Annotated in this window: 54 protein-coding genes and 1 tRNA gene (2 of these 55 cut by a window edge); 25 read left to right on the top strand and 30 right to left on the bottom strand. The window is 70.5% G+C overall.

Annotated elements, in window-relative coordinates:
• The 9 genes from HKK74_RS20595 to HKK74_RS20555 all read left to right on the top strand — a co-directional run.
• A protein-coding gene (locus HKK74_RS20595) for a discoidin domain-containing protein (protein WP_187244885.1) crosses the window boundary here: on the top strand, positions 1–2,261 show its 3' portion. Its footprint begins 1,318 nt before the window's first position; the window shows 2,261 of its 3,579 coding nt (coding positions 1,319–3,579); the start codon falls outside the window, past its left edge; the stop codon is at positions 2,259–2,261.
• A gap of 132 nt (positions 2,262–2,393) precedes the next feature.
• A complete protein-coding gene (locus HKK74_RS20590) occupies positions 2,394–2,837 on the top strand; it encodes a cold shock domain-containing protein (RefSeq protein WP_222722529.1) in 444 nt (147 codons plus the stop codon).
• A gap of 170 nt (positions 2,838–3,007) precedes the next feature.
• Entirely contained in the window at positions 3,008–4,021 is a 1,014-nt protein-coding gene (locus tag HKK74_RS20585) for an NAD-dependent epimerase/dehydratase family protein (RefSeq protein WP_187244884.1), read from the top strand.
• A gap of 64 nt (positions 4,022–4,085) precedes the next feature.
• Entirely contained in the window at positions 4,086–4,724 is a 639-nt protein-coding gene (locus tag HKK74_RS20580) for a glycosyltransferase family 2 protein (protein ID WP_312881645.1), read from the top strand.
• Between the two features lie 119 nt (positions 4,725–4,843).
• Positions 4,844–5,428, top strand: coding sequence for a TIGR04282 family arsenosugar biosynthesis glycosyltransferase (locus HKK74_RS20575; protein WP_222722552.1), 585 nt, complete (start codon positions 4,844–4,846; stop codon positions 5,426–5,428).
• A 103-nt stretch (positions 5,429–5,531) separates the two neighbouring features.
• Positions 5,532–6,995 (top strand): ArnT family glycosyltransferase, encoded by a 1,464-nt coding sequence (locus HKK74_RS20570; RefSeq protein WP_187244883.1) that lies wholly within the window; start codon positions 5,532–5,534, stop codon positions 6,993–6,995.
• 102 nt (positions 6,996–7,097) lie between these two features.
• Positions 7,098–8,462 (top strand): molybdopterin-dependent oxidoreductase, encoded by a 1,365-nt coding sequence (locus tag HKK74_RS41510; RefSeq protein ID WP_312881644.1) that lies wholly within the window; start codon positions 7,098–7,100, stop codon positions 8,460–8,462.
• 13 nt (positions 8,463–8,475) lie between these two features.
• Positions 8,476–8,991, top strand: coding sequence for a hypothetical protein (locus HKK74_RS20560; RefSeq protein ID WP_222722528.1), 516 nt, complete (start codon positions 8,476–8,478; stop codon positions 8,989–8,991).
• A gap of 38 nt (positions 8,992–9,029) precedes the next feature.
• On the top strand, positions 9,030–9,179 hold the full coding sequence (locus HKK74_RS20555; protein ID WP_187244882.1) for a hypothetical protein: 150 nt from the start codon (positions 9,030–9,032) through the stop codon (positions 9,177–9,179).
• On the opposite strand, the gene HKK74_RS20550 is transcribed toward HKK74_RS20555, so the two are convergent.
• The 5 genes from HKK74_RS20550 to HKK74_RS20530 form a co-directional block, all read right to left on the bottom strand.
• On the bottom strand, positions 9,176–10,588 hold the full coding sequence (locus tag HKK74_RS20550; protein WP_222722527.1) for a protein kinase domain-containing protein: 1,413 nt from the start codon (positions 10,586–10,588) through the stop codon (positions 9,176–9,178). The two genes, HKK74_RS20555 and HKK74_RS20550, sit on opposite strands and share 4 nt — an antisense overlap.
• A gap of 437 nt (positions 10,589–11,025) precedes the next feature.
• Positions 11,026–11,742, bottom strand: coding sequence for a 5-formyltetrahydrofolate cyclo-ligase (locus tag HKK74_RS20545; protein WP_187244881.1), 717 nt, complete (start codon positions 11,740–11,742; stop codon positions 11,026–11,028).
• A gap of 18 nt (positions 11,743–11,760) precedes the next feature.
• Positions 11,761–12,117, bottom strand: coding sequence for a hypothetical protein (locus HKK74_RS20540; RefSeq protein WP_222722525.1), 357 nt, complete (start codon positions 12,115–12,117; stop codon positions 11,761–11,763).
• Between the two features lie 293 nt (positions 12,118–12,410).
• Positions 12,411–12,866 carry a phosphatase domain-containing protein gene (locus HKK74_RS20535; RefSeq protein WP_187244880.1) on the bottom strand — a complete coding sequence of 152 codons (456 nt, stop codon included), beginning with the start codon at positions 12,864–12,866 and terminating at the stop codon, positions 12,411–12,413.
• Positions 12,867–12,931: 65 nt separating this feature from the next.
• Positions 12,932–13,108: a hypothetical protein gene (locus HKK74_RS20530; RefSeq protein ID WP_187244879.1), complete on the bottom strand. Its 177-nt coding sequence runs from the start codon at positions 13,106–13,108 to the stop codon at positions 12,932–12,934.
• Between the two features lie 86 nt (positions 13,109–13,194).
• Between HKK74_RS20530 and HKK74_RS41505 the strand changes: the two genes are divergently transcribed.
• Entirely contained in the window at positions 13,195–13,656 is a 462-nt protein-coding gene (locus tag HKK74_RS41505; protein WP_312881643.1) for an ATP-binding cassette domain-containing protein, read from the top strand.
• Positions 13,641–14,072 (top strand): ATP-binding cassette domain-containing protein, encoded by a 432-nt coding sequence (locus HKK74_RS40970; protein WP_312881642.1) that lies wholly within the window; start codon positions 13,641–13,643, stop codon positions 14,070–14,072. The genes HKK74_RS41505 and HKK74_RS40970 overlap by 16 nt, the downstream gene beginning before the upstream one ends.
• A 65-nt stretch (positions 14,073–14,137) precedes the next feature.
• Here the strand turns inward: HKK74_RS40970 and HKK74_RS20520 are convergent, their stop codons facing one another.
• The gene (locus HKK74_RS20520; protein ID WP_187244878.1) at positions 14,138–15,172 is read right to left on the bottom strand and encodes a hypothetical protein; all 1,035 of its coding nucleotides are present in this window, start codon (positions 15,170–15,172) and stop codon (positions 14,138–14,140) included.
• A 79-nt stretch (positions 15,173–15,251) separates the two neighbouring features.
• Here HKK74_RS20520 and HKK74_RS20515 point away from each other — a divergent pair, with 79 nt between their 5' ends.
• From HKK74_RS20515 to HKK74_RS20500, 4 genes are all read left to right on the top strand, one after another.
• The gene (locus HKK74_RS20515; RefSeq protein ID WP_187244877.1) at positions 15,252–15,662 is read left to right on the top strand and encodes a RidA family protein; all 411 of its coding nucleotides are present in this window, start codon (positions 15,252–15,254) and stop codon (positions 15,660–15,662) included.
• Positions 15,659–16,750 (top strand): aminotransferase class V-fold PLP-dependent enzyme, encoded by a 1,092-nt coding sequence (locus HKK74_RS20510; protein WP_222722524.1) that lies wholly within the window; start codon positions 15,659–15,661, stop codon positions 16,748–16,750. Before HKK74_RS20515 ends, HKK74_RS20510 begins: the two co-directional genes overlap by 4 nt.
• Positions 16,751–16,841: 91 nt before the next feature.
• Positions 16,842–17,216, top strand: coding sequence for a PadR family transcriptional regulator (locus HKK74_RS20505; protein ID WP_187244876.1), 375 nt, complete (start codon positions 16,842–16,844; stop codon positions 17,214–17,216).
• Positions 17,213–18,583 (top strand): permease prefix domain 1-containing protein, encoded by a 1,371-nt coding sequence (locus HKK74_RS20500; RefSeq protein WP_222722523.1) that lies wholly within the window; start codon positions 17,213–17,215, stop codon positions 18,581–18,583. The genes HKK74_RS20505 and HKK74_RS20500 overlap by 4 nt, the downstream gene beginning before the upstream one ends.
• Positions 18,584–18,632: 49 nt before the next feature.
• Here HKK74_RS20500 and HKK74_RS20495 read toward each other — a convergent pair whose 3' ends face one another.
• From HKK74_RS20495 to sucC, 8 genes are all read right to left on the bottom strand, one after another.
• A complete protein-coding gene (locus tag HKK74_RS20495; RefSeq protein ID WP_222722522.1) occupies positions 18,633–19,088 on the bottom strand; it encodes a hypothetical protein in 456 nt (151 codons plus the stop codon).
• A 108-nt stretch (positions 19,089–19,196) separates the two neighbouring features.
• Positions 19,197–20,735, bottom strand: a complete 1,539-nt coding sequence (locus tag HKK74_RS20490) for an aldehyde dehydrogenase family protein (protein ID WP_187244874.1) — start codon at positions 20,733–20,735, stop codon at positions 19,197–19,199.
• A gap of 45 nt (positions 20,736–20,780) precedes the next feature.
• Positions 20,781–22,496 carry a glyoxylate carboligase gene (gcl, locus tag HKK74_RS20485; protein WP_312881641.1) on the bottom strand — a complete coding sequence of 572 codons (1,716 nt, stop codon included), beginning with the start codon at positions 22,494–22,496 and terminating at the stop codon, positions 20,781–20,783.
• 2 nt (positions 22,497–22,498) lie between these two features.
• Positions 22,499–23,386 (bottom strand): 2-hydroxy-3-oxopropionate reductase, encoded by an 888-nt coding sequence (locus HKK74_RS20480; RefSeq protein WP_187244873.1) that lies wholly within the window; start codon positions 23,384–23,386, stop codon positions 22,499–22,501.
• Positions 23,383–24,204, bottom strand: coding sequence for a hydroxypyruvate isomerase family protein (locus tag HKK74_RS20475; protein WP_187244872.1), 822 nt, complete (start codon positions 24,202–24,204; stop codon positions 23,383–23,385). Before HKK74_RS20475 ends, HKK74_RS20480 begins: the two co-directional genes overlap by 4 nt.
• 1 nt (position 24,205) lies before the next feature.
• Positions 24,206–24,613 carry a beta-class carbonic anhydrase gene (locus tag HKK74_RS20470; RefSeq protein ID WP_187244871.1) on the bottom strand — a complete coding sequence of 136 codons (408 nt, stop codon included), beginning with the start codon at positions 24,611–24,613 and terminating at the stop codon, positions 24,206–24,208.
• A gap of 8 nt (positions 24,614–24,621) precedes the next feature.
• Positions 24,622–25,524, bottom strand: a complete 903-nt coding sequence (gene sucD, locus HKK74_RS20465) for a succinate--CoA ligase subunit alpha (protein WP_187244870.1) — start codon at positions 25,522–25,524, stop codon at positions 24,622–24,624.
• 2 nt (positions 25,525–25,526) lie between these two features.
• The gene (gene sucC / locus HKK74_RS20460) at positions 25,527–26,717 is read right to left on the bottom strand and encodes an ADP-forming succinate--CoA ligase subunit beta (protein WP_187244869.1); all 1,191 of its coding nucleotides are present in this window, start codon (positions 26,715–26,717) and stop codon (positions 25,527–25,529) included.
• Positions 26,718–26,934: 217 nt separating this feature from the next.
• Between sucC and HKK74_RS20455 the strand changes: the two genes are divergently transcribed.
• The 4 genes from HKK74_RS20455 (at position 26,935) to HKK74_RS20440 (ending at position 33,604) form a co-directional block, all read left to right on the top strand.
• Positions 26,935–28,635 (top strand): thiamine pyrophosphate-binding protein, encoded by a 1,701-nt coding sequence (locus tag HKK74_RS20455; RefSeq protein ID WP_187244868.1) that lies wholly within the window; start codon positions 26,935–26,937, stop codon positions 28,633–28,635.
• 14 nt (positions 28,636–28,649) lie between these two features.
• Positions 28,650–29,879 carry a formyl-CoA transferase gene (gene frc / locus HKK74_RS20450; protein WP_187244867.1) on the top strand — a complete coding sequence of 410 codons (1,230 nt, stop codon included), beginning with the start codon at positions 28,650–28,652 and terminating at the stop codon, positions 29,877–29,879.
• Positions 29,880–29,882: 3 nt separating this feature from the next.
• Positions 29,883–32,018, top strand: coding sequence for an acetate--CoA ligase family protein (locus HKK74_RS20445; RefSeq protein WP_187244866.1), 2,136 nt, complete (start codon positions 29,883–29,885; stop codon positions 32,016–32,018).
• Between the two features lie 182 nt (positions 32,019–32,200).
• Positions 32,201–33,604 carry an OFA family MFS transporter gene (locus HKK74_RS20440; protein WP_187244865.1) on the top strand — a complete coding sequence of 468 codons (1,404 nt, stop codon included), beginning with the start codon at positions 32,201–32,203 and terminating at the stop codon, positions 33,602–33,604.
• 25 nt (positions 33,605–33,629) lie between these two features.
• On the opposite strand, the gene HKK74_RS20435 is transcribed toward HKK74_RS20440, so the two are convergent.
• Entirely contained in the window at positions 33,630–34,355 is a 726-nt protein-coding gene (locus HKK74_RS20435; RefSeq protein WP_187244864.1) for a GntR family transcriptional regulator, read from the bottom strand.
• 214 nt (positions 34,356–34,569) lie between these two features.
• Positions 34,570–35,766 carry a molybdopterin-binding protein gene (locus HKK74_RS41500; RefSeq protein WP_187244863.1) on the bottom strand — a complete coding sequence of 399 codons (1,197 nt, stop codon included), beginning with the start codon at positions 35,764–35,766 and terminating at the stop codon, positions 34,570–34,572.
• 92 nt (positions 35,767–35,858) lie between these two features.
• Here HKK74_RS41500 and HKK74_RS20425 point away from each other — a divergent pair, with 92 nt between their 5' ends.
• Entirely contained in the window at positions 35,859–36,857 is a 999-nt protein-coding gene (locus HKK74_RS20425; RefSeq protein WP_187244862.1) for a 2-dehydropantoate 2-reductase, read from the top strand.
• 66 nt (positions 36,858–36,923) lie between these two features.
• Here the strand turns inward: HKK74_RS20425 and HKK74_RS20420 are convergent, their stop codons facing one another.
• Together HKK74_RS20420 and selD are read right to left on the bottom strand one after the other, a co-directional pair.
• Entirely contained in the window at positions 36,924–37,340 is a 417-nt protein-coding gene (locus tag HKK74_RS20420) for an acyl-CoA thioesterase (protein ID WP_187244861.1), read from the bottom strand.
• A gap of 37 nt (positions 37,341–37,377) precedes the next feature.
• Positions 37,378–38,358 (bottom strand): selenide, water dikinase SelD, encoded by a 981-nt coding sequence (gene selD, locus HKK74_RS20415; protein ID WP_187244860.1) that lies wholly within the window; start codon positions 38,356–38,358, stop codon positions 37,378–37,380.
• A 32-nt stretch (positions 38,359–38,390) separates the two neighbouring features.
• On the opposite strand from selD, the gene HKK74_RS20410 reads away from it, so the two are divergent.
• Positions 38,391–38,483, top strand: a tRNA-Sec gene (locus HKK74_RS20410).
• 23 nt (positions 38,484–38,506) lie between these two features.
• Here the strand turns inward: HKK74_RS20410 and selB are convergent.
• From selB to HKK74_RS20365, 9 genes are all read right to left on the bottom strand, one after another.
• Positions 38,507–40,264 carry a selenocysteine-specific translation elongation factor gene (gene selB, locus HKK74_RS41495; protein ID WP_312881640.1) on the bottom strand — a complete coding sequence of 586 codons (1,758 nt, stop codon included), beginning with the start codon at positions 40,262–40,264 and terminating at the stop codon, positions 38,507–38,509.
• A gap of 134 nt (positions 40,265–40,398) precedes the next feature.
• On the bottom strand, positions 40,399–41,781 hold the full coding sequence (locus HKK74_RS20400; protein ID WP_187244859.1) for a S8 family serine peptidase: 1,383 nt from the start codon (positions 41,779–41,781) through the stop codon (positions 40,399–40,401).
• The gene (locus HKK74_RS20395; protein ID WP_187244858.1) at positions 41,775–42,626 is read right to left on the bottom strand and encodes a hypothetical protein; all 852 of its coding nucleotides are present in this window, start codon (positions 42,624–42,626) and stop codon (positions 41,775–41,777) included. Before HKK74_RS20395 ends, HKK74_RS20400 begins: the two co-directional genes overlap by 7 nt.
• Before the next feature lie 137 nt (positions 42,627–42,763).
• Positions 42,764–44,446 carry a DEAD/DEAH box helicase gene (locus HKK74_RS20390; protein WP_222722521.1) on the bottom strand — a complete coding sequence of 561 codons (1,683 nt, stop codon included), beginning with the start codon at positions 44,444–44,446 and terminating at the stop codon, positions 42,764–42,766.
• A gap of 343 nt (positions 44,447–44,789) precedes the next feature.
• Complete coding sequence (locus tag HKK74_RS20385) at positions 44,790–45,584, bottom strand: SDR family NAD(P)-dependent oxidoreductase (protein WP_187244857.1); 795 nt, start codon at positions 45,582–45,584, stop codon at positions 44,790–44,792.
• 89 nt (positions 45,585–45,673) lie between these two features.
• Positions 45,674–45,952: a hypothetical protein gene (locus HKK74_RS20380; protein ID WP_187244856.1), complete on the bottom strand. Its 279-nt coding sequence runs from the start codon at positions 45,950–45,952 to the stop codon at positions 45,674–45,676.
• Between the two features lie 329 nt (positions 45,953–46,281).
• Positions 46,282–47,580, bottom strand: coding sequence for a chorismate-binding protein (locus HKK74_RS20375; protein ID WP_187244855.1), 1,299 nt, complete (start codon positions 47,578–47,580; stop codon positions 46,282–46,284).
• A gap of 124 nt (positions 47,581–47,704) precedes the next feature.
• On the bottom strand, positions 47,705–47,845 hold the full coding sequence (locus HKK74_RS20370; RefSeq protein ID WP_187244854.1) for a hypothetical protein: 141 nt from the start codon (positions 47,843–47,845) through the stop codon (positions 47,705–47,707).
• Between the two features lie 36 nt (positions 47,846–47,881).
• Positions 47,882–49,051, bottom strand: coding sequence for a winged helix DNA-binding domain-containing protein (locus HKK74_RS20365; protein WP_187244853.1), 1,170 nt, complete (start codon positions 49,049–49,051; stop codon positions 47,882–47,884).
• A 258-nt stretch (positions 49,052–49,309) separates the two neighbouring features.
• Between HKK74_RS20365 and HKK74_RS20360 the strand changes: the two genes are divergently transcribed.
• A complete protein-coding gene (locus HKK74_RS20360) occupies positions 49,310–50,518 on the top strand; it encodes a L,D-transpeptidase (protein ID WP_187244852.1) in 1,209 nt (402 codons plus the stop codon).
• 79 nt (positions 50,519–50,597) lie between these two features.
• Here the strand turns inward: HKK74_RS20360 and HKK74_RS20355 are convergent, their stop codons facing one another.
• Together HKK74_RS20355 and HKK74_RS20350 are read right to left on the bottom strand one after the other, a co-directional pair.
• The gene (locus HKK74_RS20355; protein WP_187244851.1) at positions 50,598–51,491 is read right to left on the bottom strand and encodes a hypothetical protein; all 894 of its coding nucleotides are present in this window, start codon (positions 51,489–51,491) and stop codon (positions 50,598–50,600) included.
• 79 nt (positions 51,492–51,570) lie between these two features.
• A complete protein-coding gene (locus HKK74_RS20350; RefSeq protein WP_312881639.1) occupies positions 51,571–52,347 on the bottom strand; it encodes a siderophore-interacting protein in 777 nt (258 codons plus the stop codon).
• Between the two features lie 192 nt (positions 52,348–52,539).
• Here HKK74_RS20350 and HKK74_RS20345 point away from each other — a divergent pair, with 192 nt between their 5' ends.
• From HKK74_RS20345 to HKK74_RS20335, 3 genes are all read left to right on the top strand, one after another.
• Entirely contained in the window at positions 52,540–54,225 is a 1,686-nt protein-coding gene (locus tag HKK74_RS20345; protein ID WP_187244850.1) for an ABC transporter ATP-binding protein, read from the top strand.
• A 53-nt stretch (positions 54,226–54,278) separates the two neighbouring features.
• Positions 54,279–56,063, top strand: a complete 1,785-nt coding sequence (locus tag HKK74_RS20340) for an ABC transporter ATP-binding protein (protein WP_187244849.1) — start codon at positions 54,279–54,281, stop codon at positions 56,061–56,063.
• 86 nt (positions 56,064–56,149) lie between these two features.
• Positions 56,150–57,220: an iron-siderophore ABC transporter substrate-binding protein gene (locus tag HKK74_RS20335; RefSeq protein WP_187244848.1), complete on the top strand. Its 1,071-nt coding sequence runs from the start codon at positions 56,150–56,152 to the stop codon at positions 57,218–57,220.
• A 92-nt stretch (positions 57,221–57,312) separates the two neighbouring features.
• Here the strand turns inward: HKK74_RS20335 and HKK74_RS20330 are convergent, their stop codons facing one another.
• Positions 57,313–57,671 carry the 3' portion of an ATP-binding cassette domain-containing protein gene (locus tag HKK74_RS20330; RefSeq protein ID WP_187244847.1) on the bottom strand. The gene runs 1,975 nt beyond the window's last position, so only the last 359 of its 2,334 coding nucleotides appear in the window; its start codon lies off the right edge, out of view — the gene reads right to left on this strand; its stop codon occupies positions 57,313–57,315.

Genomic DNA, 57,671 nt, shown 5'->3' with positions numbered 1-57,671 from the left:
CCGGCGCGTCCGACCCCAGCGATGTGAACCTCTACCTGCCCGGTGGCCAGAAGGTAGGCACCGCGGCGGTCGGCGCCCTCGCGGCCGGCGCGTCCACCACGGTCTCGGCGTCCATCGGCACCCAGACCGCGGGGACCTACCAGGTCACCGCCAGGGTCGACGAGGCCGACGACAACATCGAGCTGAACGAGACCAACAACTCCTTCACCGCACCGCTGACCGTCGCCCCGGTGGCCAGCTCCGACCTGGTCGCCCAGACCGTCACCTGGAACCCCGGCAACCCGAGCGGCGGCGCCACCGTCACCTTCTCGGTCGCACTGAGGAACCAGGGCACGGTCGCCTCGGCGGGCGGCGCGCACGCCATCACACTGCAGGTACTGGACGCCGGCGGAACGGTCGTGCGGACGCTGAACGGGAGCCACACCGGGGTCATCGCACCGGGCGCCACCACGGCGCCGATCAACCTCGGTACCTGGACGACCGTCAACGGCCGCCACACCGTCCGCGTCGTGGTCGCCGACGACGCCAACGAGCTGCCGGTGAAGCGGGCCAACAACACCAGCACGCGGCCGTTCTTCGTCGGCCGCGGCGCCGACATGCCCTACGACATGTACGAGGCCGAGGACGGCGCGCTCGGCGGCGGGGCGGCACTCGTCGGCCCCAGCCGTGACATCGGCGACCTCGCGGGTGAGGCGTCCGGGCGCCGCGCGGTGACGCTCAACTCCACCGGCAGCAGTGTCGAGTTCACCACCAGGGCCAGCACGAACACGCTGGTCACCCGCTTCTCCATCCCGGACGCGGCCGGTGGCGGCGGCATCAACGCGACCCTCAACGTCTACGTCAACGGGACGTTCCTCAAGCCGATCAACCTCACGTCCAGGTACGCGTGGCTGTACGGCCCCGAGGCCGGGCCGAACAACTCGCCGGGCTCGGGCGGCCCGCGGCACATCTACGACGAGGCCAACGTCATGCTCGGCACCACGGTGCCGGCCGGAAGCAAGATCAAGCTGCAGAAGGACGCGGCCAACTCCACGACCTACGCCATCGACTTCATCAACACCGAGCAGGTCTCGGCACTGCCCAACCCCGACCCGGCCAAGTACGCGGTGCCCACCGGGTTCGCGCACCAGGACGTCCAGAACGCCCTCGACCGGGCCCGCCAAGACCCGAACCTGGTCGGGGTCTACCTGCCGCAGGGCGACTACCAGACGTCGAGCAAGTTCCAGGTGTACGGCAAGGCCGTGCGGGTCGTCGGCGCGGGCCCGTGGTTCACCCGCTTCTTCGCCCCGTCCACGCAGGACAACACCGACGTCGGCTTCCGCGCCGACGCCAACGCCGGCGGTTCGACGTTCGCGCACTTCGCCTACTTCGGCAACTACACCTCGCGCATCGACGGCCCCGGCAAGGTGTTCGACTTCGCGAACGTCGCGGACATCACGATCGACGACATCTGGGCCGAGCACATGGTGTGCCTCTACTGGGGCGCCAACACCGACCGGATGACGATCAAGAACGCCAGGATCCGGAACACCTTCGCCGACGGCGTCAACATGACCAACGGCAGCACCCACAACGTCGTCTCCAACAGCGAATCCCGGGCGACCGGCGACGACAGCTTCGCGCTGTTCTCGGCGATCGACGCGGGCGGCGCGGACATGCACAGCAACGTCTACGAGAACCTGACGTCCCTGCTCACCTGGCGGGCGGCCGGCGTCGCGGTGTACGGCGGCTACGGCAACACGTTCCGCAACATCCACATCGCCGACACGCTCGTCTACTCGGGCATCACGATCAGCTCGCTGGACTTCGGGTACCCGATGAACGGCTTCGGGGCCGATCCGAAGACGCAGTTCCAGAACATCTCGATCGTGCGGGCCGGCGGCCACTTCTGGGGCGGGCAGACCTTCCCCGGAATCTGGATCTTCTCGGCCTCGAAGGTGTTCCAGGGGATCCGGGTCAGTGACGTGGACATCATCGATCCCACCTACAGCGGCATCATGTTCCAGACCAACTACGTGGGAGGCCAGCCGCAGTTCCCGGTCACCGACACGGTCTTCACGAACGTCACGATCTCGGGTGCGCGCCGCAGCGGTGACGCGTTCGACGCCAAGTCCGGGTTCGGCATCTGGGTGAACGAGATGCCCGAGGCCGGTCAGGGCCCGGCGGTCGGCTCGGCGACGTTCAACAACCTGACGCTGATCAACAACTACCAGGACATCAAGAACACCACGTCCACCTTCACGATCAACAGGAACCCGTAACGGCTGCCGATCCCGTGGCGGGCAGGGCCGCGGCGCCGTCCCGGTGCCGCGGCCCTGCTTCATGCCACGGGAGCACCACCGGATCGGCGGGCGCGACGAACCGTAGACTGCCGGACGTCGGCGGTGTCGCGGATGGAGGTCGTGGTGGTGCGCACGGGCAGGGTCCTGCGGTTCGACGAGGTCCGGGGGTACGGGTTCATCGCGCCCGATGGCGGGGGCGAAGACGTGTTCGTGCACGCGAACGATCTCTTGGGCGACAAGAACGTCTTCACCGCGGGATCGGCGGTGGAGTTCGAGGTGGTCGAGAGCGACCGGGGGCTGAAGGCCCTCGCGGTGCGCATGACCGGACGCAGGTCCCTGAGCACCGCCGCGGTGGGAGCCGATGCCGGGCCCTCCGACACGTCCGGCCCGGCCGAGGACGACGCGCTGTGCGACGTCCTCTCCCGCGCCGAGTTCCTGCAGGAGCTCACCGAACTCATCCTCGACACCGCCCCCACGCTCACCGGGCTGCAGATCACCCAGTTGCGCCGGCACCTGTTGCAGAACGCGCAGGAGCACGGCTGGGTGGAGGGCTGATCCACAGCCGCCGCGAAACGACCAGGTAGCCCCCGGCACGCGCCGGCGGCGCCGGCGACACCCCCACCCATGCAGAAGGTACGGCTCGGCGCCGCCCACGCCCACATCCTGCGCGGACCGGGCCACCTGCGCTCACGGCCTGGCTGACGGGCCCGGATTAGCCTTGACGAGTGAAGGTACTGCTCACGGGCGCCGCCGGGTTCATCGGAAGTCACGTGGCCGAGGCTCTGTACACGGCTGGGTACGGCGTGGTCGGCTTGGACCTGCGGACCGGTGCCGACATACGCGACGATTCCGCTCTTGATCAGCGGCTGGTGGATGTGGATGCCGTGGTGCATCAGGCGGCCAAGGTCGGGCTGGGTGTGGACGTGACGGACCTGCCCGGCTATGCCTCGGTCAACGTCTACGGCACCGCCGTGCTGCTGGCCGCGATGGCCCGGCACGGTGTCGGGCGGTTGGTGCTGGCCTCCTCGATGGTGGTCTACGGTGAGGGTGCTTACGCCTGTGCGGAACACGGGTGGATTCGGCCCATGCCTCGGGCCGCCGACGATCTGGCGCGAGGGTTGTTCGAACCCCGCTGTCCCCGGTGTGGGTCCGGTATGGCGTGCGTCGCTATCGACGAGGACGCGCCGACAGACCCGCGCAACGCCTACGCCACGACCAAGCTCGCGCAGGAGCACCTGGCCGCCAACTGGGCACGCGAGACCGGTGGTGTGGCCGTCGCCCTCCGCTATCACAACGTGTACGGCCCGCGGATGCCCAGGGACACGCCTTACTCCGGTGTGGCGGCGATTTTCCGGTCCGCGCTTGAAGCCGGATGCGCGCCGCGGGTGTTCGAGGACGGCGGGCAGCGGCGTGACTTCGTGCACGTTCGCGATGTCGCTCAGGCGAATGTGGCCGCCCTCGCCGGCCGGCGCCCAGGGATGTTGACCGCCTACAACATCGCCAGCGGCGAGCCACACACGGTCGGAGAGATGGCCGCGGCCCTGGCGGCACAGCGGGGCGGGCCCGAACCGGTGATCACGGGAGAGTATCGGCTGGGCGATGTGCGTCACATCGTCGCCTCACTGGACAAAGCGAGCCATGAGCTCGGGTTCCGCGCCCAGGTCGGCTTCGCCGACGGGATGAGGGAATTCGCCACCGCGCCCCTCGGACGTTCCAGTTCACCACAGCCGCCGGCCTGACGGCAGCGGCCGGGCCAGGGTTCGCCCAGCGTGTGACCGGGGTAGTGCCACAACTGTGGTGGACGTGATCTTCCCATGCCTGGACGAGGCCGAGGCGTTGCCGTGGGTGCTCGGCCGTCTCCCTCGGGCGTTCCGGCCGATTGTCGTTGACAACGGATCGGTCGACGGCTCGGCGGGGATCGCCCGTTCGCTCGGCGCCGTGGTCGTGAGTGAGCCGCACCGCGGCTTCGGCGCGGCCTGTCACCGGGGGCTCTCCGCGGCCACCGCCGAGGTGGTCTGCTTCTGCGACTGTGACGCCAGCCTGGACCCCCGGCAACTGCCTCTGGTCGCCGGGCCGGTTCTCAGCGGTGCGGCCGATCTGGTGCTGGGACGCCGGCGGCCCGTCATCCGGGGAGCTTGGCCACTGCCCGCCCGGCTGGCCAACTGGGAGCTGGCCCGGCGGATCAGGTGCCGCACCGGGGTGCGCGTGCGCGACCTCGGGCCTATGCGGGCAGCCCGCCGCGAGGAACTCCTCCAGTTGCGGCTGGCTGACCGGCGCTGTGGTTACGCGCTGGAGATGCTGGTTCGCGCCGCCGACGCCGGATGGCGGGTGCGGGAGGTGGAGGTGGACTACCGGCCGCGAATCGGCCGGTCGAAGGTCACTGGGACGTTTCGCGGCTACTGGCAGGCGGTCCGGGACATGAAGTCGGTGCTGGCCCGGTGACTTCCCGAAGCGGAGCGTCCTGGTGGGGCCGTCGAGCCGCAGGCCCGGCGTCCGCGGTCGGCGCTCCATCCCCGTTGGGCGCTTCCCGCACGACTCTCCTGGTCATCGCCAAGGAGCCGTTGCCCGGAAGGGTCAAGACACGGCTCGTCCCGCCCTACACCTTCGAGCAGGCCGCGATGCTCGCCGAGGCCGCGCTGTCCGACACGCTGCACACGGTGCTCGCGGCTCCGGCGTGCCGCCGCGTCCTGGTGCTCGACGGCCGGTCCGGACGGTGGTTGCCTGACGGGTTCGAAGTCGTCCCGCAGTGTGAGGGCGAGTTGGACGAGCGGCTGGCCGCCGCGTTCGCGGCGGCGCGTGGCCCGGCGTTACTCATCGGCATGGACACCCCGCAGGTGACTCCTGACCTACTTGCCGTCCACTGGGACGGGGTCGACGCGTGGTTCGGTCCGGCTGCCGACGGCGGCTTCTGGGCATTGGGCCTGCGCAAGCCCGACCCCGGCCTGCTGCGCGGGGTGGCCATGTCCACCCCTGGCACGGGTGCCGCCCAGCGGGAACGGCTGCTTGCGGGCGGGCTGCGGGTGGCGCTGTTGCCGCTGCTGCGGGATGTCGACACCCCTGCGGACGCCACCGCGGTCGCCGCGCTCGCCCCGAAGACTCGTTTCGCCACTCGGATGAGGAAGGTCGCCGAGGGGCAATTTACGTGAGACCCCGTACGTGAGACCCAGTACATGTCTCCGGTGGAAGATTTCCGGCGGGAGCGCCGGTGTCCGGCGCCTCGGGGCACGGGTTCCGCATGTGATCGCGGCGGTGGCGGGGGTCGTGGCGATCGTCGTCTGCCTTGTTACGGCCGCGTGCCGTGTGGGCTACCCATACGCGCTGGAATGGCTGGAGGGCAACTCGCTGATCGAGGCGCAGCGGCTGCTCACGGGACGGCCGCTGTACGCGGCACCCTCGGTCGACTACGTGCCCGATGGTTATCCGCCGCTGTACTTCGCGGTGTCGGCGGGCCTCGCCGGCGTGCTCGGAGTTTCCTACTTGCCGCTCCGGCTGGTCTCGCTCATCGGCTCACTCGCCTGCTTCGCCTTGATCGTACGGATGGTCCAGCGCGAGACCGGAGATCTCGCCGCTGCGCTCGCGGCGGCGGGGCTGTACGCCGCGACCTACTTCGCCGCGGACACGTGGTTCGACTTCGCCCGGGTGGACTCGCTGTTCCTCGCATTCAGCCTCGCCGGGCTCTACGTCGCCCGATGGATGGGCAGGCCGCGCGGCGCGGTGGCCGCCGGCCTGCTGCTCGGCGCGGCGTTCCTCACCAAGCAGAGTGCGCTGGCCGAGGCGATGGCGATCATCATCGCGCTGCTGTTCGGCCCCCAGCGCCGCTTGGCGGCGGTTCTCGCGGCCACCTTTGCCGGAGTGGTGGGACTGACCACGTTGTACCTGGGGGTGGCCAGCCACGGCTGGTACGTGTTCTACGTCTTCGAACTCCTCGGCCGGCATCCGATCGATCAGGACGCGTGGGCCGGGTTCTGGATCTGGTACCTGTTCCCCACCCTCGGCATCGCGCTTGGGGCGGTCCTGCTCGGAGTGAGGCGTATTGCGCCCGTCCTGGGCGCCGGCTGCCTAGCGCTCGCCGCGGAGGGCTACGCCGGGCTGCTGCACACCGGCGGCGCGGTCAACAACATGATGCCCGCCTACGCGGCGGTGGCGTTGCTCGCCGGGATCGCCATGGGAGCCTCGCGAGCGAGCCGGCGCGGGGCAGTGGCCGCCATGCTCATCGCCTCGCAGATCGCCCTTCTGGCCATCACGACCTTCGACCCGGGCCGGATGGTGCCGACCGCCGCCGACCAACGCGTGGGTGACGGGCTCCGCGCGTGGTCACGCGGTTTCGGCGGGCCGGTCGCGATCTTCTCCGACCCGGGCCTGAACGTGGCGGCAGGGTTGCCACCCGTGGCCCACCAGGGAGCCGTCTACGACGTCCTGCGAGGCACCGATCACACCGCTCGAGCACACCTGGAGCGCAGTATGGCCGAGGCGGTGACCGAGCGGCGCTTCGCCGCGATCGTCGTCGAGCAGCCTTCCGATCTCGATGGGTTTCCCCGCGACCTGACCCGTTACTACCGGCGCTGCCCCGGCACGCTACTGGCGAGCGTGCCACGTGATGTCTTCCGTCCGGTCGGCGGGCCCCCGGTACGGCCGACGACATTGTGGCTTCCCACGGGAGGTGGGTCATGCGAAGCGGCATTCCGCCTGCTGAACGTCCACGCTGCGTCATAGTCCACTTTGATAAAATGCCCTAAACGGGGATATTTTCGGCACGATGGTCGGCGGTCTGAGCGCCTGGCGGTCGCCGGGACACCGCTATCGGGGGTGGTCCGCGTGTCAGATCGGCCGAGACCAGAGCACGCTCCTGACGCCGGCGGGTCCGGCGGGGGCAAGGAGACCGGACGCAGAGTGATCGCCTGGCTCAAGGCGAATCCACCGCCCGGCCCGTTCCGGCCGGAATTCTGGCGCAGCCCGCTGCGGGGCCCGTGGCTGACGTCGGTTTTCGGGCTCGCGCTGCTGATCGGGATCCCGCTGGTGGCGATCACGGGACTGCTGTCGTACGCCGCGTACGATCCCCGGCTGCCGGCCAACGACACGACTCCGGAGCGAGGGCTGCTGGGGTTCTACTTCTTCGGCTGGCCGACCGAGCCGGTGTGGCTGTACCGGCTCACCCAGGGAGTGCACGTCATCCTCGGGCTGACGCTCGTGCCGATCCTGCTGGCCAAGCTGTGGTCGGTGATCCCCAAGCTGTTCCTCTGGCCGCCGGCCCGCACCGTCGCCGAGATGCTGGAGCGGGCGAGCCTGGTGCTTCTCGTGGGCGGCGCGGTGTTCGAATTCGTTACCGGCATCCTGAATATCCAGCTCTTCTATGTTTTCCCGTTCTCCTTCTACCCCGCGCACCTGTACGGGGCGTGGATCTTCCTCGGGGCCTTCCTGGCCCATGTGGCCTTCAAGCTCCCGAAGATGGTCCGTACGCTGCGATCCCGGAGCATCCGTGAAGAGCTGCGCATCGGCTTGGACGGCACCCGGCCCGAACCGCACGACCCCGATGGCCTGGTCCCCGTCTCTCCGGCGGCCCCCACCATCTCCCGGCGCGGCGTGCTGGGCTTCGCCGGTGGCGCCTCGCTGATGATGTTCGGCCTGTCGGTCGGACAGACCATGGACGGGCCGCTGCGCCGTACGGCGCTGCTGGCCCCTCACGGGCGCGAATACGGCCCAGGGCCGAACGACTTCCAGGTCAACAAGACTGCGGCGGCCATGGGCGTGAACCCGGCCGAAACCGGAGATGGCTGGCGGCTGGAGCTGGCCGGGCCGCGAGCGGCACCCCTCCGCTTCAGCCGAGCGGAGCTGCTGGCGATGCCGTCGCACACCTATGCGCTGCCCATCGCATGCGTTGAGGGATGGTCGACCGTGCAGAGGTGGACCGGCGTGCGGCTGGCCGATCTGGCCGTGCTCGCCGGCGCCAGGCCGGGTAGGGATGGAGTCTTCGTGGAGTCCCTGGAGAATGGCGCGTTCAGTAAGGCGTCACTGAACGCCGGGCAGGTGGCGGACCTCCGCTCCTTGCTGGCCTTGCGGGTCAACGGTGCCGATCTCTCCCTCGACCACGGGTTCCCGGCCCGGATCATCGTCCCGAACGCCCCCGGCGTACACAACACCAAGTGGGTTCGCAGCCTCAGCTTCCGGCCCATGTCGACATGAGGGCGGCGATGTCGTGATCGAAGGCATGTACCGGAGGGTGATCACCCGTTACGGCGCCGACCCATTGCACCTGCTCGTCCTGCTCGCCTGCTTCACGCTGGCGGGGTACGCCGCCAGCCGCGTCATCGTTGCCGGCATCTGGCTGGGTTTCCTGGTGTGGTTCGTCAGCGCCGCGATCATTCACGACCTGATCCTCTACCCGCTCTACGCCGTGGCCGACGTCGTCGCACGGTGGCGGCCGTGGCACCGTCTCCGGCCGCCGCCACGCGCTGTTCAGTGGCCACCTGTTCATGACCATGTGCGAGTGCCGGTGGCGTTCTCCGGGTTGCTGCTGCTCGTATGGTTTCCCCTGATCTTCAGGTTGTCCGAGGACACCTATCGAGCGTCGACAGGGCTGGACCTCAGCCCTTACCTGGGCCGATGGCTTCTGGTAACGGGGGTGCTCTTCGCCGGATCGGCGCTCGCCTACGCCTTACGAGTGCGCCGGCGCGCCTCCCGGCGCGAACGGGCGACCCCTCCGCGGCGTTGATGCTGCCGGCGGCAACCGCGACGACGGCAGCAGCCCACGTGGCAAACGCCATGGTCCGAACCGAGCGGCTCGGCCTGAGCTGGGCCTACTGGGAGTTCGGTACCGATTTCGGTTCCTTCGGCCTGGACGCGAACGACTGGCGGCCGGCGTTGAGACGCCCTGCTGCCGGTCTGGCCCCGCCCTGCTAGCCCAGCACCACCCGCAGCGAGTAGGAGTCGGCGGCTGCGGTGAGGGCCACCTGCACATGGGAGCCGTCCCGGTCCCACTGCCAGTCGCAGCCCACGGGAGCCGCGCAGCCGCCGACCGGGCTGAGCACCGAGGTGATACCGGGCTGCCGGCTCAGCCACTGCGCAACCTCGGTCACCACGGTGGCGCCGCAGCCCGCGCAGTGCCGCGCGTAGTCGACGCGCAGCCGGCCGCCGCTCACGTCGCGGCTTCCCTCCGAGGTGAAGCCGGCAGGCGAACCGATCTTGGTGGCGAGCGCGGCGAGCCTGGCGTGGTCCTTCGAGGCGTTGCGGGCGTCGAGCGCGAAGTACCCGGCCACGAGGACCATGGCGACCAGGACGGCGGCGGCGGCGATCCACGGCGCCCTGGCCCGTCGTTCCCGGGCCGGTCGGGTCGCACCGGACGGCCGCGCCGGCAGGGGTTGCCCCTGAAACGCCGCCCGCATCGCGTCGAAGTAGCCGGCCGGCGCGGGAGATCGTGGCGGCTCCCCGGGCGCCGGACGGCCGAAGGGAGGCGCGGCGGAGGGAGGCGCGGCGGAGGGAGGCGCGGCGGGGCGATCGGCGGCGACGGCGGCGAGACCGGCGGCAGCCTGCTCGGCGGTCATCCGTCCGGCCGGGTCCCGGACCAGCAGGCCGGCGAGGAGCGGGGCGAGGGGGCCGGCCCGCCGGGGCGGAGCCGGCTCCTCGGTGAGGATGGCCGCGATGACGGCGGCCGCGTTGGGCCCGGAGAACGGCGGGCGGCCCTCCACCAGCGCGTACAACGTGGCGCCGAGCGACCACAGGTCGGCGGCGGGCGTGACGGCCCGGCCGGCCGCCTGCTCGGGCGACATGAAGGCGGGCGTGCCGAGCACCGCGCCGGTGCGGGTCAGCGCCGTGTCGTCCTCCGTGCGGGCGATGCCGAAGTCCGTCACCACGACGCGGTCGCCCTCGAGCAGGATGTTCGCCGGCTTGACGTCGCGGTGAACCACTCCGGCGGCGTGCGCGGCCCGCAGCGCGTCGAGGACCCGCGCTCCGATCCGCGCCGCCGTCTCCGGGGCCGGTGGCGGCCCGCCGCCGATCAGGGCGTCGAGGGCACTCCCCTCGACGAACTCCATGACGATCCACGGGCGTCCGTCGTGCTGCACCACGTCGTGGACGGCGATGATCCCGGGATGCCTCAGCCGCGCCGCCGCACGAGCCTCGCGCAGCGTCCGTGCGTTCCACGACGCCGTGTCCCGCTCGTCGGCGCCCGGCGGGTGGCGCACCTCCTTGACGGCGACCGTGCGCCCGAGCACCTCGTCGTGGGCGCGCCAGACCGCGCCCATGCCGCCCTGCCCGACGATTCGTTCCAGCCGGTACTTCCCGGCGACGAGCTGTTTCCCGTCATTCGGCATGGACCAGATCCTAATGTCGTGCGTCTCGCGCGGCGGCGCCCCCGCACGAACGGCGCGGGGGCGTCCCCGGGGGTGCGGAAGCCTTCCGCGTCCTGCGCTCCGGCGGACGCCTGGGCATCAGCGACGGGACGATCGGGCTAACGGCGTCGTCGCGGCCGGTGTTAATCACGATATCGGACACAAGGAATGGCCGGAGTCCTTTACGAGCCTGCACTCGCAAGCCCAACTGCTCATACATAACCGAAAGCTGGAGGATGCCTTAAGAGAGTTCCACCGATGGGCCGATAGCCTCAGGGTGAATCTTGGCAGACTAGACTACGAGCAGCTCCGGGCAGATTATTACAAATGCCTACAATGTCGAGCGTCTAATTAAGGCGGACATGCTTCATCTAAAACGCCCCGAACGGTAGTTCGCCTCAGCGCATTGAACAGTGCTCTCATCGGCCCCTTGCTAGTGCAGTCAGAATCGGAATGGCGTCGATTTTCTCCCGGCTCAGGCTGTCCCAGTATAGGCCAGCCGGGCGGCGCGACGGCCCGCATTCGATAGCCTCATCCGGCGTCACAATCAGGTCAACGCTAAAGTCGTGTTCGGCCTCTGGCAGATCCTCGTCAACGACCTGCAACGAGTGCACCGTGGTCACGATGGTTGTGTCCGGCCCGATCAGCCCAGCCTCTTCCAACAGCGCTACCTCTATGTCTGAGTAGCCCGCGCCCTTGCCCAATCGCACTCCGCGCCGGTTTACCGCGACACTCCCGCACACGATGAGGTCTACCGGCTGCATCTCGTCAACGCCGACACTGCGCGCCACCTTGGCGGCCACCTTGCTCGACGCGGCCTCGCTTGGCGGCACGGTCAGCGCCGCTGGGTTGAGCAGGTAGAACGGCAGGGCTTCGGCCAGCATGGGCACGGCCATGTAGACCAACTTACCTTCGGTAAGCGCCCGCGCCCGCACTGGCAGTTGGGCCTTGTCCGGCACCGCCTTGATGACTCGGGCCGACTGCCAGACCGGTAGCGTGGCCAGGCGGTCAGCGGCTTCCTCGGCCCCGAAGAACGCCGGGATGCGGCCGTGGACACCGAGAGGAACGGCTCGCTCCTGCTCCAAGAGCGTCCACACTCGTTCCCGGACTGTTTGCTTAGCCTGATCGATGTCCACGCTGGTCAACTCCGCTCGCTACGCCGCTGCTATCAGGGTGAGTAGCCGGTCGTACACGTCCTGAACGACCGGGACCTGTCGCCAGGGCCGTAGTTCCCGGCCCGCTCCGAAGACGATGTTGAGCCCGCCGCCACCCCAAGTCATCTCTACCACGTCGATGGCGTTGTGGAGCGCGGCCGTCGCCTCGTCGAGCTTCTGTTGACGGATACGGGCCAACGCCAGGTTGCCAAGCACGATCGCTTGCGACTTCGAACGATCACGCAGGGCCTGCGCCGTACCATCAAGGATCGGTTCGGCGCGCTTTGCGTCGCCCAGGAACAGGTAGCAGGAACCCGCCAGCCGGCTGGCGGATTGGCAACGATCGAGGAAGGACAAGGTAGCTCTGTAGGCGAGAACGAGGGTCGGTTGTTGGTCAGCGGCATCGGGGGCGGTCGTTCGAGCGGGAGGAAAAGCAAGCGTCGCCATCGCCTCCAACGAGTCCTTCGACAAAGCGCACATGTTCACGCGAACTGATACGGCGCGCTCAATGCGCCGATCCGCCTGGCCGCCCAGCACGCCCGGCCCGCCGCGAACCCCTGATGACGGCGTACGGTGACGGAGGCGGGCGGCCGGGCGCTTCGCCGGCCCGCATCCGATCACGGGCCCAGCGAGATCAGTGCGGCGCCGCGCTAGAAATCGCCGTCGGCCACCTGGAGCACGGTGAGCCCCAGGTTCCTCCACATGCGGACGACCTTGGCCCGGTCGTCGAACACCCCGGTCACGTCGTACCGCGGCTTGACGCGACGCCGGTACAGCTCGCGCTTGACGATGTGGTCGGGGCGGTGGTCGCCACGGGCGCGCATGTGCAGCGCCTCACCCGGGACACCGACGTGCTCGGCGATCCACACCTTCGTGGCGGCCCTGCACTCCTCGGACCGCCCGGACATGTAGACGATGTGGTGCCCGGCGGCGGCGAGCGCCTGGACGACGGTGATGACGGGCGAGTTGGGGAGGTCTTCACCGACCCTGGCCCAGTCGTACGGGCTGCGGCAGCCGGGTGCGGTCTCGTTGCGCAGGGCGACGGTACCGTCCACGTCGACGAGGAACGCACCCGGCCGCTGCGCGGCGGTGGAACCGTTGTTCACGTCTGCTCCGTGAGGGGGAGGGTTCAGTGCGTGTCGCCGAGCGTCGCCCCGGGCCCGGCCGGCGGTCAGCCGGCCGCAGCGATGATCCCACGAACGCGCGCCGCCGTGGTCACCGACTGGACGGTTTCGGGCGGGTAGAGGGCACCGCCCATGTAGATGTCGTCGCGGGTGAAGCGCGCCCGGGACGCCACCGCCTCGGTGGCCGTGAAGTGCAGCTCCTCCGCACCGGTCTGCCCGGCCACCCGGGCGGCAGGCGGGGCCGCCGGCCGCCGCGCGAACGCCCCTCGCCGGACTCCTCCAGCCGGCCCGCGTCGATCAGCTCCTGCACGTGGGCGGACACCGTCGACGGTGCCCAGCCGAGCAGCCGGGCCAGCAGGAGGGCAGTGAGGAGCCAGCGGCCGGTGGCACGCCGGCCCTCGATCTGGAGCACGTCGTCGTGGAGTTCCGCGACAAGGGCGGCGCCAAGGTACGGGCGGTCGACGACGTCTCGCTCACCATCGCTCCGGGCGAGGTACTCGGGTTGGTCGGCGAGTCCGGATCCGGCAAGTCCACCGTGGGCCGGACTGCGATCGGCCTGCTCAAGCCCGCGTCGGGCGCCGTGCGGCTGCTCGGCGCTCCCCTGACCGGCGCCCGGGGCCGTCACCTGCGGCGGCTGCGACGGCAGTGCGGCATCGTCTTCCAGGATCCGGCGTCGTCGCTCGACCCCCGGATGACCGTGGGCGACGGCGTCGCCGAACCCTGGTCGTCAACCGGATCGGCGACCGGACCGATCGGGTGGCCGACTTGCTGAAGAGCGTCGAACTCGACCCCGCGGTACGGCTGCGCTACCCGCACGAGCTCTCCGGCGGGCAGCGCCAGCGGGTCGGCATCGCGCGGGCGATCGCGCTCGAGCCACAACTGATCATCGCCGATGAGCCGACCAGTGCCCTCGACGTGTCGGTCCAGGCCGCGGTGCTGGACCTCTTCCTGGACCTCCAGGACCGGCTCGGCTTCGCATGCCTGTTCATCACCCACGACCTCGCCGTCATCGGCATGGCCTCCGACCGGGTGGCGGTGATGAAGGACGGCCGGCTGGTCGAGGAGGGCCTGACCGACCAGGTGCTGTTCGACCCGCGGGAGGACTACACGCGGCGACTGGTGACGTCGGCTCCGGTGCCCGACCCGCTCCAGCAGCGGGCGCGGCGGGCCGACCGCCACCGCCTCTGACCTCCCCGCCGAGCGGTCTCGGCGCCGGCGTCCTTCGGGGGAGTCGCCGGCGCCGGGATCTCTCATCAGCGCCCGCAAGCGCGGCACGGTGTCCGGGTACGGCGGGCGTGGGCGAGCGCCGCCACGGCCATCCCGGTACCCCAGGTCAGATATGCGGGGACCGCGATCCAGAAGAACGTCTCGGGCAGGGCGAGACCGCCTTCGGGAGGGAAGGGGTTACGGCCGTTCAGCCGCTCGAAGACCATCTGGAGCTGCATCAGGCCGAAGTAGACGACCAGCCCGCCCGAGACGCCGTACGCCGGCCACAGCACCAGCCGGCGCGGCACTCGCCGCCCGGCGAGGCGAGGCACCCAGCGAGGCCAGACCCGGCCCCAGCCGTGCACCAGTGACAGCGGCAGCACCGTGCCGCCCAACACGAAGCCGACCTCGAACAGCACCACGGAGACTCCCCCGACCGGCGGTGACCCGGCGAAACCGACCCAGATCTGCGCGAGGATCCGTACCAGGCAGCCTGCCACCGAGATGTAGGCGGCCCAGAAGGCCCAGCCCGGGGTACGCCGCAGGGGGCCGGGCGACGACGCGGTGCGCCCGCAGGCCATGCAGCCCTCGCGGGTCCGGTACTGATAGGCCCGCGCCGACAGCACCACCAGTACGCCCGCGCCGACGCAGGCCATCCTGCTCAACGCGCCCAGAGGGTAGAAGCGGATTCCGAGACCCGGCAGGATCCCGCCGACCACGTCGAGCAGCAACATTGCCCCGGACGCCACGAGAGAGACGCCGACCGCCCACGCCGCGAGCAGCAGCGGGCGCCGGAACACCCGGCTCACCCGTACGGTCATCAGGGCGATCAGGACGAGTGCCGCTGCGGCGCACAGGCCGACCGAGGCCCATCCGGTGAAGGCCACGAGGTCGGGGCCCACCGGCGACAGGTCGTCCGGCATGTGGCCGAGCGCCCAGTAGGTCCGGAGGACTCCGTACAGCGTCACCCAGGTCAGGCCGATCGCCGGGAGGTGCGTTCGCCACCTGCTCCGGACCCACGCGTCCGGACCTTCCAGCGGCTCGCCGGATGGGCGTGCGGGATCCTTCACGGTCGCCGTCATGTCGGTCATCCTGCGCCGAGGGGGCTTTCATGCCCTCCCCTTGCAGGCCGATACGCTTCCCCCCGAAGGGGGAAATAGGATGATTCGTCGCTGGAGCCCGGCCGGTCTCGCACCGCCGATCGGTAAGTACAGCCACCTCGCCACCGTGCCCGCCGACCACGATCTGGTGTTCGTCTCCGGCCAGGTCGGCGTACTGGAGAACGGCGAGCTGGCGGGCCCGGACGCGGAATCGCAGACGCGGCAGGCCTACGCCAACATCGGAACGCTGCTCGAGTCGCTCGGCGCCGGACCGGAACATCTGGTGAAGCTGCTGACGCTGGTCTCGGGCACGGAGCATCTCGCGGGCTGCCGTGCCGCGCGTGACGAGGTGTTCGCGCAGTGGTATCCGGCCGGCGACTGGCCGGCCCACTCGCTGATGGTCGTGGCCGCCCTGGCCGCCCCCGAGCTGACCGTCGAGATCGAGGGCATGGTGGCGGTCCCCCGCCGATGACGCCACCACCGCTGGGCCCGGTGCGGTTCCGCGAGCTCTTCCCGGCGCTTCGTTCCACCGTCTGGCTCGACACACCCGGTAGCCCGCCCGGCGCGCTGCCGGTGACGGAGGCCCTGCGCGACACCCTGACGGCCTGGTCGTCCGGCGAGTTCGACTGGACCGCCTGGGACGGCGCCGCCGCCGACGCTCGTACCCGTTTCGCCGGGTTCGCCGGGGTGGATCCGGCGACGGTGTCGACACTCGGTTCGCTGGCCGAGGCGGCCGCGACCGTCGCCGCTTCGCTGCCGCCCGGTCGGATCGTGGTTCCGGCTCAGGACTTCCGCAGCAACCTCTTCCCGTGGTCGGTGCACCACGAGCTGGTGGCCGTACCCCCACGCGATGGGGCAACGCGGATCGAGGACCTCATCGGGGCCCTGGACGAGGGCGTCTCGCTGCTCGCGGTCAGCGAGGTGACCAGCCGGGAAGGACAGCGGCTCGACCTCGCCGCACTGCGCGCCGCCACCGACCGGGTGGGCGCACGGCTGTTCGTCGACCTGACGCAGTCGCTCGGCGCCCTGCGGTTCGACGCGGCCACGATCCGTCCCGACTACTTCGCCGTGCACGGTTACAAGTGGATGCTGTGCCCGCGCGGTGCGGCCTGGCTCGTCACCCGGCCCGACCGCCTCGACGAGTTGCGACCACTGGCACCGAGCTGGCGGTCGACGAGCCCGCCGTACGGGTACTTCGGCGCGGCGGGCCTCGCGACCGACGCCGGCCGGTGCGACGCCTCACCCGCCTGGTTCTCCTGGATCGGTGCGTGCGAGGCCCTGCGGCTGCTCGGCTCACTCGACGCCGGCGACGTCGAACGGCACTGCGTCGGCCTCGCCCGGCAGCTCACCGAGCAGGCTCGGGGGCTCGGCCTACGACGAGTGGTGGACGGGCCCGACTCCCACATCGCGGTGTTCCACACCGACCAGGCCGAGCGGATCGCCGGGCGGCTGCGCGAACACCGCGTACGCGCCACGGCCCTGGGAGACCGGGTCCGGTTCGGCTTCCACTACTTCAACGACGAAGCCGACGTCTCGGCGACCGTACGAGCCCTCGCCTGAACGATCGGGCCATCCTTTGGTCGGCGGCCGGGATTGCACGGGCCTATACCTAGAACTACTATGCATTGCAGTTCTAGGGTTAGGCGGCCAGATGCATATCACCAAAGATCTCGTCGCGGCCTCGGCGACGCCGCTCGTGCTGGGGATCCTCGCGGAAGGCGAGAGCTACGGCTACGCGATCCTCAAGCAGGTCAACGAACTGTCGGGCGGGCAGCTGGAGTGGACCGACGGCCTGCTGTACCCGTTGCTGCACCGCCTGGAGCGGCTTGGTCACGTCGAGTCGGCCTGGGAGGTCCCGCCCGGAGGACGCCGCCGCAAGTACTACCGCATCACCGACCAGGGCCGGGCCGAGCTCGCCGAGCAGCGCCGCCAGTGGGCCGCGGTCGTCGACGCCCTGCGGGGCGTCTGGAACACGACACAGTCCATCAAGCCGATCACGGCACCGGCATGGGAGGCGGGACGATGACCGTCGCCCGCAACAACGATCTGGAGGCTCAGATCGCCGAGTGGCGGGCCTACATGCACCGCCGCCGGGAGCTGCACCGCACCGACGCAGAGGAGCTGGAAGACCATCTTCGCAGCCGGATCACCGAGCTGACCGAGGCGGGCCTGCGAGCCGACGAGGCCTTCCTCATCGCCGTCAAACGCATGGGCAGCCTCGATGAGCTGTCACGGGAGTTCGCTCGCGAGCATTCCGAACGGCTGTGGAAGCAGCTCGTGCTGCCCGGGGAGCCGGACGCGCCCACCGCCGCCCGTTCCCGTCGTGAGCTGCCTGTCATGGTGCTCTGCGCAGCCGTCGCGGCGCTCGCGATCAAGGTGCCGAGCTGGTTCGGGTTCGACATGTCAGACGACGATGGCGGCTTCTACGCGCGAAACCTCAGCCTTTTCGCGCTGCCGGCACTGGCCGCCTACTTCGTGTGGCAACGCCGGGTCGGTCCTCGCGTCATCGGGGTGCTCGCGTTGCCGTTCATTCTCGGCGCGGTCATCGCGAACGCGTATCCGCTGGCCGACGACTCGCAGTCCATGGCGCTCACGGCGATCCACCTGCCGCTCGCGCTGTGGCTGGTCGTCGGCGTCGCCTATGTGGGCGGTGACTGGCGTTCAGACCGGCGGCGAATGGACTTCATCCGGTTCACCGGGGAGTGGCTGATCTACTTCAGCCTCCTTGGAATGGGTGGCGGCGTGCTCACGGCCTTCACGGTCGGCACCTTCAACGCCATCGGCCTTGACGCCGAGGGATTCGTCCAATCTTGGCTACTGCCCTGCGGCGCCATGGCCGCGGTCATCGTGTCGGCATGGCTGGTGGAGGCGAAGCAGAGCGTCATCGAGAACATGGCCCCGGTGCTGACCCGCGTCTTCACGCCGCTTTTCGCGGCAACCCTGCTGGCCTTCCTGGTCGCCATCGCCTGGACCACCAACGGCGTCGACGTCGAGCGCGATGCGCTCATACTCTTCGACCTGCTGCTCGTCGTCGTGCTGGGTCTGCTGTTGTACGCCATCTCCGCCCGTGACCTCACGGCCCGGCCCGGTCTTTTCGACCGCCTGCAGCTCGCGCTCGTCGTCAGCGCTTTGATCATCGACGGCATAGTGCTGCTGGCGATCACCGGCCGGATCACCGAATGGGGCTTCACCCCCAACAAGACCGCGGCATTGGGCGAGAATGTCATCCTGCTCACCAACCTGGCGTGGTCGGCATGGCTGTTCCTCGGCTTCGTGCGTGGCCGCATGCCTTTCGCCCGCCTGGAACACTGGCAGACCCGCTACATGATCGTGTATGCCGTCTGGGCATGGACGGTCGTCCTCGCCTTCCCGCCCGTGTTCGACTTCGCCTGAGCCGAATCCGGCGCCCCCGGCCACATGGCCGAGGAGTCCAAGCGACAACTCACCGTACTGCGGTGTTCCGCTCGGCGAGGCGGTGTCTGAGACCTCGCCGCATGCGTGCTGAGGCTCCCGGCAACGCGGCCAGGCCCTGCACCTCCTCGGGCGTGAGCTCGGGCCGGCCGGCGAGCGCGAGCACGGCCGCGAAAGGGCGGCTCACCGACGTCCTGAGCCGGGCCTCGACCTCGCCGAGCACACCGAGCAGGACCGCGCGATCAGCCTTGGGATGCTCCGCTATCAGCAGGAGGAGCCGACCGTCGTTCCATGGGCTGTCGCGCTTCGAACAGAGTTCCCCGAGCACATCCACGGGCGTGCTGGGATTGGTGGCGAGAACCTGCCAGACGAACGAATACGGACACTGAGCGAGGTGACGCAGGACATCCGCACCGACGCCCTGGTCCGCGGCCAGGTCGCGGTAGTCCGCAGGGGTGTGCATATGTCGGAGCGCCTCGAGATCCATGCCTCCCATTCTCGACGGCCTGGCGCGCAGGGCAACGGCCATCGAGTTCCGTGCCGGCCAGGCGAACGGCCGGCACGGAACCTCGGGGAAGGTCCTCTCTGGGTCCGTTCAGCTCGGCTGGAGGGTGTAGGTGAGGAAGTTGCCGGGCAGCCGCTCCCCCGGTGCCCCTTCGGTGACGGCCCGCACGAGCAGCTCTCCGCCGACGAAGGCACCGTGCCACGAGGCGCCGAGGCCACCGAAGATCTCCTCACGGTCACCACGAGAGCGTGCGCCGTTGACCCCGAGCTTGAACGCACGGACATGCGAGCCGAGCCGGCGTGCGGTCGCCTCGTCGTCGCACGAGATCGTCGCGACGAGCGCGCCGTTGGAGGCGTTCATCGCCGCGAGCAGCTCGGCCTCGGTGTCGACCAGCACGACCGTGTCGACAGGGCCGAACGGCTCGGCGTGGTGCAGCGGCGACGACGGCGGCGGCGCCAGGATGGTGACCGGGGCGAGGTAGGCGGAGGTGTCCTGACCGGGCAGGAACCGCCCGTCCGACCGCGAGCCGCGGTAGAGCGGCACGCCGCCCTTGGTGATGGCCTCGTCGACCAGGTCGCCGAGTTCCTTGGCCTTGGCATCGTTGATCAGCGGCCCGAAGTCGAGGTCGGGCAGCGGGTCCTCAGAGTTCTCGACGGCGAGCGGGTGGCCGAACCGCACCTCTTTCACCGCGGCCAGGTAGGTCTCCAGGAACCGGTCGAACAGCGAGCGCTGCACGACGAACCTCGGATAGGCGGTGCACCGCTGCTTGGCGTAGTCGAAGGTCTTGCGGATCTGCCGGCCGAGCAGATCCCAGTCGGCGTACTCCCAGACCCCCCACGTGTTGAGGCCCTCCTGCTCGAGAACGTGCCGCTTGCCGAGGTCGGCCACGGCCGCGGCGACCTGGGCTCCCGCGTCCCGGCCGCCGACGAAGGAGACGCACCCGACTTCCGGCGCCCGTACGAGCGCCGCCGACAGCTCCCGGCCGGCGCCGCTGACCAGCGTGATCGGCAGGCCCTCCCGTACGGCGAGGGCGGAGGCCAGAGTGAGGCAGGCCAGCCCGCCGTCGGTCGGCGTCTTCGCGATGGCCGCGTTGCCCGCCAGGACCTGGACGAGCATGGCGTGCATGAGCACGCTCATCGGATAGTTCCAGCTGGCGATGTTGCTCACCGGCCCGTCCAGCGGGCCACGGCCCTCGACCATGCGGTCGATCTCCTCGACGTACCAGCGCACCCCGTCGATCGCCCGGTCGACGTCGGCGGTCGCGAGCCGCCATGGCTTGCCGATCTCCCACACGAGCAGGAGCGACAGCAGGTCACGGTGCTCGGTGAGCGCGTCGAGCACCGCACTCACCCGCGCCTTGCGGTCGGCGAGGGGAACCTGTCCCCACTCCCGGTGCCGGTCGAGTGAGGCCCGTACGGCGGCCGCCGCCTGGTCGGCGGACAGCATCGGCGGCCCCGCTATGGGGGTGCCGTCGATCGGCGAGGTCGCCGGCACCGGATCACCGTTCCGGTGCCAGCGTCCGCCCCAGAGGTTGGACACCCGGTCGTCGTCGAACGCCTCGGGCGCGACGGCCAGGCAGCGGGTGTAGGCGTTGTCCCAGGAGGTCCCCGGCTTGATCATATAGCCCATGACGATCTCCGCATACTGTATGCAATGCAGGGGTATAAAAAATGATCAGTCGGCGAGCGGCGCGAGTTCGGGCACCGGCTCGAATTCCTTGATCGCGTCTAGCGACGGGCCCATCGCCGCGTTGGCCTCCCGCTCCACCATGACCTCGACGAGCACCGGCAGCCGGACGCGCTCGCTCTCCTCGTCGGCCCACCGCAGGGCCGCGGCGATCTCCTCCGGACGCTCGACGCGCCGCGCCGGGCACCCGAAGGCGTCCATGACCTTCACGTGGTCGATGCCGCCCTCGCCGTAGTGCAGGTCCACGGCGAAGTTCATGCCGTACGGGATCTCGGCCTGGCGGATCAGCCCGAGGTACTCGTTGTTGATCATGACGATGACGAACGGGATGTTGTACTGCGCCGCGACCGCGATCTCCTCCATGAGGAACTGGAAGGAGTAGTCGCCGACCACGGCCACGACCTTGCGCTCGGGGTACGCGCACTTCACCCCCATCGCCGCGGGGATCTCCCACCCGAGCGGGCCGGCCTGGCCGCAGACCAGGTAGCGGCGGGGCAGGAACGTCTCCTGGAACTGGCCGGACCAGATCTGGTAGAGCCCGATGGCGGTGACGAACGTGGTGTCCCGCTCGAAGACCTCGTTGATCTCCCGGAAGACGCGCGGGGGCTTGATCGGCGTCTCGTCGAAGTCGTCGCGCCGTCGCAGCGTGCTCCGGAGCTCGCCGACCCGGGCGGTCCACTCTCCGGCGCCCCGGGCGCGAGTGAGGGCGTGCGCCTGGCCCAGCATGGCGGCCAGCGTGGGGCGGGCGTGCCCGACGATGCCGATCTCGGGCTCGAACACCTTGCCGATCTGGGTCGGTTCGATGTCGACGTGGATGAACTTGCGGCCCCGGCGGTAGGTCGCCAGGTCACCGGTGTGCCGGTCGCCGAAGCGCGCGCCGACCGCGAGAACGAGGTCGGACTCCAGGAACGCCGCGTTCCCCCACCGGGTCTGTGTCTGCAGGCCGGCCATGCCCGCGAAAAGCGGGTGGTCTTCGGGGAACGCGCCCTTGCCCATCAGGGTGACCTGAACGGGGACCTGCAGATACTCCGCCAGCGACCGGAGCTCCTCGGCGGCGTCGGCGACGATCACTCCGCCGCCGGCCAGGATGATCGGACGCTCGGCGCGGAGCAGCATGTCCACCGCCGCGCGCACCGGCTCGAGCCGTGGGTCCGGGACCTCCACGGCGAGCGGGCCGTCGAGCTCGGGGGCGTAGAAGCAGTCACCACGCTGCACGTCCACCGGCAGGTCGATGAGGACGGGACCCGGCCGGCCCGACCGCGCGATGCGGAAGGCCTCGCGGAACACCCACGGTGCCTGGGCCGGCTCCTTCAGCTGGACGGCCCACTTGCAGACCGGCTTGGCGATCTCAACGATGTCGACCGCCTGGAACGACTCCTGGTGCAGCTTCGCCCGCTCGGCCTGCCCGGTGATACAGATGATCGGGATGGAGTCGGCGAGCGCCGTGTAGAGGCCCGTGATCATGTTGGTACCGGCCGGCCCCGAGGTGCCGATGCAGACTCCGACGTTGCCGGTGACCCGCGCCCAGCCGTCCGCGGCGTGGGTACCGCCCTCTTCGTGCCGCACCGTGATGTGCCGGATCGGGCTCGTACGCAGCGCGGAGTACAGAGGCAGGATCGCCGCTCCGGGAATGCCGAAGACGGTGTCGACGCCCTCCGACTCCAGCACCCTGACGACGGCCTCCATACAGGGGATTCTGTTCACGCTCACTCCTTCACCGGCGCGCGGCCGGACAGGTTCTCGATCACTTTGAGCAGGGCCGAGTGGTCGAGTGCCCCGTGCCCCTGGCTGCGCGCCGCGGCCACGAGCTGAGCGACCAACCCGGTCATCGGAAGGGCCACTTCGGCGTCCCGGGCCGCCGCGACGGCGATGCCCATGTCCTTGTGGTGCAGGTCGATGCGGAACCCGGGGGCGAACCGCCGCTCGGCCATCGACTCCCGCTTGAGCTCGAGGATGCGGCTGCCGGCCAGGCCTCCGGCGAGGACGTCGAGGCCGGTCTTGCCGTCCAGGCCGGACGCCTCCAGCAGGACCAGCGCCTCCGCGACCAGCGCGTAGGTGCCGCCGACCACCAGTTGGTTGGCGGCCTTCACGGTCTGTCCGGCACCGGCCGGACCGACGAGGACGACGGTGGCGCCCAGGACCTCGAACAGCGGACGGGCCTCCTCGAAGTCCCCCTCCAGGCCACCGACCATGATCGACAGTCGGCCTTCGATGGCGCCGGGCTCGCCGCCGCTCACGGGCGCGTCGAGCGTGCGTACGCCCTTCACCGCCGCGGCGTGGGCCAGCCGGCGCGCCGTCTCGGGCCGCACCGTGCTCATGTCGATGTAGAGGGCCCCGGGTTTGGCGTGCTCCAGCACACCGCCCTCACCGAGCGCCACCGCCTCGACGTCCGGAGAGTCCGGCAGCATCGTGATGATGACGTCGGCGGTCGCCGCGTCGGCCGCGTCGGCCGCAGCGCGGCCGCCGGCCGCCACCAGTTGGTCGACCCGGGCCTGGCCCAGGTCGTATCCGAGGACGGTATGACCGGCTCGCACCAGGTTGGCGGCCATCGGGCCGCCCATGATGCCGAGGCCGATGAATCCGATGGTCGTCATGCGTTCTCCTCAATGCGACGCGCGGCCTGAAGCCAGGCGAAGCTGTCGGCGCTCGGCCCCACGGGCCTGTATTCGAGACCGACGTGACCCGGGTAACCGGAGGCGTCGAGGGCGTCGAGCACGGAGGCGTAGGGGATCTCGCCCGTGCCCGGCTGACCTCTCCCCGGGGCGTCGGCGATCTGGACGTGCCCGAAACGGCCGGCGTGCCGTTCGATGACGGCGAAGGGGTCCTCCCCCATCCGGGCCAGGTGGTAGAGGTCGGCGAGAAAGGCGACATTGTCGACGCGGGCCTCCTCGCGGACCCGATCGATGATGTGGAGCGCCGCACCCGTGGAGGTGATCGGATACTCCGGGCTCTCGTAAGAGTTGAGCGCCTCCACGACGACCGTCGCGCCGCACCGCCGTGCGGCCTTCGCGGCGACGCCGAGGTTGGCGACGCCGAGTTCCTCCTGGGCATGGATGTCCAGGTCCGGGACCCGGTTGCCGAACAACGCGTTCAGCACGCGGCAGCCGGTCGCCTCGGCGATCCCGACGACGACGTCGATGTTGTCGCAGAACCGGGCGGAGCCGTCCGGCCTCGACAGCAACCCACGTTCGCCGGCCGCCATGTCGCCGGCGTCGAAGTTCAGGCCGACGAGCCGGACGCCGGCGTCGGAGAGCGCCCGGAGCAGCGCGTCGACCTCGCGGTCCCCGGGAACCGGCACGCCGAACGGCCACCACAGCTCCACCGCGTCGAACCCCGCCGCGCGCGCCGCGGCGGGCCGCTCCAGCAAGGGCAACTCGGTGAACAGGATGGAAAGGTTGATGTCGAAGCGCATCTCACTCCTCAGGATGTGTCTCGCGCAGCGCGCCCCCGGCCTCGTAGAGGAAACCGCGGATCGCGTCGGTGTGCGGAAGCAGGAACGTGCTCTTCAGCCGGCCGAGACAACGTCGCAGATCGGCCTCGGGGTCGGCGACGGCCGCGCAGTCCTCGTGGTGCAGCAGCACGACCTCGCGGGTACCGCCGACCCGCTGGCTCAGGGCGATCGAGCGGATCGCGTCGTCGGTGACGCACCCGCCGGCGTTGCGGATGACATGGGCGTCACCCTCGGCCAGGCCGAAGATGGCGAAGACGTTGAGCCGGGCGTCCATGCAGCTGAGGATGGCGATCTGCGAGCTCGGACGCCTCGACGCGGCCAGCGGGCGGCGGGACGCCTGCCGAGCGACCAGGAGATCGGTCTGGCTCATCGCACCTCCTACGAAGCCGTGGCCGGGACGGCGGCGAGGACCTCGCGCAGCAGTCCGGCGGTCTCGGTGGGCGTCTTGCCGACGCGGACGCCGACCTTCTCCAGGGCCTCTTTCTTGGCCTGGGCGGTGCCGGAGGAGCCGGAGACGATGGCGCCGGCGTGGCCCATGGTCTTGCCCTCGGGGGCGGTGAACCCGGCGACGTAGCCGACGACGGGCTTGCTCACGTGCTCTTCGATGTAGGCCGCGGCGCGTTCTTCGGCGTCGCCGCCGATTTCGCCGATCATCACGATGGCCTCGGTGTCGGGGTCGTCCTGGAAGGCCTTGAGCGCGTCGATGTGGGTGGTGCCGATGACGGGGTCGCCGCCGATGCCCACGCAGGTGGAGAAGCCGATGTCACGCAGCTCGTACATCATCTGGTAGGTCAGCGTGCCCGACTTCGACACCAGGCCGATCCGGCCCGGGGTGGTGATGTCGGCCGGAATGATGCCCGCGTTGGAGGCACCCGGCGAGGCGATCCCCGGGCAGTTCGGGCCGATGATGCGGGTACGGCCGCCCTTCTCGATCGCGTGGTCCCACATCCTGGTCGTGTCGTGCACCGGGACGCCCTCGGTGATCACCACGCACAGGCCGATCTCGGCGTCGATCGCCTCGACGACCGCGTCCTTGGTGAACTTCGGCGGCACGAACACCACCGACACGTCCGCACCCGTTTCGGCCATCGCCTCGGCGACAGTGCCGAACACCGGCAGCGAACGCCCGCCGAGGTCCACCGACTGCCCGGCCTTGCGCGCGTTCACCCCGCCGACGATGTTCGTGCCCGCCGCCAGCATCCGCGCGGTGTGCTTGGACCCTTCGGAGCCCGTCATTCCCTGAACGATGACCTTGCTGTCCGCCGTGAGCCAGATCGCCATGATCAAACACCTGCCGCCGCGAGTTCGGCGGCACGCTGGGCCGCCTCGTCCATCGTTTCGACCTGCTGTACGCCGCGGAGCGCGGCCTCTGCGAGGATCGACCGCCCCAGTTCGGCGTTGTTGCCGTCCAGCCGGACCACCAGCGGGCGGTCCACCCGCTCACCGCGGTCGGCGAGCAGCTGGTAGGCGGACACGATGCCGTTGGCGACCGCGTCGCAGGAGGTGATACCGCCGAAGACGTTCACGAACACGCTCTTCACGGACGGGTCGGAGAGCACGATCTCCAGGCCGTTGGCCATCACCTCGGCCGACGCACCACCACCGATGTCCAGGAAGTTCGCCGGGCGCTGCCCGCCGAAGGGCTCACCCGCGTAGGCCACCACGTCCAGGGTCGACATGACCAGGCCCGCACCATTACCGATGATCCCGACCGTGCCGTCCAGCTTGACGTAGTTCAGATCCTTGGCCTTGGCCCTGGCCTCCAGCGGATCCGCCGACGCCTCATCCTCCAGCGCCGCATGATCCTCCTGCCGGAACCCGGCATTACCGTCCAAGGTCACCTTGCCGTCCAGCGCCTTGACCTGCCCATCCGCCGTCAAGATCAGCGGATTCACCTCGACCAGCGTCGCATCCTCGGACACGAACACCTGCCAGAGCCGCTCGATCAGCTCGGCGGCACCCTCGATGGCCTGCTCCGGCAGGCGGCCGGCCTTCGCGATCTCCCGGGCCTTCGCCCGGTCGACTCCGGCCAGCGCCGACACCGGTACCTTGGCGACCGCGTCAGGGTCGTTGGCCGCGACCTCTTCGATCTCCATCCCGCCCTCGACCGAGCAGATGGACAGGAACGTACGATTCGCACGATCCAGCAGGAACGAGAAGTAATACTCCTGCGCGATCGAACTGGCCTCCTCGACCAGCACCTTGTGGACCGTATGGCCCTTGATGTCCATACCGAGGATCCGACCGGCCACCTCCTCGGCATCAGCGGGAGAGTCGGCCAGCTTCACACCACCGGCCTTACCCCGCCCACCCGTCTTCACCTGCGCCTTCACCACGACACGTGAGGTACCGGCCGCGGCGAACTCTTCCGCGATCGCCCTGGCCTCCTGAGGGGTACGAGCCACCTTGCCGGCCGGCACCGGTACCCCGTACTGCGCGAAGAGCTCCTTCGCCTGATGTTCGAACAGATCCACCGCAGTGCCTCCTGCACTCGATGCCGGCCCACCCGGGCTTCCGGGTCACCGTCGGGCTGATTCATCCGAATCTTGCTCTGGACATTCCTGTTTGGGTCGTGTCACAGTCTTCATACAGTATTCGTCGACTGTATGCAATATACGCCGAGCGCGTACGGATGCGCTCCGACCAGGCAAGACCCGGCCGGAGCCGCGAACGAAGGAGTTGACGCAGGACATGGCCACGTCACCCGATCCGGCCGCCCAAGCCACCGACCTCATCTCTGGCGGGCACCTTGTCGCCAAGGCACTCAAGGCCGAGGGCGTCGATGTCATCTACACGCTGTGCGGTGGTCACATCATCGACATCTACGACGGCTGCGTAGAGGAAGGGATCAAGGTCATCGACGTGCGCCATGAGCAGGTGGCGGCGCACGCGGCGGACGGCCATGCGCGCATCACCGGTACCGCCGGCTGTGCGGTGGTCACGGCGGGCCCGGGCACCACCGACGCCGTCACCGGCGTGGCGAACGCCTTCCGGGCGGAGAGCCCCATGCTGCTGATCGGCGGCCAGGGCGCGCTCAGCCAGCACAAGATGGGCTCGCTACAGGACCTGCCACACGTCGACATGATGACGCCGATCACCAAGTTCGCAGCCACGGTGCCCGGCACCGAGCGCGCCGCCGACCTGGTGTCGATGGCCTTCCGCGAGTGCTACAACGGTGCCCCGGGTCCGTCGTTCCTGGAGATCCCCCGGGACGTGCTCGACGCCAAGGTACCGGTCGAGAAGGCCCGGATCCCCAAGCCGGGCGCCTACCGTGCCTCGACCCGCCAGGGCGGCGACCCAGAGGCCATCGAGAAGCTGGCCGACCTGCTGGTCAACGCGGAGAAGCCCTGCATCCTGCTGGGCAGCCAGCTCTGGACGACCCGGGGCACGGACTCGGCGATCGACCTGGTGCGCACGCTCAACGTGCCGGCGTACATGAACGGCGCCGGCCGCGGGACCCTGCCGCCCGGCGACCCGCACCACTTCCAGCTGTCGCGGCGCTACGCCTTCAACAACGCCGACGTCATCGTCATCGTCGGCACGCCGTTCGACTTCCGGATGGGATACGGCCGGCGGCTCTCCCCCGACGCGACCGTCGTGCAGATCGATCTCGACTACCGCACGGTCGGCAAGAACCGGGACATCGACCTCGGCATCGTCGGCGACGCCGGCCTCGTCCTGTCGGCCGTCGCCCAGGCGGCCTCGGGCCGGACCGACAACGGCGCCGCGGGACGCAAGGCCTGGCTCGAGGAGCTGCGCGCCGAGGAGACCAAGGCGTACGAGAAGCGGCTGCCGCTGCTGAACTCGACCGCCGACCCGATCCACCCGTACCGGCTGGTGAACGAGATCAACCAGTTCCTCACCGAGGACTCCATCTACATCGGCGACGGCGGTGACATCGTCACCTTCTCCGGCCAGGTCGTGCAGCCGAAGTCCCCGGGCCACTGGATGGACCCCGGCCCGCTCGGCACGCTCGGCGTCGGTGTCCCCTTCGTCATGGCGGCCAAGCAGGCCCGCCCGGACAAGGAGATCGTCGCGCTGTTCGGCGACGGGGCCTTCAGCCTCACCGGCTGGGACTTCGAGACGCTGGTCCGCTTCGACCTGCCGTTCGTCGGCATCGTCGGCAACAACTCGTCGATGAACCAGATCCGGTACGGCCAGGCCGCGAAGTACGGCAAGGACCGCGACCGGGTGGGCAACACGCTCGGCGACGTCCGCTACAGCGAGTTCGCCAAGATGCTCGGCGGCCACGGCGAGGAGGTCCGCGACCCCGCGGACATCCGCCCGGCGCTCGAGCGGGCCCGTGAGTCCGGCAAGCCCTCGCTCATCAACGTCTGGATCGATCCGGACGTGTACGCGCCCGGAACCATGAACCAGACCATGTACAAGTGAAAAGGAAAGCCGCCATGGGAAAGGCTCTCGACGGCGTCAAAGTCCTGGACATGACGCACGTTCAGTCTGGACCGTCCTGCACGCAGATTCTCGCCTGGCTCGGCGCCGACGTACTCAAAGTCGAGGCGCTGAGTGGTGACATCACCCGGCGTCAACTGCGCGACGTACCGGACGTCGACAGTCTCTATTTCACGATGCTCAACTGCAACAAGAAGAGCATCACGCTCAATCTGAAAGACCCCAAGGGCAAGGAACTGTTCACCGAACTGGTGAAGCGCTCCGACGTGCTCGTGGAGAACTTCGGGCCCGGCACGGTCGAACGGCTCGGCTTCACCTGGGACGCCCTGCGCGAGCTCAACCCCAAGCTGATCTACGCGTCGATCAAGGGCTTCGGTGACGGTCCGTACACGCACCTCAAGGCGTACGAGGTCGTGGCGCAGGCCATGGGCGGGTCGATGAGCACGACCGGCTTCGAGGACGGGCCGCCGACGGCGACCGGCGCGCAGATCGGCGACTCGGGCACCGGCATCCACACGGTGGCCGCGATCCTCGCCGCCCTCTACCAGCGGGTCGAGAGCGGCCGGGGCCAGCGGGTCAACGTCGCGATGCAGCACTCGGTGCTGAACCTGGTCCGGGTCAAGATGCGCGACCAGCAGCGCCTGGCGCACGGGCCGCTGCGCGAGTACCCGAACAAGGACTTCGGCGACGAGGTCCCGAGGTCGGGCAACGCGTCGGGCGGCGGCCAGCCCGGCTGGGCGGTGAAGTGCAAGCCCGGCGGCCCGAACGACTACGTCTACGTGATCGTCCAGCCGCAGGGCTGGGCGCCCATCACCCAGCTGCTCGGCCGGCCCGAGCTGGCGGGCGACCCGGAGTGGAACACCCCCGAGGTCCGGCTGCCCAAGCTGGGCAAGATGTTCCAGCTCATCGAGGAGTGGACGTCCGAGCACACCAAGTGGGAGGTGCTCGACAAGCTCAACAAGCACGACATCCCGTGCGGGCCGATCCTCTCCACCCGGGAGATCGCCGCCGACGAGAGCCTCGTCGCGAACGAGATGATCGTGACAGTCGACCACCCCGAGCGCGGCCCGTTCAAGACCGTCGGCTGCCCGCTCAAGCTCTCCGACTCCCCGGTGGAGATCGAGGCGTCGCCGCTGCTCGGCGAGCACAACGACGAGATCTACGGAGGCCTTCTCGGCCTGCCGGCGGAAGAGCTCGCCGAACTCAAGTCGAACGGAGTGATCTGAGAGATGGCCCATGACCGCGACTCCGTTCGCGCGCTGCTCGACAAGGTACGGGCCTCAGGCCGTACCGCGCTGACGGCTCCGGAGGGCAAGGAGATCTGTGACGCCTACGGCATCACGATCCCGGCCGAAGCGCTCGCGACCTCGGCCGACGAGGCCGTGTCGAGCGCCGAGGAGATGGGCTTCCCCGTCGTCCTCAAGATCGTCTCACCGGACATCCTGCACAAGACCGAGGCCGGCGGCGTGCTGGTCGGGCTCGGCTCGGCCGAGGTCGTCAGGGCCGGGTACGACCAGATCATCGCCAACGCGAAAGCGTATTCCGCGGACGCCCAGATCATCGGCGTCCAGGTACAGCAGATGCTGCCACCGGGCCAGGAGGTGATAATCGGGGCGACCACCGACCCGACGTTCGGCAAGATCGTGGCGTTCGGGCTCGGCGGCGTGCTGGTCGAGGTGCTGAAGGACGTCACGTTCCGGCTGGCCCCTCTGGACGCCGGCGAGGCGGCCTCGATGCTCGACTCCATCGCCGCGGCCGAGGTGCTGAAGGGCGTCCGCGGCGCGGACCCGGTCGACCGCGACGCGCTGGCGGGCCTGCTCCAGCGGGTGTCCGAGCTGGTCGACGACTTCCCGGAGATCTCCGAGGTCGACCTCAACCCGGTCTTCGCGAGCGCGAGCGGAGCCGTCGCGGCCGACGTGCGGATCCTGCTCGCGGAGGGGCAGCCGCGCGAGGTGCCGAAGTACACCACCGAGGAGATCCTCTCCGTGATGGAGCGGGTCATGAAGCCCCGTTCCGTGGCGGTGATCGGCGCGTCCAACGAGACCGGCAAGATCGGCAACTCGGTGATGCGGAACCTCGTGGACGGCGGCTTCGCCGGCGAGATCTACCCGGTCAACCCCAAGGCCGACTCGATCTGCGACCGCAAGGCCTACCGCAGCATCGGCGACATCCCCGGCGAGGTCGACGTCGCGGTCTTCACCATCCCGGCGAAGTTCGTGCCCGGCGCGCTCGAGGAGGTCGGGACCAAGGGGGTCCCCGCCGCGATCCTCATCCCGTCCGGCTTCGCCGAGACCGGCAACGTCGAGGCGCAGGACGAGATCGTCGCGATCGCCCGCAAGCACGGTGTGCGCCTCCTCGGCCCGAACATCTACGGCTACTACTACACGCCGAGCAGCCTCTGCGCGACGTTCTGCACGCCGTACGACGTGCAGGGCAGCGTGGCGCTCACCTCGCAGAGCGGCGGCATCGGCATGGCCATCCTCGGCTACAGCCGGACCACGAAGATGGGCGTCTCCGCGATCGTCGGCTTCGGCAACAAGTCCGACCTCGACGAGGACGACGCGCTCGTCTTCTTCGGCCAGGACGACAACACACAGTGCATCGCGATGCACCTGGAGGACCTCAAGGACGGCAGGGCGTTCGTCGCGGCCGCCCGCGAGGTGTCGAAGAAGAAGCCGGTCGTGGTGCTGAAGGCGGGCCGGACGGCCCTCGGCGCGCGGGCGGCCAGCTCGCACACCGGGGCGCTCGCCGGCGACGACAAGGTGTACGACGACATCCTGCGGCAGGCCGGGGTCATCCGCGCTCCCGGGTTGAACGACATGCTGGAGTACGCCCGGGCGCTGCCCGTGCTGCCCACCCCCCAGGGCGAGAACGTCGTCATCATCACCGCCGCCGGCGGCTCGGGCGTCCTGCTCTCGGACGCCTGCGCCGACAACGGGCTGACGCTCATGGACATCCCGGCCGACCTGGACGCGGCGTTCCGTGAGCACATCCCGCCGTTCGGCGCGGCCGGCAACCCGGTCGACATCACCGGCGGCGAGCCCCCGGCGACGTTCGAGGCGACCATCCGGCTCGGCCTCGACGACCCCCGGATCCACTCGCTGATCCTCGGTTACTGGCACACGATCGTGACGCCGCCGATGGTCTTCGCCGAACTCGTCGGCCGGGTGGTCGGCGAGGCACGGGCGCGCGGCATCGACAAGCCCGTCGTCGCCTCGCTCGCCGGGGACACCGAGGTCGAGCAGGCGAGCGAGTACCTGTTCGAGCACGGCGTGCCCGCCTACCCCTACACCACCGAGAAGCCGGTGGCCGTACTCGGCGCGAAGTACCGCTGGGCGCGTAACGCCGGCCTCATCCCCGACTGATCAAACTCCGTTCCCGCGGTCGCGCGGCCCGGGCCCGTGACCGGGCCGCGCGACCGCGGGGGCGAGCTCCCTGCCGAAGGAGGCCGTCCTTCATGACCTAGACCAAAGCAAGCACTTGGTGACGCACACAAAGAACATCGGGGGCTGGGGCACGACCAAAACTCTTCAAGCGAGGAGTCGGGATGACGACAACGTCAAGTCCGCATTCACCAATTCCCACGACCGGTACATATAGAGAGGTCACCGACCGCAACGGCCGGGTGTACCGGATAGGCGAGACGGCCCAGGACATCATGGGCCGGCCCCGCTGGACCATGGTGCTCTTCCCATGGATCGGCATGATGGGCATCAGCTCGTCGGAGTACGCGTTCACCTCCGCTGAGGACACCCTCCACGTCGCGCACCACTGGAGCAGCCTGCACATCTTCTGGCTGCTCGGCGTCTGGGTGTTCTTCCAGGCGGCGATCGCCTTCCCGGCGGGCCAGCTGCGCGAGAGCGGCAGGCTGCCGGCCCGCAACGCGATGATGCTGGGCGCGCTCGGCACCTTCCTCGGTTACCTCTCCCTCGCGTACGCACCGCACGTCTTCTGGGCCTACCTGGGCTTCGGCGCGTTCAGCGGCATGGGCGCCGGCCTCGTCTACGCGACCTGCGTGAACATGGTCGGCAAGTGGTATCCGGAGCGCAAGGGCGGCAAGACGGGCATGGTCAACGGCGGTTTCGCCTATGGCTCCGTCCCGTTCGTGTTCCTGTTCAGCTCGTACCTGGACCTGACCAACTACAAGACGGTACTGCTCTGCGTCGGCATCTTCCTGCTCGGCGTCGTCGCGTTCAGCGGGTGGTTCTTCAAGGACCCGCCGAAGAACTGGTGGCCTCCGCACGTCGACCCGCTGAAGGCGTCCGACGACCCGCGGATCCGCCGGGCCCTGGAGAAGAACCCGCCGGCCGTCAAGCAGTTCACCCCGCGCGAGGCGTCCCGCCAGCCCGTCCTGGTGCTGATGTGGTTCTGTCTGCTCTTCACGGCGGGCATCAACATCTTCGGCATCGCGTTCCAGGTGCCGTTCGGCAAGGACATGGGCTTCGCCGGCGGCATCGTGGCGACGGCCATGTCGCTGAAGGCGATCGTCAACGGCACCGGCCGCGGCGTGATCGGCTGGATCTCCGACCGCTACGGACGGCGGAACACACTGATCTTCGTCTGTATCGTCCTCGGCATGTCGCAGTTCGGCGTGCTGTGGTCGGGAACGATCGGCAGTATGCCCTTCTTCCTGATCTGTTCGATGGTGTCAGGCTTCGGCGGCGGGGCGATCTTCCCGTTGTTCGCGGCGATGACGGCGGACTTCTTCGGGGAGAACAACAACGCCACCAACTACGGCATGGTCTACAGCTCGAAGCTGGTCTCCGGCCTGGCCGGGTCCGGTCTCGGCGCCGTGGTGGTCAGCGCGTGGGACTACGAGGGCGGCTTCATCCTCGCGGGTGGCATCGGGTTGTTCGCGGCCTTCCTTGCGATCTTCCTGAAGCAACCGGGCAGGGTCCGGCTCAAGGACATCCAGCCCAACCCCAGGCCGATCGGCCGCGAGGACATCTGACGCTCGCCGTCGGAGGGGCGCCACCTCAGGCCGGCGTCCTCTCCTCCTTCTTTCCTTTGTCGCTCCCTTCCTCCTCCCTGCGCACCTCGCGAGAGATCTGGCGGGTCCGGTCCGTGTGGTCGCGCATGGCGTCCGCGGCCCGCTCGGGATCCCCGGCGGCGATCGCATCGATCAACTCCGCGTGCTCTTTCCACGACTCCCGTCCCCGCTGCGGGGCGACAGGCGTGTAATACCAGCGGACGCGCCGGTCGACCCGGCCGGCGAGTTCCGCCAGGACCTTGTTCCCCGACAGCTCCATGATCGCGGCGTGGAACGCGGCGTTGGCGGCCACGATCGCGTCGACGTCTCCGCCGGCCAGCGCCTGCACTCCCTGCTCGTACAGCTCTCGCAGCAGGACGACGCTCTCAGGGGTGGCGCTCGACGCGGCGAGCCGCGCGGACTCGGTCTCCAGCAGGGACCGGACCGCGAGCAGCTGATCGGCCTCATCCTCCGTGGGCACATGCACGAACGCACCCTGAGCGGGACGAAGGTCGACCCAACCCTCACTGCTCAGCCGCTGGAGCGCCTCACGCACGGGCTGCCGCGAGATGCCGAGATGAGCCGCCAGCTCACTCTCCACCAAGTGCTGACCGGGTTGCAGCGCCCGCGTGACGATCAGGTTCAGCAGGGCATCGTAAACGCCCTCACGAAGCGGCGCCGGCCGCTTCAGACGGGGCACGGATACGCCCGCGGGAGGCGTAGAGGGGATCATCGCGTCAGCTCCATCAGAGGAGGTGTTCTTGTAGACAGTCTACTGCCTACTGCGGCCGGGATCCTGAATTTCAACGTGGCATGACTCACACCAATTTCACCCTAGGTAAAAGCGAGGTCACATATCCAGTGCCTTTCCGGTGCGAGAAATACCCGAGAAACGTTGTCGTAATATCCGCACTTTCCCGCCATATAACGGACCATGCAAGTACCACTCACGTCGGCAGCTGGATCAACTCGACCTCGCCTCCCCGCCATCCTGGCGGTACGACGGCGAGCGCGTCGGCGAGCGCCGCTCCCCACAGCAGACCGGGCCGGTCGTGACCGGCGGGAACGGCTCCCCCGGCGGTGCGTCGCACCGCCACGAGGCGGGTGTCGACCGCGTGGGCCGCGAGCTCGCCCAAGAGCGGTGCCCGCTCCCCCACCGGCCGAGTCCTGCCGCTCATCACCGTGAGCACCGGCACGAGGAGGGTCAGCGCGGCGACGAGCGCGGCGAACGGGTTGCCCGGGAGCCCCACGACCAGCCGCCCGTCGCCGAGCCGCGCCAGCAACTGCGGATGCCCGGGCCGGCAGGCGACCCCTTCGACGAGGAACTCGGCCTCCGCCTCTTGGAGCACGCCGCGCACATGGTCGGCCGGCCCGCGCGAACAGGCACCGCACACGACGACGACGTCGGCGGCCGCCGCCCCGATCGCGTCCGCCACCGCCGCGCGGCGATCCTCGACCGCGGCCACCGCCTCGGGTCGCCCACCGGCCCACGACACGAGGCCGGGCAGCACCGGGCCGACGGCGTCGCGCACCCTGCCCCGGCCCGGGCGGCCGGAGGTGGCCACCTCGTCGCCGGTCACCAGGATCGCGACCCGCGGTCGCCTCCGTACCCGCAACACGTCATGTCCGAGACTCGCGGCCAGCCCCTGCACGACCGGGGTCACGAGCGTGCCGGCCGGCAGCACCTCGGTGCCCTCCCGGCACTCCTCACCGCGCCACCGGATGTGCCGGCCCGGCTCAAGAACACCGTCGACGGTCGAGCCGACGCGGACGGCGCGTTCGTAGGGAAGGACCGCGTCGGAGCCGTCCGGGACGGGAGCGCCGGTGGCGATCTCGACGGCGTGGCCCGCGAGAATCGCCCGGAACATCGTGTGGCCGGCGAGAACCCGGCCGGTGACCAGCCACGGCCCCCGGCCCGCGACCGCGTACCCGTCCATGGCGGCCGTGTTGTACGAGGGCAGTGGCGCACGCGCGCCCAGGGGGACGGCGAGCACGGCACCCCCCGCCGCAGCGAGCGGCAGGTCGATCGCATCGAGCGGATCCGCGGCGGCGGCCGCCACACTCCTGGCCACCGGCCACGCGACGCCGCCGTGGCCTCCGTGGCTGCGCCATCGGGTGGGAAGAGCTTGCGAGTCGCTGGTCACCTGTCGCCTCCGGGCTCGGAAATCAGACTATTGACCTCGCCTACAGCATACTGTAGACAAAATACGGTAGCCACTGAGGGATCGGAGTTCCTGTGAGAGTCGCTGTTGTCGGCGCCGGTGCCATCGGTGCATACGTCGGCGCCGCCCTGGATCGCGCCGGGGTGGACGTCCAGCTGGTCGCGCGCGGTGCCCATCTCGAGGCGATCCGACGTGATGGTGTACGAGTGCTCAGCCCGCGCGGGGACTTCACCGTCCATCCGCCCGCCACCGACGACCCGAGCGAGATCGGGCCGGTCGACTACGTGTTCCTGGGCCTCAAAGCCAACTCCTATGCCGCCTCGGGCCCGCTGGTCCACCCGCTTCTCAAGGACGACACGGCGGTGATCGCGGCGCAGAACGGCATCCCCTGGTGGTACTTCCACGGCCTCGAGGGCCCGTTCGAGGGATACCGCATCGAGTCGATCGACCCGGGCGGCGCGGTCACCGAGACGCTCCCGCCGGAGCGCGCGATCGGGTGCGTGGTCTACGCCGCCACCGAGATCGAGTCACCCGGGGTGGTGCGGCACCTCGAGGGCACCAGGTTCTCGATCGGGGAACCGGACGGCACGATCTCGGACCGGTGCACGGCCTTCAGCGAGGCGATGATCGCGGGCGGGCTGAAGTGCCCGGTCGAGGCCGACCTGCGCAACGACATCTGGATCAAGCTCATGGGCAACATCGCGTTCAACCCCATCAGCGCGCTGACCCGGGCCACGATGATCGAGATCTGCAACCACCGGCAGACCCGCGAGCTGGTGATCAGCATGATGCGCGAGACCCTCGACGTCGCGGCGAGTCTCGGCTGCCACCCGGAGATCTCGATCGAGCGCCGGCTGGCGGGTGCCGAGCGCGCCGGCGACCACAAGACCTCGACGCTGCAGGACCTGGAGAAGGGCAAGCCCCTGGAACTCGACGTCATCCTCGCCGCGGTGGTCGAGCTGGCCGATCTCACCAGCACGCGGGTTCCCACGCTCCGGGCCATCAACGCGGTGGCCGACATCCTCAACGAGAAGGCCCTCGAAGCGGCGCGGAAAACCGTCGCCGCCACCTGACGGAGGGCACGACACCCTGCTTCCGGCCGTCCGGGATCGCATGGCACGCCCTCCGGGATCGTGTGATCAGCCGTCCGCCATCAGGTAGTGCTGGAAGGCGGCGCGGATCCCGGAGGGCATCTCCTTCTTGCGCTTGGTGGCCGGGTCGATGAAGACGTGGCGCACCTCGCCGTCGGCGATGAGCCGGTCGTCCACCGTGAAGGTGGGCCGGATCACCATGCTGCTGGTGCCCAGATGCGCGATCGGCAGCCGGATGTCGACGAGCTCGTCGAACCGGGCGCCCTCCCGGAACCGGATGCGCGCCTCGGCGACCACCACGTCATGGCCCGCGCCGACCATGGCCGCCCAGGTGCTTCCCGCCGCTCGCCACAGTTCCGTCACGGCGACGTCGTAGAGGAAGAGGTACTGGCCGTTGAAAAGCACGCCCTGCGCGTCGCACTCCGCGTACCGCACCCTGACGCGATGCGTGAAGATCTCGCCCATTGCGGCACCCTACCGATCGGTGGAGCGGCCCTCCCGATCAGCGCACGATCACGACGGCGTCCCTCGTGGGCACGATCTCGCCGATGACGGGATGCCCCGGCACCTCGCCGACGACGAGCAGGCCGCCCGACGTCTGCGCGTCGGCGAGCAGCAGCGCGTCGCGTTCGGAGCGACCGGTGAACTCGGTGTGCGGCGCGACCCAGTCCAGATTGCGGCGGGTCCCGCCGGAGACATAGCCCGCGCCGGCGGCATCGCGGGCGCCGTCGAGGTAGCCGACCGCCGTGTGGTCGACGACGGCGGTCACCCCACTGGCACGGGCCAGCTTGTAGAGATGGCCGAGCAGACCGAATCCGGTGACGTCCGTGGCACACCGGGCGCCGCCGGCGAGCGCCGCGCGCGATGCGTCCCCGTTGAGGGTCGTCATGCCCGCGACGGCGTGCGGGAACGATTCGCCGGTCGCCTTGTGCCGGTTGTTCAGTACCCCGACGCCCAGCGGCTTGGTGAGGGTGAGCGGCAGCCCGGGCCGCCCGGCGTCGATGCGCAGCAGCCGCTCGGGGTCGGCGACCCCGGTGACGGCGAGCCCGTACTTCGGTTCGGGATCGTCGATGCTGTGCCCGCCGGCGAGGTGGCAGCGCGCCTCGGCGGCGATGTCCGCGCCGCCGCGGAGCACCTCGCGGGCGATCTCGATGGGGAGCGTCTCGTAGGGCCAGCCGAGCAGGTTGACGGCCAGCAACGGCTCGCCTCCGACGGCGTACACGTCGGAGAGCGCGTTCGCCGCGGCGATCCGGCCGAAGTCGTAGGCGTCGTCGACGACGGGGGTGAAGAAGTCGGCGGTGGCCACGACCGCGCGGTCACCGTCGAGCCGCACCACAGCCGCGTCGTCACCATGGTCGAGACCGATGAGCAGGTCGCCCCCGGGGACACCGCCGAGGCCCGCGACCATCCGCTCGAGCTGGCCCGGCGGGATCTTACAGGCGCAGCCGCCGCCATGCGCGTGCTGCGTGAGTCGGTACGTCATCTCGCTGAATGTAGTTTGTATCGTGCGGAGCTGGAGGCGATCAGGTGCCTGGTGGCCCTCCCTGTCTTCAAAACAGGTGGCGCTGAGCATCTCAGCGCGGCGGGTTCGATTCCCGTTCGCCTCCGCCGCTCCGCGTCGTGGCCTGAGCTCATTCGCGGCAACGGCGCCGGTCGTCCGCGAGCCGTTCCGTGCGGCCCCGCCGGTCGAGGTGCTCCAGCAGCGGGATGACGACCCGGCGGGTGGTGCCGAGTGCCGCGCGGGCCTCACTCGCGGTGAACGGCTGCGGGAGGGCGGCGAGGACCCGGGCGGCATGCGCGTCGGCGCCCGGCGCCAGCACGACGCCGGGCGCGATCCGCAGCAGCAGCCCGGCGCGCTCGGCGGCCGCGAGGGACTTGCCGGTGAGCCCTAGTGCGGCGAGCCGGTCGGCCTCGGGTGCCAGGAACGGCGTGCTCGCGAGCTCGCCGCGCACCTGCCGCACCGCCGCCATCACCGGCGCGGGCAGTGCCGCCCGGTCCGACGTCCCGTACACCCGCCCGTCGCGCAGGCTGAGCGGCTCGCGCACCAGGGCGGCGACCAGCCGGCGTTCGGGCAGTTCCAGGAGCTGCCGTACGGTCTCGACCGGTACGCCTGGGTCGAGCGGGTGCTCGGCGGCGTGCCGGCCCACCTCCTCCTGGAGCCTCCGTCCGGCCAGGGCCCAGTGGGCCGGGTCGGCCCGCCATCCGGGCGCCACCTCAAGGCCGGCGAGCTCACACCCCATCGCGGTGAGCTCGGCTTCGCGCATGACCCGGTGCCGGCGCAGGAGCACCTCGCCGCCGGGCCGGTCCGGCCACTCAGCCAGTTCACGGGCGCGCCTTCCCCCGTCTCCGCGACGCCGCAACGGCGGCGGGACCACATCCAGCACTCGTGCCCCCACGACCCGGCGGGTACCCGGATCGCGCAGGACCACCCGGTCACCGACGTGCAGCGCGAGCGGCGTCGACAACCGCAGTCGGGCCGTGTCATCGCCGAACGGCCGCACTCGCGCCGTGACGGCGGCCGACCCGATGTGCAGGATCAGCTCACGGGCGGGTGGCCGGTCGCCGCGCGTCCGCACATCGATCAGGTCGGTCACGGCCCAGCCGCCCGGTGTGGTCACCGCCATTCCCCGGGACAGGCCGGACAGGTCCACGCCGCGCAGGTTCACCGCCACGCGGGCCACGGCTTCGACCCGGTCGAGGCGTCGCTTGAGCGATTCCAGCCCCCGCACCCGTACCCGCTCTCCCCCGGGCGCGAGGGCGAGCTCGTCGCCGACGGCGATGGCGCCGCCCGGCAGCGTGCCGGTGACGACGGTGCCGCTGCCCCTGACGGTGAAGGCCCGGTCGATCCACATGCGCACCGGGGCGGCGGTATCGGGGGCCGGGCTCCTGGCCGCGAGCCGGTCGAGCGCGGCGCGCAGGTCGCCGAGCCCCTCACCGGTCCGGCCGCTGACGACGACCGCCTCCAGATCGGCCAGGCCGGTGCCGGCCAGCTCGCGGCGGGCCTGCCGGAGAGCCTCGCCGGGGGCGCCCAGATCGGTCCTCGTGATCACCAAAAGACCCTCACGGACGCCGAGGGCGTCGACGGCCGCCAGATGCTCGGCCGACTGCGGCATCCAGCCCTCGTCGGCGGCGACGACCATCATGACGGCCGGCGCCGGCCCGACACCGGCGAGCATGTTGGTGATGAACCGCTCGTGGCCCGGCACGTCCACGAAGGCCAGTCGTGCCCCCGACGGGAGTTCGGTCCAGGCGAAGCCGAGATCGATGGTCATGCCCCGTCGACGTTCCTCGGCCCAGCGGTCGGGCTCCATCCCGGTCAGCGCTCGCACCAGCGTCGACTTGCCGTGGTCGACATGACCGGCCGTGGCTATGACCTGCACCGCAGCCACGCCGAGACCGGCCGGCGGATCCGCGAGCACGGAGTCGGTACGCGGCGACGGGAGTCCATGACCGGACCACTTTAACCTGCGGGAATGGCCCGGATCAGGCGTCGCCCCGCCGATTGGCGATCATTCGTGGTCGATCATTCTGGTGGCGGGACCGGCTTTCCGGCGTCCGGGTCCGCTCCGGTGTCCGGCGTGTCGGCCCATGTCGCAGCCGGTGCGTCAGCAAGCGTGCCGGGCAGCGTTGGTGGCGGCACGGCGGCGGAGGGCGGCGCGAGATCGCCCGGCGCCGAGGCGAACGGACCCGCTCCCGCCTCCACCCCCACTCCCGCGGCGACGGCGGTGCGGTTACGGCGCCCGCGCACCATCAGCACGAGGGCCGCGACGATCGCCAGCAGTCCGGCGCCGATCAGCCCGGAGTATCCCGCCAGAATCCCGGTGTCGTGCCGTACGGCCTCCGTGGTGACCGGCCCGCCGCCGAAGTGCGCCTTGTCGGGGACCACGCCCTGAGCCGCCGGGGTGAGTACGGGGCTTCGTCCTTCGAGCTTCTGGGCCCGGTCCAGGGCGCCCGCCGGATTGATGATCCCGAAGCCCACGCCGGTGTCGTATCCCGCCTTGGGGTGATGGGCGGACTCGGCGATCGCTCGCCCGACCAACTCGGGCGGCAGCTTCGGATACTCCGACCGGACCAGAGCGGCTGTGGCGGTCACGAAGGCCGTCGCTGGATGGGCGCCGGTGACGGTCCACAACGAGTCGTCCGGTCCCGTGGTCGGCATCTCGAAGCCGGGCGCTGAGACGAGTACGGCGCTGTTCTTGTCGCTGTAGTTCCTGTACCACTTCCCCTTGGCATTGACCGCTCCAACGCCGATCGCGCCGGCAAGCGCGGCCGGGTAGGCGGTGGTGGGGGGCAGTTTCAGGTCGGGGTTGGCCGACACGACAACGGCGCCCTTGGACCGCGCATAGGCGAGAGCCGATTCAAGGAGGCCGACCGGACCGTCCCAGATGTAGGGGATGACATAGATGACCTGCGCACCCTCGTCGGCCGCGTACCGGATCCCTTTGGCGAAGAGCGCCCGGTTCTCGAACTCGCCGAACCACCGCCTCGCACCGGGCTCCTCGAGTGAGACCTGCACTCGTACGGGGAGGATCTTCACCGCCGGGGCCAGCCCACGTCTGCCCACCAGTGAGTCGTGCGTGGGACCGCTACCCCCGATCAACGAGGCCATCAACGTGCCATGGATCTTCATGGGCCGGGGCGTCTTCACGAAGTCGCGGCCGCGTAGAACTCGCCCGCGCAGGGGCCCGATGTCGCCGTCCACCCCGTCGGCCACGACGGCCACCGTGACCCCCTTGCCCCGGGTCACCTGGTGGGCGGCTCGGACGTCTCGGTCAAATCGTTTGGCCCATTCCAGTGGGTCGGCATGTGCGGGTGGCGTCATCACCGGGAGAATCGGGACCGCCAGCAGCGTGCCGGCCAAGGCCGTCAGCATGGCGAATGGACGGCGTAGGGCTCGGTTCAGCATTCCACGCTCTTCTCCGCGCACGGGCGCTGTGACGGCAGGAACTGGCTCATCACCTGTGTCAGGACGGCCTGGGCGAAGTCGAAGTCCTCCACTTGTTCCGTCTGGCGGACCTTCTTGCGGCCGTCCGCCCAACCGGTCGCGGCGAAGAACACATAAGGCGTGCTGTTGTTCCCGAACGACAGCTGCTGTCTCTGGTCGGCGCCGAACCGGTCCGTCACCGTATCCACGAAGCCGACGGGCAGCAGCCCATATCGTCTGTTGTCGGCCTGCCCGGGGACCCGGGCCAGGCGGCCATCCACCTCACCCGCGTTCTTCACGCTCGGCATGACCGCGATCCCGATCGTCGACACCAGGGTTCCGGAGTCGTCCACGTACGTCGCCCGCAGCACGGTGCGGCAGCCCCCCAGGGCCAGGATCTCGGCGGCCTGCCGATCAAGCGCCTGCGCGCACCCCGACGCGGCGGCGATGCCGATCCGGTGCGCCTTCGGCTTGGCTCCGGGCGGGGCGGTCTCGAACTCGTACTGCACCGTCGCCGGAAAGATCTCTCCGGCCGTACGGTTGCGCCACCGGGAGTCCAGCTCCTGGGCCTTGGCCGCCGTCAGCTCACGGGCGGTGGGCTCACGGGTCAGCTCCCCGGACAGGGCGAAGCCGCCCACGGCCACCGCCGCGATCCCCACCGCGACCAGTCCGGCGATCAGCGCGATCCGTCCCCGGCGGCGCGGGGACGCCGCCGGACGCTCAGGGGGCGGCTCCGGCGGCGGCACCGGCTGTGCTTCCGGTGGCGATTCCGGTGCGGCGAAGGGCTCCCAACCGGGCTGTGCGGGCTCTGTGGCGTCAATGGGCATGATCGCCTGAGATTAGGCGGCGAAGATCACGCGGTTGTCTCGCGACCACCACCGATCCGGACACTCTGTGATCATGGACGAGGTGGCCGATCGCCGGTGCCCGCCACCGGCTGCCGGCTACCGGCTACCGCCGCGTCTCATTTACCTCGCTTGCCGGGTGCCTCGCGCTCCCGCCGGACCTTCGCCTTCTTCCCCTTGATGGTGCTCCGCCGCAACGCCGCGATGACCTCGTCGGCCGCGGACTCCGGTACTTCGGCCAGCGAGAACCGTTCAGCAATCTCGATCGAGCCGATGTCGCGTCCGGTCAGCCGCGACTCGCCGGCTATCGCACCGACCAGGTCCTGCGGCCGGATCCCGGCATTGCGCCCGACGCCGAAGAACAGGCGCGTCATGCCCTGTGCGGGACCGCGACCGCGCGTGTCCTGGCGGCCGCCGGACGCCCGGCGGTCACGCCCGGCCTGCTGCGCGATCTGCGGGATGTCCTCGTCGTCCGTCCCCGCCTCGCTGGGCTCGTACGCCAGCTTGACGGCGGCGAGCGCCACCTCCATGACGTCGAACTCCTCGGCGAGCGGCTCGACCACCACCCGGAACTGCTCCAGGTCGCCGTCGATGAGGAGTTCGTGCAGCGCGGCGCGGGTCAGCTCCAGCCGCCGGGCGCGCAGGTCGGCGACGGTGGGGACCTTCTCCACCGTGATGCGCTGTTTCGTCGCCCGCTCGATCGCCTTGAGCATGCGGTGCTCGCGCGGCTCCGCCAGCGTGATGGCCACGCCTTCGCGGCCGGCCCTGCCGACCCGGCCGACGCGGTGCACGTAGGAGTCGGGCGCGGAGGGGACGTCGTAGTTGACGACGTGGCTGAGCTGCTCGATGTCGAGCCCTCGGGCGGCCACGTCGGTGGCGATGAGCAGTTCGGCGGTCCCGCTGCGCAGCCGTCCCATCACCCGGTCGCGCTGCTCCTGGCTCATGCCGCCGTGCAGCGCCTCGGCGCGGTAGCCGCGCCCGTTGAGGGTCTCGGTCAGCTGGTCGACCTCGTCGCGCGTGCGGCAGAAGACGATCGCCGCCGTGGGGGCCTCCAGGTCGAGCACGCGCCCGAGCGCCGCCGGCTTGTGCGCCCTGGCGACCACGTACGCGCTCTGCCGTACGAGCGGGGCCTCACCCGGGGCCGCCTCCTCGCGGCCCATCTGGATCCGGACCGGGTCACGGAGGTAGCGACCGGCGAGCCCTTTGATCCGTGGTGGCAGGGTCGCGGAGAACAGCACCGTCTGGCGTTCCTCGGGGGTCGCCTGCAGGATCTCCTCGATGTCCTCGGCGAATCCCATGTCCAGCATCTCGTCGGCCTCATCGAGCACGACCGTCCGAACGTCCTGCAGATGGAGCGTTCCGCGGCCGATGTGGTCGAGGGCCCGTCCAGGCGTGGCGACCACCACGTCGACGCCGCGCTGGAGCGCCTTCAACTGCCAGCCGATGGCCTGCCCGCCGTAGATGGGCAGGACGCGAACGCCGAGGTCACGGCCGTAACGATGAAACGCCTGTGAGACCTGTACGGCCAGTTCTCGCGTCGGCACCAGCACCAGCACCATGGGATCGGCGCCCCGGCCGTCGTCGGGCAACTGTTGCAGCATCGGCAGGGCGAACGCGGCGGTCTTGCCCGTCCCGGTCGCGGCCTGCCCCACCAGGTCGCTCCGCTCCAACAACGGCGGAATCGCCTCGCGTTGGATCGGCGTCGGCTCCTCGTAGCCGAGGCTGGACAACGCCTTTAGCAACTCGGGTCTCAGCCCAAGGTCGGCAAAGCTCGTCCCGCCGTCGGACACGTTCTCGTTCATCGTCGGCTCCTCCTCCGAACCCCACATCCCCAGGCCCGCACCTCCCGCAACCGCGCTCGCCTGTGCGCCCCGCATGGGCACTCCCGCCAAGCCGGTCAGTCAAGTGTCCCGTAGCCCGGCACCGCCATGAACACCAGGTCCCGCGGCCAGGGGTCACGTACAGGGCATGCGGTCAAGAGCTACGACCGCGCGCAGCTGTTCACCCAGGCGGAGAACACCCGTGCCCAGCGTCTCTACTCGGGCCTCGGCTTCAGGCGCACCGGCGCGACCGCCGTGTCCGGGGAGGGCGAGGGCATCACATCGTCCAGTACCTGCTCAACCCGCTTCCGACGTAGCCCGCCGGTCAGGGAAGGATACTGTCGACGTAGCCCCCGTCGGCGCGCAGCGCTCCGCCCGTGGTGGCCGAGGCGTGGTCGGAGCTGAGATAGACCACCATGTTGGCGATCTCCTCGGGCTCGATCAGCCGCCGGAGAAGTGAGTTCGGCCGGTGGTGTTTCATGAACTCGTCCTGAGCCTGTTCCCAGGGCAGCTCATCTCCCACGAGGCTCCGGACGAAGTTCTCGACCCCCCTGGTACGGGTGGGCCCGGCGATCACCGCGTTGACGGTCACGCCCGTGCCCGCCATCGCCTTGGCGAAGCCGCGCGACACACCGAGCAGCGCCGTCTTCGTGACGCCGTAATGGACCATCTCCTCGGGGATCACCACCGCCGAGTCGCTGGCCATGAACTGCACGCGGCCCCAGCCTCGATCGCGCATGCCGGGAAGGTAGTGGCGGGTCAGGCGGACGCCCGACATCACGTTGACCTCCCAGAAGCGCCGCCAGGTGTCGTCGTCGATCTCGAGGACGGGCTGCGCCGAGAAGATGCCGAGGTTGTTGACGAGCACGTCCACGTCGGGCAGCGCCTCGAACACCGCCTGGGCCCCCTCCGGCCGGGACACGTCAGCCGCGATCCCGTCGATGCGCGCGTCCGGTGACTGGGCGCGCAGTTCGTCGACGACGGCGCGGACCCGGTCGTCGTCGCGCCCGTTGATGGTGGTCTCGGCGCCGGCCGCCGCGAGCCGCGCGGCGATCACGCGCCCGATGCCCTGGGTCGAGCCGCTCACGAACGCGGTCCTGCCGGTCAGGTCAATGATCACCCTGGTCCCCTACCCGGTGACATCGGCTCTAACGCCCCTCACAGAGCTTGCGTCACACCCAGGTGGCCGCGCCGATGCCGGACCGGCCGTCAATGCGCGGCGACGTCCATCCGTACGTCGGCGGTCGCCCCGCCCCGGGTCGCCCGCAGCAGCCAGCAGCCCGCGTGGGTGAAGCGATAGCCCGCTCCCCACTCGTCACCGGGCCGGTCGTAGCTGCTGCCACCGTGCGGGTCCGGTCCCCATAGGAGCTTGGCGGGCCGGCCGCCGGGATCGATCATCGACAACGTCAGATCGCCCGAGCCGGTCATCCGCCAGACGATCTTCAGCTCCTCGCCGACCCGTGGCGGCAGTGCCCCCCTCTGATGCATGATCAAGCCCCAGAGCCGAACACCCGGGCCGGACGCCCCCACTTCGGGAAACCCGCCTCTCCAGGGGCGAATCGGCGACGGGGATTCGCAGCGAGCACCGTCGTTCGCGGGCGGACCGGCCGCCGAGCGGGACCCCGCCCCGCGCTCGGGCCGCCCATCCGCGGAGCAGCCCACAAGGCAGAGCAGCACGAGCCCGAATGACACGACCTTCGACACCGCGGCTCCGCTCGTCCGGCGAGAGATGAAGACCAGTCTCCCAAGATTCGAGACTCACGGAACAGGTGCTCGCCGTGCCGGATCTGGACATCGGCGCCGAGATCACTCTCCGGTCAGGCCTGGCGATCCACCCCGAGGGCCGTCAGCAGCGTGCGCAGTCTGGCGGAGGTGCCGGCCAGTTCGACGTCGGGATCGGTTCCGGCCACGACGTCGCATCCGGTGAACAGGCGCATCTGATCCGCGCCGATCTCGGCACAGGCATCGGCGACCACCCATTCACCGTCGCCGGAGGCGTCGCACCAGCCCACGGCGCTGCGGTGGAAGTTACGGCCGTACGGCTCGTCCGCCGGGCCCTGACGCAGCGCGGCGGCGAGCGCCAGAGCCGAGGCCTCAGGAACTGTGAGGCGCCCGCTCAACCGGGTCGACAGATGCCACATGGTCGGGGTGCAGATGAGCGAAGGCTGGCCGGGAACGTCGAGACCGCGGCAGTACGGGCTCAGCGCCGCCGCTGCCGCGTCCACCGTCAGCGCGTGCCGGCGCCGGCTGACGGCCGAGCCGATGAGCGCGGCGGCACGGCGGCGGTCGGTCTCGGGGTCGGCGCCCCGTGGAGCGGAGTCCCCGAGCGCGTGGGCGAGCATCCGGTCACCCGTACGCCGGACCAGCGGCACGGGGCTCGCGCCGAGCAGTGTGCGGTTCACCGGCAGGTCCGCCGCGTACAGATGGGAGCAGGGATCGGCCCGGCCGAGGTTGCGGAGCAACTCCCGCTGGTCGGTCCCGGTCAGCCCGGCCAGGTGCAGGGAGCGGGTGAGCGCGATCTCGTCGAGCCCACCGGTGCCGAGACGGGTCAGAGCGGTCTCGACCCCCGTGCGGAACGCCGCCGGGCCGGGCACGTCGCGGAGTGCCGCGTGCGCGACCGGGAAACGATTCGGGGGCGGGCCCGGTCGCAGTGGCGCCGCCCAGTGGACGCGGGCGGGTATCACCAGCCAGGTGGGCACACCGGTGCCGGGCGGGAGGACGCCGGCGATGACGGGCCGGGGATGCCCGGCCGATCCGGCGTCTCGCAGCGCCTTGGCCGCACGCCACGGCAGGGTGCCGCGGTCGCCCGCCGATATCGCGGCGAACACGCCGTGGGCCAGCAACGTGTAACGCGCCGACGCGAAGAGGAAGCAGTCCCCCGGGGTGTAACCGTCCAGCGGTCCCGGCGCCGGGTCGGCGGTCGCGGCGGCGTGCGCACGGGCGGCCCCGAGAGCGGCGGCCGACACGGGGGGCCGGCCGGAACCCGTGCCGCGCAGCCGCGGCGAGCGCGCGGCCGGTCCGCTCCGGGCCCTGCCGCGGCGCGAGCTCGGCACCCCCAGGCAGCCGAATCCCGCTGAGCGCCGCTGCTCGCCCGCACCGTCTCCGGAATCGACCACGGCACCCCTCCTAAGGTTAGGCTTGCCTAAATCACCTCATTGTCGATGGTCACCACCCTGGACTGTCAAGGCCGTCTTCAGATCCGCACGGGTCACCCGGGTCAGAACGTCTCGCCGTCTCGGGTCAGAGCGTCAGCGGCAGGCCGAACGCCGGCACGAGATCGGCGCCGAAGACCGTCACCTCGGCCACCGCCCCATCCTCGACGCGCAGGACGACGAGCGAGATGCGGCTCAGCGGCGTGCGGCTCAGCGCCGTGCGGGCCATGAGCGCGAACGGACGGCGGTTGTCGCGCCCGGAAGGTCAGGTGTGCGGCCACCGGCCCGGCACGATCCGTACGTCGTGGGCGTCGGCGTCCGCCGCCGCGAAGGCGAGCATCCGGGCGCCCTCGTCGGTCAGCGCGTCCACGTCCGCGGGCGAGAAGCGGCCGTACGGGCGGATGGTCAGGATCGTGCCACCGCCATCCCGGGTGATCTTCCAGTCCCCGGCGGTGAGCCCGTCAACGAGCACGACGTTGGGCATGGGGCCGTGCCGGCCGTACGCCTGCTCGTGGTAGGCGTCAGTGATGAACCGGCTGCGGTCGGCATGGGAGAGCAACAGGTTGTCGAAGTCGTACAGCAGACGCGGCGGCGCCGGGGCGTCGGCGTCCGGCCGCGGCGCGTCGGGCAGGTCGAACAGCTCGTGTCCCTCCTCGTCGAGGAACGTGGCCAGCCGCGGCCGGAGCCGGTCGACGACCTCGCGCAGCCGGGTCAGGCCCGACCACGTCTGCACGTCCTTGACGGTGGCCGGGCCGAACGCGCCCAGGTAGCGCAGGACCATGTCGTCGATCGAGGGTTCGGCGGCGAGGGGACCGCCGAGCCACGCCTCAGCGCTGGTGTGGGCGATCGGCCCGCTGGAGCCCCATACGCCGCGCGGCGGCACCTGGACGAGCGGGACCAGAGCGCGGATGGCCTGGGCGAGCGAGGCGGGGTCCCGGCCGGCCCAGCCGACCCCCTCCTGCCCGGCCAGCAGGCCGCCGAGGCGCGTGGGGGTCAGCGGCCGTTCCTCGACCAGTTCCCGGCCTGCCTTGGCCAGCTCACCGACGTCGAGCCCGAGCAGATCCCTGCCGAAGTTCCCCCGCAGACCGCGCTCGATCACGGGCTGCACGAGGGGGCGCAACTCCAGGCAGTCGCGGGCGGTGACCAGATGAATGGTCGAGCGCATGAGCGCGATGCGCACGAGTCTCCGCTGTACGAGCAGGTCGGCCACGTCCGCCGGGCGAATGCCCTCGAGCCGGACGGCCAGGCCCAGGTACCAGGTGTGGGGCGTCTGCGCCTGCAGGCCGACCAGCCGCTCCACCGCTTCGAGCACGGGCGCCCGCGAGCGGCTGAGCAACAGCTGCCGTGCCAGTGTCGCGCGGCCCAGCGCACGACGGGTCACTCGCCGCCCGGTGTTCTTCCGTCGAGACGGGCGGGACACGTCACTGATGTCCATGGCAGCACGCTACGGGTCATTGCGGTCAGTTTCCGGCCGCAATCGGGTGCTGATGTCGGCTCTGCACGGTCCTGTCCGATACCGGTCCAGCGCGATGTCAGGAATTTCACGAACCACTCAGGATTCGCGGGAACTTATTCCTACAGATCACCGTCAGCTAGCAAAAGGGTCCGATCTGTGTGCCCTCTCCCTCATATGTAGACCAAACCTCGGCCGGCATCACGGCCCGGTCCGAGGTTCTGCCCGAAGGTGGGACAGTTGCGCGTCGGCAAGCGTGTTCGGGGTGTTCGCACTAGTACGGCCGGCGGTCTGCTGGCACTCTCGTTGACGGTCACGACCGCGTGTCAGGCGGGCTCGGACGCGTCTTCGACATCCGGCGGATCGGACAAGGGCAAGGCGGCGGCCGCCCAGGTGTCGATCACACCGGCGAACGGTTCCACGAAGGCACGTCCCGACGGTGGCGTGGTGGTCAAGGCGGCCGGCGGCACACTCGACACGGTCACCGTCAAGGCCGGAAAGAAGAACGTCCCGGGCACATTCAACCCGGAGCGCACCGAGTGGCGGTCCACCTGGACGCTGCCCCCGTCCACCGCGCACACCGTCACCGCGACCGCGAAGAACGCCGAAGGCGCCGGCGCCCAGGCGAACAGCGAATTCAAGACCCTGAAGCCCGCTCAGACGATCTCCACCTCGCTGGACTGGATCCTCGAGGGCAACCGGGGCGACAAGTACGGCGTCGGGATGCCGATCATCCTCAACTTCGACCGTGAGGTCTACAACAAGGACGCCGTGGAGAAGGCGCTGGAGGTCAAGGCGGAGAAGCCGGTCGAGGGCGCCTGGCGGTGGGTGGGCAGACAGCAGGTGATCTATCGCCCGAAGACCTATTGGCCCGCCCACCAGACGGTCCGGCTCACCGCCCACCTGGCCGGGGTACGAGCGGCCAAGGACGTCTACGCCCTCAAGGACTTCAGCCGGACGTTCGAGATCGGCGCATCGCGGATAAGCACGGTGAACCTGAAGACGCACAAGATGACCGTCAAGATCGACGGCAAGAAGAAGCGGACCGTGCCGATCAGCGCCGGAAACGGCAGCACGATGGAGTACACGACGACGAGCGGCGTGCACCTGACGATGGAGAAGGGCAATCCCGTCCGGATGATCGCGCCCGGCCGGAAGAAGGGCGACCCCGGCTACTACGACGAGCTGATCAACTATGCGGTCCGCATCTCCAACAGCGGGGAGTACCTCCACCAGAGCGCGGGCGACTACGGCTGCCTGGGCCGGGCCAACTGCAGCCACGGCTGCGTCCGGCAGCCGCCCAAGGACGCCCTCTGGTTCTACCGCACCGTGCAGCCCGGCGACGTCGTGAAGATCACGGGTTCGCGCCGGAAACTGGACTGGCAGAACGGGTGGTCGTTCTGGCAGATGCCGTGGAAGACCTGGCGAAAGGGCAGCGCGCTCGCCTAAGACTTGTCCCGTAATTCGTCCCGGAGGGGGAGTTGTTGCGGGGTGCGGCCGCTGCGGAGGGTCGGGCTTTCCGGCGTGGTCACGCCCCGGAAAGGTTCCGCCGCGCCTCGTCGGAGCCGCGGCGGGCCTTCTCGGCTCGGTCGGCGGCCCGGTCCCGGTCGCGGCGGGCGGCCGTCAGCCGTTCCATGGCGGCGTCGCGACGGCCGATGACGTCGTCCAGCCGCCGCCGCAACCGCTCGGCCTCGTCCGCGAGGTCGGCGTGCGCCTGTGCGGCCACGTCGGCCTCCGCGTCGTGCGCCGCGAGTGCCCGGTCGGCCTCGGCCGCCTCGGCCGCCGCGGCCCGGGCCCGTTCGGCGAGCCGCTCGCGTTCCCTTTCGGCCCGCGTTCTGTCGGCCCGCGTTCTGTCGGCCTGTGTTGTCTCCGCCTGGGCCCTCTCGGCCAGGTCGTCGCCGGCCCGGTCGTCGCCGGCCCGGTCGGCGGCCTCGGCCGGCACACCCGCCGGGATGAATCCGACGTGGCTGCGCGGTTGCGTCAGCCGGCCCGAGCGGACCTCGTCGGCGACCGCCGGGTCCATCGTGGCGGCGTTCAGCGTCTCCTCCACCTCCCGGATCGCCCCCTCGCGGAGCGGCCGTCCGGCATCCCTGGCCAGCGTCCGCGCGGTGCGGGTGAGGAGGTCGATGAGCTCGCCACGCCGCTGGTCCAGCCCGCCGACGTGCCGGCCCGCCGCCCACTCCGTACGGAGGTCCGCTCCGACGTCGGACAGCCAGCCGAGCTCGTCGGGGGCCGAGCGGGCCAGCTGGTTGATCGCCCAGGCCGACATGGTGGGCCGTCGCAGCGCACCGATCCTCTTGACCAGCTCGCGGTCGCCCGCTTCCTTCGCCTCGGCGGCCAGCCGCTTGCGCGTCTCGACGAACTCCTCGGGTGGGACCCCGTAGAGTTCGTCAGCCGCCGCCGTCAGGTCCACATCCCGCATTTACCCGATCCGCGGTGCATGACCGCACGCCATCGTGGCGCAATCCGGTCGCGGGCCCGACCGGCGGCCCGAGCGCCGTTCACTCGTCGTACTCGGTCTTGCCCAGGCGCCAGTAACCCGAGAAGCAGATGTCGGCGCGGTCGATGCCGCGATCGTTGACCAGGTGGCGGCGCAGCGCCTTGACCATCGCGGCCTCTCCCGCGATCCAGGCGTACGGCCGGCCGTCCGGCAGGTCGGCGGCCCGCAGCCGGTCGACCAGGAGGGCGCTGCGACCGGCCGGGACACCGTCGCGATGCAGCCACTCGACCCGGACATCGCCGTCGGTCGCGAAACGCTGCTCCTCCGCGGCGTCGGCGACCTCGACGAACACCCTGGCCCGCGCACCGGCCGGCAGCGTCTCGATGATGGCGGCCATGGCCGGAAGCGCCGTCTCGTCGCCCGCGATGAGCCGCCAGTCGGCGGCCGGGGACGGGTCGTACATCGCGCCCGGGCCCCACACGCCGACCTGGTCGCCGGGCTTGGCGCGCGCCGCCCAGCGGGACCCCGGAGCGGTGTCGCCGTGCAGGACGAAGTCGATGTCGATCTCACCGGCCTCGGGGCGGTGCCGCCGGACCGTGTAGGTGCGGAATACGGCTCGCACGGCGTCCGGATCCGCACCCCACCGGCGCCACCAGTCGTCGCCGGTCGGGTAGACGGGGCGATGCTCGCCGGGCAGCGGGAAGAACAGCTTGACCCAGTGGTCCAGCCCGGCACCCCCGAACCCCTCCAGCCCACCCAGCGTGACGCGGACCGTCTGCGGCGTCGGCCGCGTGGTCCGGGTCACCTGCGCCATGAAGTGCTTGTACGGGGAGCTCACTCCGCCTCCGAATGCGGCCTCTGGACGAATCGCGGCGAGGGATCCGGCATATTTCCACCGGTAACGCCGCTCGGCACCTGATTAGGTTAGCCTTAGCTAATCCCTTGCGCACCCACGTGCGAGTCCCACTGTCACGGACTCCGCACGGGCGCACGGAGTCCGTGAATCGGCGACGCGCGAACGACCGGAGGTATGAGGGTGCGCACCGGCAAGGACGTTCTCGGCCGTGCCATCGCCGCCCAGTGGCGTCCCGTCACCGCCGGGTCGCTGATGGCGGCCGCGCACCAGGCGGGCGAGGCGCTGGTGCCGGTCGTCGTCGGCGTCGTCATCGACCAGGCGGTCTCGGGCGGGGACCCCGGCGCGCTCGTCCGCTGGATCGCGGTGCTGGCCCTGGTTTTCGTGGGGCTGTCGTTCAGTTTCCGGTTCGGTTCCCGCGCCGCCGAACGCGCCGCCGAACGCGCCGCGCACGACCTGCGGATCGAGCTGACCGAACGGGTCCTCGATCCTCGGGGAGGAGCCGAGACCGGCCGCCTGCCGGGCGCACTCGTCAGCATCGCGACCGCCGACGCCAAACGCGTCGGTGCGGTGAACATCGCGGTGACCGCCGGGACGGCCGCCGCGGCCGGGCTGCTCGTGGGCGCTGTGGCGCTGCTCTGGATCTCGGTGCCGCTCGGCCTGCTCGTCCTGCTCGGTGCTCCCCCGCTGCTCTGGCTGGCGCACCTGCTGGGCCGGCCGCTGGAGCGCCGCAGCGCCGTCGAGCAGGAGCGGGCGTCGCACGCGTCCGGGATCGCCGCCGACCTGGTCGCGGGCCTGCGGGTGCTCAAGGGCATCGGCGCCGAGTCCGCGGCGGTCACGCGCTACCGGCGCACCAGCCGCGACTCGCTGGCCGCGACGCTCCGCGCGGCGCGCGCCGAGGCCTGGCACGACGGCTCCGTGCTCGCGCTGACGGGCGTCTTCATCGCCGTCGTCGCGCTGGTCGGCGGACGGCTGGCGGCGGCGGGTGACATCAGCGTCGGTGGGCTCGTGGCCGCCGTCGGGCTCGCCCAGTTCCTCCTCACGCCGCTGTCCATCTTCTCCTGGGTCAACACGGAGTTCGCCCAGGGCCGCGCCTCGGCGGCCCGGGTCGCCTCCGTGCTGTCGACGCCCCCCACGGTGACACCCGGCACCGGCCGCGCGCCCGCGCCGGTCCGCGGCCACGTCCGGATGCGCGGCGTCGCGCACGCCGCGCTGCGCGGGGTGGACCTCGACGTCACGCCCGGCGAGCTGATCGGCGTGGTCGCGCCCAACCCCGCCACCGCGACCGCGCTGCTGCAGTGCCTCGGCCGTGACGTGGATCCGGTGTCGGGTTCGATCGAGCTCGACGGGGTGAGCCTCCCCAGCCTCGAACCGGGCGACCTCCGCGCCGCGCTGCTCGTGGCGGCCCACGACGCGGAACTGTTCGAGGGCAGCCTGCTCGACAACGTCACGGCGGCGACGGACCGGACCGACGTCGAACCGGCGCTCACGGCCTCGGGCGCCGACGAGGTCGCGCGGAACCTGCCGCAGGGCACCGCGACCGTTCTCGCCGAGCGAGGCCTGACGCTGTCCGGTGGTCAGCGCCAGCGGGTGGCCCTCGCACGCGCCCTGGCGGCCGACCCACCGGTCCTGGTCCTGCACGATCCGACCACGGCGATCGACACGGTCACCGAGACCCGCATCGCGGCCGGGATCAGGAAGGCCCGGCGCGGGCGCACGACGATCGTGGTGGCGACCAGTCCCGCGCTGCTGGCCGAGACCGACCGTGTGGTGGTCGTGGACGGCGGCGTGGTGACCGCCGAAGGCACCCACGCCGACCTGATGCGCGACCACGAGACCTACCGGACGACGGTGTCCGCCTGAGCCGGCGCCCGGACCGGCGCGTCCGGCGCACGCACTACCGAGAGGAAGACCTGATGACCGTGGCGGGACGGCCGGCGGCGGAGCCGGCCCGCGAGCTGCTGCCCACGGCCACCGGGGCGCGGACCCGAGCGGCGGTGGGCGAGTTGTTGCGACCGCACCGCCGGCTCGCCCTTGGCGGGTTCGCCGTACTGGTCACGGCGACCGGCGTGGGCCTGCTGACCGCCCCCCTGCTCGGCCACATCATCGACCTGGTCGCCGAGCGCCGCCCGGCCGACGCCATCACCACTCCGGTCATCCTGCTCGTCGTGATCGCGATCGCCCAGGGGGTGACCACCGCCCTCGGTCTCTCCCTGGTGGCCCGGCTCGGTGAGAGCATGCTCGCGGGGCTGCGCGAGCGGTTCGTCGAACGGGCCCTGCACCTCCCTCTCGACCGGGTGGAGCGGGCCGGCATCGGCGACCTCACCGCGCGCGTCACGGGCGACGTGTCGGTGATCGCCGAAGCGGTCCGCAACGCGCTTCCCGAACTCGCCCGCTCGGTGCTGACCATCGCCCTCACTCTGGTGGGCCTGGCCGTCCTGGACTGGCGGTTCTTGCTCGCGGCCCTGCTCGCGGCACCGATCCAGTTCCACACGGTCCGCTGGTACGTCCGCCGCGCGGTTCCGCTCTACGCCGCGCAGCGCGTCGCCGTCGGGGCACAGCAGCAGCAACTGCTCGGCACTGTCGGCGGCGCCGCGACCGTACGGGCGTTCCGGCTCGCCGGGGAGCACACCGGCCGGGTCCGGCAACGCTCGCAGGCCGCGGTCGACCTCGCCCTGCGCGGCATCCGGCTGGTCAGCCGCTTCTACGCCCGGCTCAACCTCGCCGAGTTCGTCGGGCTCACCGCCGTGCTCGTCACCGGCTTCCTCCTCGTACGGAACGGGAGCGTCAGCGTGGGCACGGCGAGCGCCGCCGCGCTCTACTTCCACAGCCTCTTCAACCCCATCAACGCCGCGCTCGGCCTCGTGGACGACGCGCAGGCGGCCACGGCCGGGCTCGCCCGGCTCGTCGGGGTGGCCGACCTGCCGCTTCCGCCCGAGCCGCACCGGCCGGCGGAACCGGCCGACGCGTCGATCGACGCCGCCGGGGTCGGCCACGCGTACGTGCCCGGCCACCAGGTGCTGTACGACATCGACCTCGGCATCAGCGCGAAGGAGCTGGTGGCCCTGGTCGGCGCCAGCGGCGCCGGCAAGACCACCCTGGCCAAACTGGTCGCGGGCATCCACCGGCCGACCAACGGGGCCATCGCGCTGGGCGGTGTCGACCTCGGCGCACTGGATCACGCCACCGTACGCGCCACGGTGGCGCTCATCACGCAGGAGGTCCACGTGTTCGCCGGGTCGCTCGCCGAGGACCTGCGGCTGGCCCGGCCCGGCGCGACCGACGGCGAGCTGCGCTCCGCGCTCGAGCACGTCGGCGCGCTCGCGTGGGCCGAGGCGCTGCCCGATGGGCTGGCCACGGTGGTCGGCGCGAGCGGGCACCGGCTCACCGTCGCCCAGGCGCAGCAGCTCGCGCTGGCCCGGATCGTCCTCGCCGACCCGCCCATCGTGATCCTCGACGAGGCCACCGCCGAGGCGGGCAGCGCGGGCGCACGCGCCCTCGAGGCGGCGGCCGCGCGAGCGATCGAGGGTCGCACCGCGCTGGTCGTCGCCCACCGTCTCACCCAGGCCGCGGCCGCCGATCGCGTCGTCGTGATGCACGACGGCCGCATCGTCGAGGCCGGGCGGCACGAGGACCTCGTCGCCGCGGACGGGCGCTACGCCGCGTTGTGGGAGGCGTGGTCGGACCAGCGCCGGTCCTGAGCTCCACGCCCACCCCGATGTTGCCCGTCAGTGGCCGGACTAGTTAGGTTAGGCATACCTAATTTTGCTTGACGGTAAGGATCACCATGAAGCGTCCCCGTACATCGGGACCGTTCCTGCGGCGAGCCCGTCTCGCCGGCCTGTTCACCTCGCTGGCGCTCGCCCTCACCGCGCTGACCGCCTGCGGCGGCGGCTCCGAGTCCGAGACGTCCGCGCCCGCCGCGTCCGGCGGCACGGCATTCCCCGTGACCGTCCAGCACAAGTACGGCAGCACCACGATCACCAAGGAGCCCAAGCGGATCGTCACGGTGGGGCTGACCGACCAGGACGCCCTCCTCGCCCTCGGGGTCGTGCCGGTCGGCGCCACCGAGTTCGACGGCGGCTACCCCGGTGCCATCGGCCCGTGGGCCCAGGACAGGCGCGGTGGCGCCGCTCTGCCCGAGGTGCTCAAGGACACGGGCGGCGGCCCGCCGCTCGAGAAGGTCGCGGCCCTCAAGCCCGACCTCATCCTGAGCCTGTACGCGGGGACCACCAAGAACACCTACACGACCCTGTCGAAGATCGCGCCAACGGTCGCGCAGCCCAAGGAGTACGCCGACTACGGCATCCCCTGGCAGGAGCTGACCAAGACGGCCGGCCTGGCCATCGGCAAGAGAGAGCAGGCCGAGAAGGTCGTCGCCGATCTGGAGGCCCGGCTCGCCAAGGAGCGGAAGGACCAACCCGAGTTCAAGGGCAGGACCGGGCTGCTCGCCACGCCCTACGACGGGCACTTCGTGTACGGGGCCCAGGATCCCCGGTCGCGCGTGCTGGCGTCACTCGGATTCACGATCCCCGCCGACCTCGACAAGGTCATCGGAGCCAAGTTCGGCGCCAACATCAGCCGGGAGCGCGTTGACCTGCTCGACACGGACGCCATCGTCTGGATCGTGCCCGACGTCAAGGCCGACCGGTCCAAGCTGCACGCCGACCGGCTGTACGGCGCGCTCGAGGTGGCCGAGCAGGAGCGCGAGGTGTTCCTCGACGAGAAGTCGAGCTACGGCCACGCGGTGTCGTTCGCCTCGGTGCTCAGCATCCCGTACGTCCTCGACCGGCTGGTCCCCCAACTGGCCAAGGCCGTCGACGGAGACGCCGCCACCAAGGTCGTCCCGGCCACCTGACGGCACCGGAGGAGCATGGCGGGACACGCGACCGCCTCGGCCCCGCGAACAACTGCATGATCACGGCTCCAGAAGCCGTGTCGCGGCTGGGTCTACGCCCGCGGGTCTCCCAGATAGGTGCGCAGGTGCCGGGCCGTGAGCGAGTCGCCGTGCGAGACCAGGTCGGCGGGCGTGCCGGTGAACACCACCCGGCCGCCGTCGTGACCGCCGCCCGGGCCGAGATCGATGAGCCAGTCGGCGTGGGCCATCACCGCCTGGTGGTGCTCGATGACGATGACCGTGTTGCCGTCGTCGACGAGCCGGTCGAGCAGGGCCAGGAGCTGGTCCACATCCGCGAGATGCAGGCCGTTGGTCGGCTCGTCGAGCACGTAGGTCACCGCGTCGTCCGCCATCCGGATGGCCAGCTTGAGCCGCTGCCGCTCGCCTCCGGACAGGGTCGTCAGCGGCTGGC

Source organism: Actinomadura alba (assembly GCF_014323705.1).
GTDB lineage: Bacteria > Actinomycetota > Actinomycetes > Streptosporangiales > Streptosporangiaceae > Actinomadura_C > Actinomadura_C alba.
This window is presented reverse-complemented; position numbering and strand designations above follow the sequence as displayed.

Bases quoted from the DNA above. Each gene is read 5' to 3' on its own strand.
- HKK74_RS20590 (WP_222722529.1), top strand. From the start codon at position 2,394: ATGGAGGTCGTGGTGGTGCGCACGGGCAGGGTCCTGCGGTTCGACGAG.
- HKK74_RS20550 (WP_222722527.1), bottom strand. From the start codon at position 10,588: ATGCCGAATGACGGGAAACAGCTCGTCGCCGGGAAGTACCGGCTGGAA.
- HKK74_RS20520 (WP_187244878.1), bottom strand. From the start codon at position 15,172: ATGACGGCGACCGTGAAGGATCCCGCACGCCCATCCGGCGAGCCGCTG.
- HKK74_RS20515 (WP_187244877.1), top strand. From the start codon at position 15,252: ATGATTCGTCGCTGGAGCCCGGCCGGTCTCGCACCGCCGATCGGTAAG.
- HKK74_RS20510 (WP_222722524.1), top strand. From the start codon at position 15,659: ATGACGCCACCACCGCTGGGCCCGGTGCGGTTCCGCGAGCTCTTCCCG.
- HKK74_RS20505 (WP_187244876.1), top strand. From the start codon at position 16,842: ATGCATATCACCAAAGATCTCGTCGCGGCCTCGGCGACGCCGCTCGTG.
- HKK74_RS20500 (WP_222722523.1), top strand. From the start codon at position 17,213: ATGACCGTCGCCCGCAACAACGATCTGGAGGCTCAGATCGCCGAGTGG.
- HKK74_RS20495 (WP_222722522.1), bottom strand. From the start codon at position 19,088: ATGGATCTCGAGGCGCTCCGACATATGCACACCCCTGCGGACTACCGC.
- HKK74_RS20490 (WP_187244874.1), bottom strand. From the start codon at position 20,735: ATGGGCTATATGATCAAGCCGGGGACCTCCTGGGACAACGCCTACACC.
- HKK74_RS20480 (WP_187244873.1), bottom strand. From the start codon at position 23,386: ATGACGACCATCGGATTCATCGGCCTCGGCATCATGGGCGGCCCGATG.
- HKK74_RS20475 (WP_187244872.1), bottom strand. From the start codon at position 24,204: ATGCGCTTCGACATCAACCTTTCCATCCTGTTCACCGAGTTGCCCTTG.
- HKK74_RS20470 (WP_187244871.1), bottom strand. From the start codon at position 24,613: ATGAGCCAGACCGATCTCCTGGTCGCTCGGCAGGCGTCCCGCCGCCCG.
- sucD (WP_187244870.1), bottom strand. From the start codon at position 25,524: ATGGCGATCTGGCTCACGGCGGACAGCAAGGTCATCGTTCAGGGAATG.
- HKK74_RS20455 (WP_187244868.1), top strand. From the start codon at position 26,935: ATGGCCACGTCACCCGATCCGGCCGCCCAAGCCACCGACCTCATCTCT.
- frc (WP_187244867.1), top strand. From the start codon at position 28,650: ATGGGAAAGGCTCTCGACGGCGTCAAAGTCCTGGACATGACGCACGTT.
- HKK74_RS20445 (WP_187244866.1), top strand. From the start codon at position 29,883: ATGGCCCATGACCGCGACTCCGTTCGCGCGCTGCTCGACAAGGTACGG.
- HKK74_RS20440 (WP_187244865.1), top strand. From the start codon at position 32,201: ATGACGACAACGTCAAGTCCGCATTCACCAATTCCCACGACCGGTACA.
- HKK74_RS20435 (WP_187244864.1), bottom strand. From the start codon at position 34,355: ATGATCCCCTCTACGCCTCCCGCGGGCGTATCCGTGCCCCGTCTGAAG.
- HKK74_RS20420 (WP_187244861.1), bottom strand. From the start codon at position 37,340: ATGGGCGAGATCTTCACGCATCGCGTCAGGGTGCGGTACGCGGAGTGC.
- selD (WP_187244860.1), bottom strand. From the start codon at position 38,358: ATGACGTACCGACTCACGCAGCACGCGCATGGCGGCGGCTGCGCCTGT.
- HKK74_RS20400 (WP_187244859.1), bottom strand. From the start codon at position 41,781: ATGCTGAACCGAGCCCTACGCCGTCCATTCGCCATGCTGACGGCCTTG.
- HKK74_RS20395 (WP_187244858.1), bottom strand. From the start codon at position 42,626: ATGCCCATTGACGCCACAGAGCCCGCACAGCCCGGTTGGGAGCCCTTC.
- HKK74_RS20390 (WP_222722521.1), bottom strand. From the start codon at position 44,446: ATGAACGAGAACGTGTCCGACGGCGGGACGAGCTTTGCCGACCTTGGG.
- HKK74_RS20380 (WP_187244856.1), bottom strand. From the start codon at position 45,952: ATGCATCAGAGGGGGGCACTGCCGCCACGGGTCGGCGAGGAGCTGAAG.
- HKK74_RS20370 (WP_187244854.1), bottom strand. From the start codon at position 47,845: ATGGCCCGCACGGCGCTGAGCCGCACGCCGCTGAGCCGCATCTCGCTC.
- HKK74_RS20365 (WP_187244853.1), bottom strand. From the start codon at position 49,051: ATGGACATCAGTGACGTGTCCCGCCCGTCTCGACGGAAGAACACCGGG.
- HKK74_RS20355 (WP_187244851.1), bottom strand. From the start codon at position 51,491: ATGCGGGATGTGGACCTGACGGCGGCGGCTGACGAACTCTACGGGGTC.
- HKK74_RS20345 (WP_187244850.1), top strand. From the start codon at position 52,540: ATGAGGGTGCGCACCGGCAAGGACGTTCTCGGCCGTGCCATCGCCGCC.
- HKK74_RS20340 (WP_187244849.1), top strand. From the start codon at position 54,279: ATGACCGTGGCGGGACGGCCGGCGGCGGAGCCGGCCCGCGAGCTGCTG.
- HKK74_RS20335 (WP_187244848.1), top strand. From the start codon at position 56,150: ATGAAGCGTCCCCGTACATCGGGACCGTTCCTGCGGCGAGCCCGTCTC.